39 protein-coding genes, 1 tRNA gene and 1 pseudogene (1 of these 41 running past the window's edge) are annotated in these 57671 nt (G+C 41.8%); 10 read left to right on the top strand and 31 right to left on the bottom strand.

Features of this window, described 5'->3' with window-relative positions:
• The 17 genes and pseudogenes from ACQP6D_RS09695 to tssH form a co-directional block, all read right to left on the bottom strand.
• Window positions 1-785 (bottom strand): annotated as a pseudogene (locus ACQP6D_RS09695) (hypothetical protein); the annotation flags it as partial.
• A gap of 21 nt (window positions 786-806) precedes the next feature.
• Window positions 807-1235, bottom strand: a complete 429-nt coding sequence (locus ACQP6D_RS09700; RefSeq protein ID WP_427858068.1) for a DcrB-related protein — start codon at window positions 1233-1235, stop codon at window positions 807-809.
• Window positions 1236-1261: 26 nt separating this feature from the next.
• Complete coding sequence (locus ACQP6D_RS09705) at window positions 1262-3568, bottom strand: type VI secretion system Vgr family protein (RefSeq protein ID WP_427858069.1); 2307 nt, start codon at window positions 3566-3568, stop codon at window positions 1262-1264.
• Between the two features lie 1143 nt (window positions 3569-4711).
• Entirely contained in the window at window positions 4712-5122 is a 411-nt protein-coding gene (locus tag ACQP6D_RS09710) for a putative T6SS immunity periplasmic lipoprotein (RefSeq protein WP_427858070.1), read from the bottom strand.
• A gap of 261 nt (window positions 5123-5383) precedes the next feature.
• Window positions 5384-5857, bottom strand: a complete 474-nt coding sequence (locus ACQP6D_RS09715; protein WP_427858071.1) for a putative T6SS immunity periplasmic lipoprotein — start codon at window positions 5855-5857, stop codon at window positions 5384-5386.
• Window positions 5858-6647: 790 nt separating this feature from the next.
• Entirely contained in the window at window positions 6648-7070 is a 423-nt protein-coding gene (locus ACQP6D_RS09720; protein ID WP_427858072.1) for a hypothetical protein, read from the bottom strand.
• 2 nt (window positions 7071-7072) lie between these two features.
• Complete coding sequence (gene tagF, locus ACQP6D_RS09725; protein ID WP_427858073.1) at window positions 7073-7810, bottom strand: type VI secretion system-associated protein TagF; 738 nt, start codon at window positions 7808-7810, stop codon at window positions 7073-7075.
• Window positions 7807-11736, bottom strand: coding sequence for a type VI secretion system membrane subunit TssM (gene tssM, locus ACQP6D_RS09730; protein WP_427858074.1), 3930 nt, complete (start codon window positions 11734-11736; stop codon window positions 7807-7809). The genes tagF and tssM overlap by 4 nt, the downstream gene beginning before the upstream one ends.
• A gap of 159 nt (window positions 11737-11895) precedes the next feature.
• Entirely contained in the window at window positions 11896-12384 is a 489-nt protein-coding gene (locus ACQP6D_RS09735) for a hypothetical protein (RefSeq protein WP_370386634.1), read from the bottom strand.
• Window positions 12385-12430: 46 nt separating this feature from the next.
• Window positions 12431-13777, bottom strand: coding sequence for a type VI secretion system protein TssL, long form (tssL, locus tag ACQP6D_RS09740; RefSeq protein WP_370386635.1), 1347 nt, complete (start codon window positions 13775-13777; stop codon window positions 12431-12433).
• Entirely contained in the window at window positions 13774-15120 is a 1347-nt protein-coding gene (gene tssK, locus ACQP6D_RS09745) for a type VI secretion system baseplate subunit TssK (RefSeq protein WP_267408935.1), read from the bottom strand. The genes tssL and tssK overlap by 4 nt, the downstream gene beginning before the upstream one ends.
• Before the next feature lie 19 nt (window positions 15121-15139).
• Window positions 15140-15676: a type VI secretion system lipoprotein TssJ gene (gene tssJ, locus ACQP6D_RS09750; protein ID WP_370386636.1), complete on the bottom strand. Its 537-nt coding sequence runs from the start codon at window positions 15674-15676 to the stop codon at window positions 15140-15142.
• 150 nt (window positions 15677-15826) lie between these two features.
• Window positions 15827-16312 carry an Hcp family type VI secretion system effector gene (locus ACQP6D_RS09755; RefSeq protein ID WP_100141419.1) on the bottom strand — a complete coding sequence of 162 codons (486 nt, stop codon included), beginning with the start codon at window positions 16310-16312 and terminating at the stop codon, window positions 15827-15829.
• Window positions 16313-16409: 97 nt separating this feature from the next.
• Window positions 16410-16862: an STY0301 family protein gene (locus ACQP6D_RS09760; RefSeq protein WP_370386637.1), complete on the bottom strand. Its 453-nt coding sequence runs from the start codon at window positions 16860-16862 to the stop codon at window positions 16410-16412.
• Window positions 16863-16996: 134 nt separating this feature from the next.
• On the bottom strand, window positions 16997-18508 hold the full coding sequence (tssC, locus tag ACQP6D_RS09765) for a type VI secretion system contractile sheath large subunit (RefSeq protein ID WP_100141421.1): 1512 nt from the start codon (window positions 18506-18508) through the stop codon (window positions 16997-16999).
• A 47-nt stretch (window positions 18509-18555) separates the two neighbouring features.
• Window positions 18556-19104, bottom strand: coding sequence for a type VI secretion system contractile sheath small subunit (gene tssB / locus ACQP6D_RS09770; protein ID WP_427858075.1), 549 nt, complete (start codon window positions 19102-19104; stop codon window positions 18556-18558).
• A gap of 74 nt (window positions 19105-19178) precedes the next feature.
• Window positions 19179-21830 carry a type VI secretion system ATPase TssH gene (tssH, locus tag ACQP6D_RS09775; RefSeq protein ID WP_427858076.1) on the bottom strand — a complete coding sequence of 884 codons (2652 nt, stop codon included), beginning with the start codon at window positions 21828-21830 and terminating at the stop codon, window positions 19179-19181.
• A gap of 340 nt (window positions 21831-22170) precedes the next feature.
• On the opposite strand from tssH, the gene tagK reads away from it, so the two are divergent.
• Genes tagK through ACQP6D_RS09805 form a run of 6 tightly spaced genes read left to right on the top strand, consistent with a single transcriptional unit; the run spans window position 22171 to window position 28499 of the window.
• Window positions 22171-23139 carry a type VI secretion system-associated protein TagK gene (gene tagK / locus ACQP6D_RS09780; protein WP_427858077.1) on the top strand — a complete coding sequence of 323 codons (969 nt, stop codon included), beginning with the start codon at window positions 22171-22173 and terminating at the stop codon, window positions 23137-23139.
• Complete coding sequence (locus ACQP6D_RS09785; protein ID WP_427858078.1) at window positions 23117-23947, top strand: type VI secretion system accessory protein TagJ; 831 nt, start codon at window positions 23117-23119, stop codon at window positions 23945-23947. The genes tagK and ACQP6D_RS09785 overlap by 23 nt, the downstream gene beginning before the upstream one ends.
• A gap of 3 nt (window positions 23948-23950) precedes the next feature.
• The gene (tssE, locus tag ACQP6D_RS09790) at window positions 23951-24457 is read left to right on the top strand and encodes a type VI secretion system baseplate subunit TssE (RefSeq protein ID WP_100141426.1); all 507 of its coding nucleotides are present in this window, start codon (window positions 23951-23953) and stop codon (window positions 24455-24457) included.
• A gap of 10 nt (window positions 24458-24467) precedes the next feature.
• Window positions 24468-26351, top strand: a complete 1884-nt coding sequence (tssF, locus tag ACQP6D_RS09795) for a type VI secretion system baseplate subunit TssF (RefSeq protein WP_427858079.1) — start codon at window positions 24468-24470, stop codon at window positions 26349-26351.
• Complete coding sequence (tssG, locus tag ACQP6D_RS09800) at window positions 26351-27403, top strand: type VI secretion system baseplate subunit TssG (RefSeq protein ID WP_427858080.1); 1053 nt, start codon at window positions 26351-26353, stop codon at window positions 27401-27403. The genes tssF and tssG overlap by 1 nt, the downstream gene beginning before the upstream one ends.
• Window positions 27366-28499 carry an ImpA family type VI secretion system protein gene (locus ACQP6D_RS09805; RefSeq protein WP_370386642.1) on the top strand — a complete coding sequence of 378 codons (1134 nt, stop codon included), beginning with the start codon at window positions 27366-27368 and terminating at the stop codon, window positions 28497-28499. The genes tssG and ACQP6D_RS09805 overlap by 38 nt, the downstream gene beginning before the upstream one ends.
• A 295-nt stretch (window positions 28500-28794) precedes the next feature.
• Here ACQP6D_RS09805 and ACQP6D_RS09810 read toward each other — a convergent pair whose 3' ends face one another.
• Window positions 28795-32850 carry an autotransporter outer membrane beta-barrel domain-containing protein gene (locus ACQP6D_RS09810; RefSeq protein ID WP_427858081.1) on the bottom strand — a complete coding sequence of 1352 codons (4056 nt, stop codon included), beginning with the start codon at window positions 32848-32850 and terminating at the stop codon, window positions 28795-28797.
• Window positions 32851-34124: 1274 nt separating this feature from the next.
• Between ACQP6D_RS09810 and ACQP6D_RS09815 the strand changes: the two genes are divergently transcribed.
• The gene (locus tag ACQP6D_RS09815; RefSeq protein WP_370469832.1) at window positions 34125-34889 is read left to right on the top strand and encodes an SDR family NAD(P)-dependent oxidoreductase; all 765 of its coding nucleotides are present in this window, start codon (window positions 34125-34127) and stop codon (window positions 34887-34889) included.
• A 988-nt stretch (window positions 34890-35877) separates the two neighbouring features.
• Here the strand turns inward: ACQP6D_RS09815 and ACQP6D_RS09820 are convergent.
• The 3 genes from ACQP6D_RS09820 to phoB all read right to left on the bottom strand — a co-directional run bounded on the left by ACQP6D_RS09820 (window position 35878) and on the right by phoB (window position 38049).
• Window positions 35878-35953 (bottom strand) — tRNA-Lys (locus ACQP6D_RS09820).
• A gap of 13 nt (window positions 35954-35966) precedes the next feature.
• Window positions 35967-37319, bottom strand: a complete 1353-nt coding sequence (gene phoR, locus ACQP6D_RS09825) for a phosphate regulon sensor histidine kinase PhoR (RefSeq protein ID WP_427858082.1) — start codon at window positions 37317-37319, stop codon at window positions 35967-35969.
• Between the two features lie 43 nt (window positions 37320-37362).
• Complete coding sequence (gene phoB / locus ACQP6D_RS09830; RefSeq protein WP_100141432.1) at window positions 37363-38049, bottom strand: phosphate regulon transcriptional regulator PhoB; 687 nt, start codon at window positions 38047-38049, stop codon at window positions 37363-37365.
• A 1072-nt stretch (window positions 38050-39121) separates the two neighbouring features.
• Between phoB and ACQP6D_RS09835 the strand changes: the two genes are divergently transcribed.
• Both ACQP6D_RS09835 and ACQP6D_RS09840 read left to right on the top strand, forming a co-directional pair.
• The gene (locus tag ACQP6D_RS09835) at window positions 39122-42736 is read left to right on the top strand and encodes an autotransporter outer membrane beta-barrel domain-containing protein (protein WP_427858083.1); all 3615 of its coding nucleotides are present in this window, start codon (window positions 39122-39124) and stop codon (window positions 42734-42736) included.
• Between the two features lie 309 nt (window positions 42737-43045).
• Complete coding sequence (locus ACQP6D_RS09840; protein WP_427858084.1) at window positions 43046-46360, top strand: autotransporter outer membrane beta-barrel domain-containing protein; 3315 nt, start codon at window positions 43046-43048, stop codon at window positions 46358-46360.
• 207 nt (window positions 46361-46567) lie between these two features.
• Here the strand turns inward: ACQP6D_RS09840 and ACQP6D_RS09845 are convergent, their stop codons facing one another.
• On the bottom strand, window positions 46568-46867 hold the full coding sequence (locus ACQP6D_RS09845; RefSeq protein WP_427858085.1) for a hypothetical protein: 300 nt from the start codon (window positions 46865-46867) through the stop codon (window positions 46568-46570).
• On the opposite strand from ACQP6D_RS09845, the gene ACQP6D_RS09850 reads away from it, so the two are divergent.
• A complete protein-coding gene (locus ACQP6D_RS09850) occupies window positions 46866-48404 on the top strand; it encodes a YadA-like family protein (protein ID WP_267392081.1) in 1539 nt (512 codons plus the stop codon). The genes ACQP6D_RS09845 and ACQP6D_RS09850 overlap by 2 nt on opposite strands.
• A 354-nt stretch (window positions 48405-48758) precedes the next feature.
• Here ACQP6D_RS09850 and proB read toward each other — a convergent pair whose 3' ends face one another.
• The 9 genes from proB to nuoG all read right to left on the bottom strand — a co-directional run.
• Window positions 48759-49892 (bottom strand): glutamate 5-kinase, encoded by a 1134-nt coding sequence (gene proB, locus ACQP6D_RS09855; RefSeq protein WP_427858086.1) that lies wholly within the window; start codon window positions 49890-49892, stop codon window positions 48759-48761.
• 128 nt (window positions 49893-50020) lie between these two features.
• On the bottom strand, window positions 50021-51463 hold the full coding sequence (gene nuoN / locus ACQP6D_RS09860; RefSeq protein WP_367442112.1) for an NADH-quinone oxidoreductase subunit NuoN: 1443 nt from the start codon (window positions 51461-51463) through the stop codon (window positions 50021-50023).
• A 10-nt stretch (window positions 51464-51473) separates the two neighbouring features.
• Window positions 51474-52967 (bottom strand): NADH-quinone oxidoreductase subunit M, encoded by a 1494-nt coding sequence (locus ACQP6D_RS09865; protein ID WP_427858087.1) that lies wholly within the window; start codon window positions 52965-52967, stop codon window positions 51474-51476.
• Between the two features lie 37 nt (window positions 52968-53004).
• A complete protein-coding gene (gene nuoL, locus ACQP6D_RS09870; RefSeq protein ID WP_370386649.1) occupies window positions 53005-55029 on the bottom strand; it encodes an NADH-quinone oxidoreductase subunit L in 2025 nt (674 codons plus the stop codon).
• Window positions 55030-55054: 25 nt separating this feature from the next.
• Window positions 55055-55360, bottom strand: coding sequence for an NADH-quinone oxidoreductase subunit NuoK (nuoK, locus tag ACQP6D_RS09875; RefSeq protein ID WP_100141439.1), 306 nt, complete (start codon window positions 55358-55360; stop codon window positions 55055-55057).
• Window positions 55357-56010, bottom strand: a complete 654-nt coding sequence (locus ACQP6D_RS09880; protein WP_267404468.1) for an NADH-quinone oxidoreductase subunit J — start codon at window positions 56008-56010, stop codon at window positions 55357-55359. The genes nuoK and ACQP6D_RS09880 overlap by 4 nt, the downstream gene beginning before the upstream one ends.
• A 9-nt stretch (window positions 56011-56019) precedes the next feature.
• On the bottom strand, window positions 56020-56499 hold the full coding sequence (gene nuoI / locus ACQP6D_RS09885) for an NADH-quinone oxidoreductase subunit NuoI (RefSeq protein ID WP_100141441.1): 480 nt from the start codon (window positions 56497-56499) through the stop codon (window positions 56020-56022).
• 18 nt (window positions 56500-56517) lie between these two features.
• A complete protein-coding gene (gene nuoH / locus ACQP6D_RS09890; protein WP_100151423.1) occupies window positions 56518-57567 on the bottom strand; it encodes an NADH-quinone oxidoreductase subunit NuoH in 1050 nt (349 codons plus the stop codon).
• 2 nt (window positions 57568-57569) lie between these two features.
• Window positions 57570-57671 carry the 3' portion of an NADH-quinone oxidoreductase subunit NuoG gene (nuoG, locus tag ACQP6D_RS09895; protein WP_427858088.1) on the bottom strand. It continues 2151 nt past the right edge of the window, so 102 of the gene's 2253 nt are visible here — the last part of the coding sequence; its start codon lies off the right edge, out of view; its stop codon occupies window positions 57570-57572.

A 57671-nucleotide genomic window follows, 5' to 3' on the forward strand; every position in this document is an offset into this window, starting at 1 on the left:
TTGTTGGATACTTTGACGCCGCCGGCATGGTCGTCGGTGACTTTGGCTTCGCAGGTGCTGCGGTCGTTGCTGCGTACAGCCGGCTGGCTGTTGATGTAAACTTTGCTGGAGCCTTCGGCCAAATATTCGGAACTGCCAGTAATAGCACTGATGCCACCCATTATAAGATCAGCAGCAGCCAAACCCGGGCAAAGCAAATCTGTTATACTAGGTGGCTGCTGAAGTTTTTCACTTACATCGGCAAATGAAGATGGATGTTTTAAGCAACGAATTTTATCATCTTCTGCAGGAGCAGCCCTCGGATCAGGTGAGGCCACTGTCGGCCTGACCATCTCTTTGGCGGCATCCCATAGCCCACCCAGAATACCAGCTGTAATATCTACAAAACTTTTAGGTTGTTTTGGTTCAGCATTGTCACCAACAAGTTCTTTGTTTTGGTCGATGGTACCAGCAGCCCGAGCAGCTGGCTGTTTATTAATCCGAGTATTTGGCGAACCGGTTTTGATTTTGCCATCTTCAGATGGTGGAAATAAACCGCTAACCGAGTCTGCTAACTCTGAGATTTTGTTGCTACCTCCTGATACACCCATTACGACACCAACTACAACACCTAAAGCAAAGCCAGCAAGTCCGCCAGTGGCTAATGTTCCGAATACAGCAAGACTAGCTGCAGCTGTAATAGCAGCATAACAGGCCATTTCAACAGCTGCGCCTGCTATATCTGCCAGTAATGAAGTATGCAGAAGTATATCTCCCTCTCGGGCAGCCCAATATGCCTGTCCCATGGTTGCTCCTCTCTCAAATCATTATTTTTTAAATTCAAAATTTTTTTTAATTAATTCCCAATGGGCTAATTCCGCTTCGCCCAAATTGGTATTTTTTACATAACTCATCGCAAACATGGTTCGAGTACCGGGAATAAGACACACCAGCTGATACTGGAAAACTTTTTCTGCACCCTTAATAAACTGGTTACTTAACTCAAATGCCTCGATATTCTGATTCTTTCCGAAACTGATTTTGTTTTGCTGATGAAATTTCAATCCTTTTACAGAGCTTTCAAGTCGTTTTAACTGGCCATCCAGGCTGGATTCGAGCGTTTCTTCTTCTCCAAGTTCACTGCGACTCAAAACCAATGATGTACCTAGATTTTTGAATTTGATAATATTTAAGGTAACATCTTTTATGTCAGGGTCTGGAATCTGAAATTCGGTATCATTAGTTTGGTATTGCATTAAGTTGTCCTTTATGTTTTTTTATTTTATGCCGGTGGTGAAAATATCTGGTTTATTGCACTATCAATATTGCCTTTATCTCCATCGGAGCCAGGCTGAGCCGCAGCACCTCCACCTTTCATATTCAAATCCAGTAATTTACCAAGCGTATTAATCTGACCACTTTGTGCTGCCGTGATATTGAAATTTTCACAGGTAATATTAAATTGCCCATCGGCATGGAGCTCAAGTACAGTTTTTCCGCATGACAAGCGTATGGTTGTCCCTGCAGCAATTACAAAATCATTACTGACACTAGTCGATTTATTTTCTCCAATCAAAACCGTGTCATTGGCTTTAACAGCACGAAGACAATTATTACTGATCAAAGTTGTACGGTCGTTGCCTACGCTAATGACTTCATTATTACCAATTGATTTTGTACGATTATTTCCAACAGAATGGCTTTCATCATTATTGACTTCGATACGTTGGTCTTTTTCAGCATGCAGCCAGAGCTCCTCTTGCCCCGGTTTATCTTCAAATCGCAAAGCATTGGCATTATCAGGCCCGCCTCCGATCGAATGGCTGAACATTCCGCTTTGAGTTTTGTTGTCAGGTAAACCCCATGCTGGCATGGTATCAGCGTTGTACACTCGGCCAGTGATAATTGGTAAATCCGGATCACCATTTTTGAAATCAACAATGACTTCCTGACCTATTCGCGGTATCTGCATACCACCGAATCCCTTACCTGCCCACGGCTGTGTAACACGTACCCAACACGAGCTGTTTTCATCCCACTGGCCGTAACGATCCCAGAGAAATTGCACTTTCACTCGGCCATATTTGTCTGTCCAGATTTCCTCTCCTGCCGGACCTGTCACAATGGCACTTTGCGGGCCATGGGTATGTGGTTTTTTTATAGTACGCTGCGGACGGAAAACTTCACTAGTGGGCAGAAGTTCAAAACTGGTACTGTATCCAAATGATTGTCCCTGACTGCTTTGTTCCCCAGTATCCTGAATCATAAAAGCAGCTTCAACGATCAGATATTCACGGTTTGCTTCAACAGTAGGACAATTCTGCAGAGTAAAAGTGCAGCCAGTCTCTAACGTACGTATATTGCCACTGCCATAAACTCGGCTGCCTAAAGATTTCTGCGCTTCCATACGTACTCTGGTCAGGAATTCGCCTTCGTCTTTTTCAAAATAATCACCAGGCCATTCATAATGCTCGTAATCAGGATGCCCAGTCTCACGTGGTTTAGCTACTGTACTTGTAAGTTTGGCTTTTGGTTTCTGAAAATCGAAATCATCTAATACCCATTTACCGGTACGTAGGGATTCTTTCGCTGCAATAGTATGGATAAACTCTTCATCCAGCTTTAAACCCTGCTGATGAAAACTTACAGATGCAGCTCCGGGACAAGGTTGATGAGAACCAATAGCATCGACTAACACCAGTTTATGACTACCAGCACTATGTTCAAAGAAATAATATATACCGAATTCTTGCATCAAACGTTGCAGGAAATCATAATCGGTTTCACCATACTGAACCTGAAAATTGCGCTTCGGATAAGTTTCAGTAAGTCGTTTTTCCATCTCAAATGGATACTCACTTAAAACTTCATCGATAATTTCTACTACGCTTTTATTCTGAAATATCTTGTAATCACTGGTACGAGTAGCCAGCTCTAGCCATGGCTCAAGACGCAGCTCATAAACCACACCACGTCCCTGATGCCCCACAACGCGAGCAGCCGTAACCAACCCGCTGATATAACGTTTACTACCGTTTTCAAGCTCTATATCAACAGTTAGATCCTTGCCTACCATTGATTTTAATGGCAAATTAGAACTAGGCGCAAAGTAGCCAATATTTAGCTTATCAGGAGTCTTAAGTTGAATGGTGTAGCTAAATAACTCACTTAAAGTTTCTTGCCCGTTCATACTGGCAAATGTAAGCATACCAGCAGGGATGGCAGCACCACTGACATTCACTGTCCGTGTACCACCACTGCTTCCACCAGTTACAGCATCCACAATATCCTGTGCACTAACTGGTACCGAACTACCTGCTACTGCTGCCTGTGCTGCTTTCATCAGTGGAGATGCTGTCCCTATGCTTCCTATAGCCTCCATTGCGTCTGTAGCTGTATCTATGGCTTTTTTAGTTTGAGCGATAGTCGAATTAGCTTTTTCTGCCAATTTGTCCGCCACCTGTTCAACACTATTTTGCACCAGCTCTCCAATATCTGGAGATACTGTTTGGTTGCTTACAAACCCAGGTGTACGGGTAAGTGAATTCACCGGCAGAAGCTGTTCATCTGACTCTGGTTTTATACTCATGGTTTTCCCCATCATTATTGCGCCATAGATTTAATTACATGCAATATAGGCGCATGTTTCAGTATTGATTACTTATTCAGCAGTCGACCTATTTTGCCCATCGTTATATGCAAAACCATTCTAAATGGTTTAAATTAAATAATTATTTAGAAAATGACTTTCTGAACCAGATTATTTCTTCCAGCAAGTGCGATTATTGACGTTTCTTGAATAGCAAACCAAACCGGCGCATGGAAGACAACAATATTTTTATCTGAAAGTGTCTACCCTTACTTATATACTATCTCTATCTCTCCAATATTGACTGATTAACCCGCCTGAATACAATTTACATCTGGCTATAATTTTGGCTATTTCATATTGCAAATCAGTTTGTACTACTCTATTCAATATTCACACCGCACTTTAATCTCCCAACAATAAAACCTTCATTGAAGAAAAAACGATGTAAAAAACTTTAATCAATCAGCATTAATTTAGCATAAATCTTTGAAACACCTTTTAACCAAATAAAACCTTATTATATATAATATTTACACGATATAAGACATTATTTTTGAAATAAAGCGAATTTATAGATTTCTAAATTAATCTTTTACAACAATTTAACCGTCTGCAAATCTGGTAGATTTAGAAAATGGTAAGCAGGCATCTATGATTTAATTTAGTTTTCAATTTATAGCAAACAGAATAATAAGATTATGACATAATTATTAATATCTGGTCATAATGACAAATTCAAAATTCTGTATTTTTTACTAGTGGCAATAGCTATAAATCATATATCTTTGAATGCCAGTATATGAGGTATTCTCCAGACTTATTTTTTGGGCGACAGTTTTAATACATCATATTTTCACTTTATAGGAAAATTATCCGATTCATTACAAAACAAATTTCTATTTTGATTGTAATGGTTATTAATATAATGTGTAATATTTTGAATTAATTATAATTATTTCTTCATAGTACCCTGAGAGCAAACGATTACATGTCCCGCTGTAACCAACCGATAAATATTAGATATAATACAATTTTCTAAACTATTGTCATTTTAATAAAATTACTCGACCTTTTTTGGTTCTCAAAAGCGCTTTTTGTAGAACATAATAATTGCAAATTTAAAAATCATGATTAATGTATTTATTTTCGTTTAATTATATTTTTTCTGGCACTAGAATCTAACCATAATTCCACATTACCATGATTATCTTTGAATATACGAAATTCTCTTGCCCATGTTTTTTGCGTCATATTCTTTGATTCATCGTTTCCTCTAATACTTGATTCAAAATTGATTGAATAGACAATATTATTCTGGAAATGATAGTCAAAGCGTATACACTCTCCACTCACAACATAATATTTTTTTGGTAAGCCGAAATTTAGCGGATCAAAATAATCTTTCATCCATAATTGCCCGACACCTTCTTGAAATACCTCTGTTGTTATTATGTCAAACTGTTTTTTACGATCAAAATTTATCAGTAGTGCCGGTATACTAATGCATGGCTGTCCATTATTTTTTAAAACAATATCGGGTTTAGAAACCATCGGGCGATGAAAATAACACCCAGTTATGTACAATAATATGAAACTAACCAACAGGTACATATTCAATCTTAGTTTCATTTGAATAACACTTTTCTATCTATTGGATATTCCAAAGGAGCTAGACTAAATTAAAGATGCAAATAAAATAACATTATCATTAAAATTCTTCAATTGCTCGCGAATTTGCTATTAATTATTTGCTTTATATAGTTTTTTAAAAAATCGAAAATTTAAAACATACTCTTTGTAGATTATTTTTATTTAATTATTTTCTCTAGCTTCAAGATCTAATAAAAGTTTTGCCGAGCCATCAGTATTAGTTGTAATTCGCAAATCTCTAGACCAGATTTTTTGTTCGCCATTTTCGAACTCCTTGCTTCCACTGGCTGCAGATATAAAACTGATTGAATAAACCCTATTTCTTTGAAATTGATACTCAAAGCGCAGGCATTCTCCAGTGTTTACACTATATTTTTTTGAAAAATCATAATATTCTTTTTCCCAAAGCGTTCCAATACCTACTTGAAATACATCTGCTTCAATAATATCAAATCGATTATTTTTATTAAAGAAGTTGAATTTTTGTATCGGTATAGATATGCATGGTTGTCCATCTTTTTTTAAAACAATATCTGGAGTGTAAATCATTACACGATGGCAATATAATCCTGTTGCCAAAGGCAATAATAAAACAATTAACAACCATTTTCTTTTCATTTGCATTATTTTAATCATATTTTTTTCCTTTTCTGGCGTTTGAATCTAAAAATAAATCAAATTTACCATCAATATCTTTTAAATTACAAAATTTTTTTTCAGCTTCATTTTTATACTTATCAGTTATTCTTATATTTGATTTATATTTATTCGAATCAATGCAAATTTTTTTGAAATTTATAGCAAAAATACTGATACTTCCATTCTAAATATAATAATTTTTGGACATGCGAAAATTTAGATGAAATAAAAAAATATTAGCATCTTGTTTTAAACTTCTCTTTATTTTGTATAAGTTTTTTATGAATTATTCTATGAAACACTTATCTAGTAAAACTTCAACGCAAACTTATAATTTTATTTACATAGAATATTTCTTAAATTTGTTCTTACATCTATTTGTGTATTAGTTGATACAAAAGTTTTTCTTAAACATTAAAAAAATCAAATCTTATTCGTTCTTTTTTCTCTACAAAATTTCTTTATATCAAGTAAAATACTTTTGATTTTAAAATGTTAAATTATATTTTTATATTATTACTATTATCTGGCATACAATTAATTTTAAGATACTACCAAGATTATAAATAATATAATGACGAAAATTAAATTTTCTTTTCTCAGTCTATATATACACTTTATTAACTCTGAAGGTTCAATTTCTCCTTTATTTAAATAGAGCTTTTTTATCTTTTTGGTTTTTAAGAAATAAATACAAAGTCTTTTGATATATTTTAAGCCAAAAATCTTTCCCAGTTTGTTTATTAGTAAATCGGTGGTCTTTGTTTTTATGATTTGTAATACGATACTATGCATCAAATCCAAATCTATTTAAAATATAATAATCGGCTATAATTGATGCTTGCTGTTCCATTCCATAGTTTGATAATAAATTTCCATCTTCCAGATCATATTTATATTCTACTGCAAAACTAACTATGCCTCGGAACTTAACCCACATTTCCATCTGATATTGCCATACATGAGTCATTTCATGTATAAAAAAATGAATATAATTAATTGTTTCTATTGAATAATATTCCCTGAAATGACCTTCTGGCCAATAAATTTCCCCATTAGGTGTAACCGCCGTATCCTTATTCTGAAGAGGTAAATATGTGTCGTTATGTACTTTTACCGAAGTTATCGTTATTGCTGATTTAAACAACGATGTCACCATGGATATTTCTCCTGGTGTCAATAACCGGGAAGCCCCTTTTTTAGTTGGCATTTTTATTCCTTCCAAACACTATTGCCTAGGCTTCTTGCATCTAGAAATCCGCCCCTTCCGTCTTGCTGCCAGAACCACCCTTCTGCGGAGTATGACTCCCAAACCACGTGCGGCCAATTAGCCCAAGGCAAATAATGTACACCGCAAATTTCGGTATCTTCCTCTTTTATCTTACCTGTCAGTTCGCGACAGGCCGTCTGATTTCCTACTTGTGCTCTGGCAAACCAGCCACCCCATTTTGGACTATGAATTTCCCACAATTTATCTAATTGACTAGCAAGATCTTTTGTATTTTTTTGGGTTGGTTTCACATATCCTGCCACTAACTGTGCCAGCCAATATAGCCAGCCCAATGGTGTGTTCAGATATCGTTGCAGCCATGACTGATTGACTGTCTGATAAATCACCAAAGGATAAGAACGACCAATGCTGTCAGCAGAAGGGCTCATCACCCCGATTACCCAAGATCGTCCTGAAAATGGCAATATTCCGGGAGCTAACACAAAACTCCATGGTAAAGCATGCAGTACGGGACTTTCCTGCCCAAAATCGGGCGTCAGGTACAGCCAATCATGTTTATCCTTAATATTATCTTTTTGAGGCTGCAGCCATTCCTGTTTATTCAACCATATCCGCCATTCATCAATTTCCTGTCCTTGTGCTCTATAGCGAACATAATCGCCCCTGTCGGGTAATTTTCCCCAAATAGCAGGTGACGAGATGCGCGGTATACCTATCATGGCGTACTACCTCCTACTGGACAGGTAAATCCACGTAATGGGTTGTTTGGACTTTGTAGATTAAAATCTACACTGGAAGATATTTCGAGCACTACACGACGACCATCAAATTTGAACTCAACCAAATGGCGGCTGTCACTCATACTGCTGATGATTCGGCCTTTGTTTAGCAGCCGGAAAAGCGCCCATGGCCCGCTGGTAATAATTGTTGAACTATCCTGACGTATGCGCGGATTGGCCGTTATTTCAGCCATGGAACCGTTTCTCGGACCTGGCCAGGTAATGTGTAGTGGACGCACCGGTCCATGCATATAACGTTGTGATTGTCCATCAATATCTATAATCAAGTCTGTAATTGTGGGATCCAGTTCAACAACTTTAATATCCATACTCCAAGACATTTTCCGAGCTCCCTGTTCCTGAAAAAATGCTTCCCGAATGCGTTTTGCCTGCTGGAACGGTGCCAAACTTGGTCCCGGTAAAGGTGTGTTGCTTCCTTCAGATTGTTTGTAACGCCATGGGTTAGATGTTATGTCTACTTGTGATGCGAGCTGTTTATTGAAAAAATCGTCAAGCAGTCCGCCACTGGCAAATATACGGTTAAAATCGTCCGCACTTACTTCCTGATTACTGGCCGCAAAGGGATAACGGCCATCAATTACATTGCGACAATTTCCGCCTATCATGGCCTCCATTTGCCGGCTAAGTACCTCTCCTGATGCCAGATTCAGTTTACGGGCCCCTTGATTGGTTAGATCGAGCAAAATATTTTGTAAAGGTGCTGGCATTTTGACTGCTTCAAGCCGTAATTTTTCTGCAGCATCAATTTTGGGAGGTAAAGTGTTAGCAGCTAAAGCATTATCTGCTATCATTAATTGATTGTAATATTCATTGAGCAGACTCAGTACGTTGTCTAATTTCTGCGGCCTGCTGCCTGCATTACTGTTTTGCATATCAGCAACGCCGGTGACAACTTCGCGTAATGCAGCAAATCGATTATCGACTAGTGTTTTTTCTAACTGCTCTTCAGGACGTACGTTTTTCAACAATTTGGCTGTCTGTACGGCTTCACGGGTATTGCCTGATAATCGTTGCTCGGCTCGTTCAGCCAGAATTTTTTGGCTGGTATTTTTGTCCACAGGTGGTACCAGCGTTGTTTGTTCTACAACTGCTTTGGAAAGCCGCATCAGTGGCGAATCGGGAGCAGCAAATGTACGCAATGTCTGTAAGTCAAAAGCCAGACTGGGACTATTGTCAGCACCGGTACTATTCACGCTGTGAATATCTTCAAGAAAAGCCTGCCAGCGCGAAGTGTATTCTGTTAAATAAAGCCGCCGCACCTCTTTGATTAAAGGGTCATCATCTCCGTTAACCTTCTGAACCAGCTGCTGGGCACGTTCAGCAGTTTTTTTTTGAGAAGCAGCAGTCTCCCTGCCCATAACCCATTCGTCATCTGCATAAGCGGCAGCAACAAATTCAGAGATGCGTTTATCAAATAAATCTCTATAACCCTGTACAGTAAAAAGACCCGGAATACCGCGATCAAGCGGTTCGCCACTGGCACGAACAAAGACCATACCGGCATCAGCGCCTACTGCACGTACAATCGTAAAGTCTTCTGGTGCCTCATCACTCATGGCTACTTTGGCTCGGTCGTAGATTCGCTCGGTACTGGTACTACCTTCCAACAACTCCCTTGCACTACGAATCAAGGCATCATTTTTGGCAAATGGAGAATGTATGACACGGCTACCATCAAAAAGTGCACCCAGATGCTCATAAATACTGGCACTTCCACCAAAAGCTGCAGCGGTATCGTTTTGTTGCCAGTCTTTCAATATCCATGCCTGAATTTCAGCAGCGTTAAACTTATCCTGATGATCTGCATCCAGATTAAGTAGCAGATAGACACGTAAGGCATCATAGGTTGCTTTGGTATCTTTCTGTGCAATAGCATTGGAAAGGGTACTTTCAACACCACGAACCACAGGTGGCAGTAGCAGCTGATCCAGTAGCTGGTCATAAGTGGAGGCGGCACTACTGATTACCGGTGGTACGCTATACAAACCATATCGGAAACTGGTTGGTGGTTTATCCGGGTCCAGTCCGGGGTATGCAGCCAGCTCACGGGCTGAATTCAGAATATCTGGTACAGCTGTTGTAGTAGGTTTACGTGAATAAACGCGCACTTTTTCAGCAAGCGCAGCTGCTTTAACATTAACTGCTGCAAGATAATTACTATTTTTACCATAACTGGTATACATACCCTGTACTAGCCAAAGGAATATAATCAGTACCAATAAATGACCGGAAAATCGCATTACGCGATAACGCATTTCCCATTGTAGATTGGGTTGAACCAGGTTTGGCTCCTGAAAAATGAGTTTGGTCAGCAAATCATGTAGAAAATAGCTGCGATTGCCTGTAGGCGGTACTGTATTTGCATAAAGACTGTTTTTTTCAGTATATGCTGGGTCACGCTTGATAGCCCGCCATAAACGTTGCATCAGGGATAGGCGATCAGCTGTAGCTTGAGCTGGCGCTTGAGCTGCACTAGTAAAATACACACCTCTGAGCGTATTGTGCAATTGGGTTGCATCAAATTTAGAATCAAGAAATACGCGTTCTATAATATCTAGTAATGGTTCAGCAAGCGCAGCAAATTCCTGTGGCAGAGCATAAAGATTACATCTGCGCTGTACATCGTATTCTTCCTGTAAACGATTATCTACACCCTGATCTAGTCTTTGCGTTAGTAGCTTCAGCTCACTTTCACAATTTGAACGCAGCTTATCATAATTATTTTTTTGCTGTTTCTGATCATACGGTAAAGTGAAACCCCATATTTGTGCACGCCCCTCAGTAGTTAGGGAGTTAAAGTAATCGGTGAAACCAGGCAGAAGATCCATTTTGGTTACCACCAAATATACCGGAAACTGAATACCTAATTCGGTTCGGAGCTCTCCCAGACGCGCTCTTAATGCTGCCGCAGCAGTGATACGCTCAGCTTCAGATTTACCGGCCAGATCAGCTACATTGACTGTTAAAAGTACACCATTAATTGGTGCGCGCGGACGATATTTACGCAGAAGACCGAGAAACCCAAGCCATTCCTCAGCATTACGGGAAGTAGTATCAGCAGAACCGCCATCATCATGGCGAACATAACGTCCAGCAGTATCAATTAACACGGCTTCATTGGTAAACCACCAGTCACAATGTACCGTGCCGCCTTTGCCGGGCACAGCAAAGGCTTCCGCTGATTGTCCCATTTGCTCTGCCAGTGGAAATTGCAGGCCAGCATTCATTAAAGCTGTTGTTTTACCATCACCGGGCGCACCAATAATCATGTACCACGGCAGCTCATATAAATAGCGTTTACCTTCAAAAATACGGCGTATACCAAGTCCCGGCTTACCAATACGCAATTGCTTAAGCTGCTCAACGGCACGTGAGACAATATTGGTAACCGCACGCTGATCTTCACGAGCTTCAGAAACAACAGGTTTATCGCCACGCGGACGCAGAATTTTTTGCAGCAACTGCTCATCTACACGTAAAGCCAACCATAGTCGGTACAAACCATACAGCGCATAACAAAACAAAACGATGCCAATCAACATGGCTCGAGTCCATGCTGGTGCAAATGGTTTGGTCTGACCATATGCAAGCAGAGGTGCTGCTTTCCATATCAGTACACATAAAGCTGCAACCCAGATAGCCGATAACGACCAGTTCTTAAACCATAGAAACAGAAATGCGAACAGAATCAGAATGGTGACAATGCGCGTAGATATAGATGCAAAAGGATGCAATCCACCAAACGTCAGCAAAGGTCCCACAAACCAGACTATCAGTGCTAATAAAATAATACCGATAATTGCCAGCATGCGGCGGGAAAAAAGAAAATCTAAAATTTTTTGCATGTTATTTGCTTTAGCTATCTATCTAGGCGGGTTGATAATAAATTTTTACTGAGGTGTAAGACCTCTGCACAAATATAGTTGATACCACCTATGGGTTTATGCCCTACAATCTTTTTAAATTAATACTATTTTTTAACCTGAAGTTTCCAAGTTCTTGTCTTAATACTTCGAAAATTTATCAATAATTGCTTGTGCGCGACGGCTTCCGGCGTTTTCAGTAAATAAAATCTGCAATTTACTTCCTATCCTGACTACAGAAAATGGAACCAGAATTTTGCTGTGCTTAAAAAAACGGGTTTTGCCCAGTGATTTTATAGCTTGTGCAGCGGCTGTTTCGTCTGAATAGCTGAGTTCTAAAAATCCCAATTGTATAGGTGCAAGTGCATTATCTGATGAAATGCTTTGTAAATTAATGCCAAAGGCATTATGCAGTGATATTCCAAGCCTGCTATCAAGATTATGACGAATAATATCTTTTACCTGAGCATCCGAAATTCTTGCTGCATTTACTGGTTCAGCCAACTGCTGCCTGATTTGTTCAACGATAATTGGTTCATCATTATCCAAAACAGATGCAAAAGATATAACACTAAACAAGCCTAACCAAATACATAAAGAAAGCTTGACAATATTATTCAGTAACCGCATTTTCATACCTTTTTTAACGGCGAATGTAATTAATACAAAATTTGGTTCACTCAGTTACCAAAATATCTACACGACGATTTTTTGCACGGCCTTCTGCTGTATTGTTATCTTCTACTGGTGCAGTATCACCCAAACCGACAATTTTCAAACGTGATTCCGCTACCCCTTTGTTTACTAACAAAGCGGCCACTTCTGCTGCCCTTTTTTCAGATAAAACCTGATTAGAAGGAAATTCAGCAGTATGAATAGGTTGATTGTCAGTATGTCCAGTTACAGTTACAGTACCTGATACTTTGTTTATTTCGCTGGCTACTTTATCCAGTACTGGCATTATTTTGGGATTTACTGTTTTCTTGCCCGGAACAAACATGAAATCACCAAGAAATGTTACCTGACTTTGCTGAGCATTTTCATTAACGCTGACTACACCACGTTCAATTTCATCTTTAAGTAAAGCTTTCAGCCGCAAAACACCAGTCGTTACTGGTGGTGGTACCGCTTTACCTATAGCAGCAATTCGTTGTTGTAATCTTGTATCAGTATCCACAATCTGAAATTTAAACCAGACAAAAATGGCCAATAACAGACAGCAAAAAAACACAGCACTGATCCATACAGGCAATGAACGCAGTCGACGAAACTTACCAGATGCATCTGCATACCAGTGTGGAGATAAATCCCGGGCAACCGGATCCCGGCCACTACTGATGATGGATAGCAATTGCTGACGAATCAAATCAAGCTGTTTACGCCCATCCGGACGAACACTATACCGCCCTTCAAACCCCAAACTTAAAATTCGGTAGATGACTTCTAATACGTCTCCGTATTCAATTGGATTTGGAGAAAGACGGCCAATTAATAGAAATATTTTTTCGCCACCATAGCTTTCGTTATGAAAAACAATGAGCAGGCTTTTTCTAGCCCATGCTCCTCCACCTCCCCATGATGTTTTATTGGCAGCCTCATCCAGAGCTGTGCAAACACAATAACGTACTGCCAGTACGTGTTCACGCCTCAAATTTGCCCGATCACATAAAGTTTGATAAATGTGAACTTCGCGTATGAGCAGCTCACGCAGACTTTCAATGCCATTATCGTATGAATCAAGTTGAGCCGGCATATTGGCCAGTGCGAGCAACAAGGGCTGTGCTGCTTCCAGCAGAGGATTATCAGCCGCTTCAATTGCCGCCAGACGTAATTTACTGTCTGGTCCTGCATCAATATTGTCTGCCAATTTGGCTGATTGTTGTTCTCCGAACCAGGATGTATCCGCAAGACGCTCAAACTCATAACCATGTTGTGGTTGTGATAAAGGCTCCGTAGCTGAAGCCTCAGGTATTTGCTCTTTATTAGCACCTGTACCATTGAGAATGGTATCGAACTCATTCATTGATCACGCACTCCCCAAAGTTCAATTAGTAAGCCAGGAAATTCACCGGCAATGTGCATGGCCAATCCACCGTAATGAGCAATATGTTCCCATAACGGACCATCACGTAATAGCTCAAAATAAACATAGCCGGCATTAAAAGGAATCTGACGCGGAGGTACAGGTAATGCCTGCAATGCCATCCCCGGTAAATGAGAACGAATCAGCTCCGGCAAACGATCTGAAGGACCTATTTTGGTCTGTGCAGCAAATTGATGTACCAAAATATCTGGAGGTATCTGAGCCTTAACAGCCAATACCAGAGCATTAAAGCCACGCAGTTCTGTGGGTTCAACCACTGCATTCTTGACTCCGTAAGCCGCATCCTCTAGTCGGATATGCTGTGCACTACGAATCAATACTGCATTTAACAAATGCTGAACATCATCGACAACTGGTTTCAGACAATAATAAGGTGCATCATGACGATATGGTAAATGCTCTATTGGGCGCCGAGTGTGTGGTCTAACGAAAGTCGAGAGCTCACCTGCCATGCAAATCAACTGCCGATAGATAAATTCCGGTGATGTGCCGCCAACTTTCTGCACATGGTGTAGTAAAGGTTCATAACGGTTTAGAATTTGCAAAAGCAAATAGTCGGATACCTCAGCCGCCTCTGAGCCTTTACCTTGTCTGCCTGTAAGTCTATCAGCAAGTGAATCGGCTCGCAGATGTGTCAAATCATGGATCTGTGAAAGCCAGGTCTGCAGCAAGGTACTGGCGGTATAATGAGTAACAGGTGGTATGACAGTGCTGTCTATCTCAACCCCACCGTCTGCCCGTAAAGTACTGATACGGGCAATTGGCAATCCTATCCAGGCATCTGTCAACGCTTTCTGCGGCATCAGCCTTAATCGCAAATGGCTGAGCTGAACTGTTTTTGCGCCAAGTCCGATAGAGTTTGCATCTCGCACATCGCTTTCAAATACAGCAAAACGAGCAAGCGACTCCGAATTATCTTCAAAACTGGTCTCTTCAGCATTTGGTGTGCGGATAGGCAAAGCAAGATAAATTAGTTGTTCAAGATGCTCTGGCTGAATGGTCAACGGCGGAGGCAGCAATGTGTGCCCAGGCGCTTCAAAAGGCGTACCGTCGGGAAATACACCAGCCACATCTTTTAATACCAGTTTACCTAAATTCAACGCTTCGTGATCTATATCGTAGCGACTGAAACCCCAGAAAAAAGGCGATAACGGCACACTGCGACTATGTGCAAAATGCTCCAGATAGCGTTCTTGTTGCTGGAAAATCTGTGGCAGCAGAAATTGCCCTTCACTCCAGACTACACGGTTATACCAACTCATTTAGAGAAATTCCTCTGCTTTAATCCACTTCAGTGACCACTATGGCCCTCTGTCCAATATTTATATCCAGCTTTGCTTTTTTCAGTGGCCACCATTCCCGATACCAAGTTGCATACGGAGCATCGGCCAGTCTGTAGGTTTCACGCCACTGAGAACGCGTAAGACTGCGGTAACCAGCCAATACGCCAATAACTGTCGTTTCAGGATTGGTTCTGCGCCGGATGGTTTTGATTTCTCCCGGCCGCAATATAAATTCATCGCTTACGAGCAGATCATTACCTAATACTGATTTATCATTATCCTGTAGTGTGTAAAAATCTGCAGATGTGAATGCGTTGTCATTTTTTAATTCGTATATGCGTACTTGAATAGGCGCAGCACGACCTTTTTCATCAGGATTAACATTTTCAGCAGCTTCAATACGCAATTCCAGACGTGTTTGTTCTTTTACATCCTGCACAGACCGGCAACCAACTACACTCAAAAACAAAATGCAGATTAAGATAAAGCGGCCAGTTCGATATAGTTCCCGATAACACTGATATATTTTATTCAAATTCCATCACCATTTATGGTAATGCCAGATAGCTATTTTCCGACCAAATTAGTTAATATCATCAGAGAATTTTTAGGCTCTCTGATGATCCTTATTGCATTGAAAAACACTTTGCCTTCAAACACATGACAGATGAGGCATTACTTAATCTTAGGCTTCTTTATTGGCCTTGATGTCGTATTGAGCAGTTACAGTACCGCCACTGCCGCCCTGCTGATTCTGTACAACATATTCCTGCTTCACTTTAGAGAAAGATAAACGCACCATTTCGCGCGGATTCTGCTCATCAGTGCTGCTACCGGAAGGCATTACACTTGATACAATCAGGTCATTCATTGTGATTTTCAGGTATTCTAAAGGTGTTCCACCTGCTTTACGCATCACTAATTTTGCTTCTGGAATATGCTTACCAGTTAAACAGTATTTCATTAGATTAGGACTGGAACGATCAATGTAATGTTCAAATTGCAGGTCATGAACCGTTGCACGACCGGTACCCAAACCACTACCAGACTGCATAGAAGATTCCTGAGTGATTCCCCAGTTCCAGTTTAATACCTGAATTTCATTTTTATGTTGTGCATCCGGAGATTCTCCGTCAATGCCATCAATTTTCAAGAAAATGTCGTGTGCCATATTGGCTCCTTTGTTGTTTACTATTAAAGAAGTACTACATCATCCGCTTAGCGTCATACACGACTATCGCGGAAAAATTATTTATTGAAAAACTGAATTACTGACATTTTAGTTTTGCAAGTAATCCGCCCTGAGAATCTTTAGAATAAATTGCCCAGCAAACTTTCATAGTTGAATCAATGCTTCTAGTCAGTTGCACCTGATTATGGTTATATGAGCAGCTTAGCCAAGAACCTGCACCATCTAAATCAAGCTTACTGTCTACTTCCCAAGCCGGATAATGCTTTTTACCCTTTACGACAATAGGTTGTGGTTTTAACTGAGCTAAATCAACAGGTTTTCCACTATAGACTCCTGCACCATCCAGTCTTAATAATGTGTCTTTGTATTTAGATACCACCCAATTAAGAGGTACTGACTCCAACTCCGGAATACCAGCTTTTACCTTAACAGACTCTGGACAAACCAGTTCGTAAGCAGCCGCTGTTTGCACAAAACCAAAACAGAATACAAACAACATATTGTTCAAGATTTTGCTTTTCATTTTCATTATTACTTTTCAATAATGCTGAAAATCTTCACGACTTTGCTGGCATCCGGATATCTGGAATCAATCTGAACTCATTTAATGTGGGCTCAGAAATAAATAGCTTTTATCTTATCTGGGTATTGATCAAAATCATGCTATTCAGTCGCTGTCTGTTTCACAGATGGCAACTTAGCAACCAGACGTAAAGAACCGGTTAAGCCTTCTAGCTGAAAGTGAGGCCGCAGGAAAAATTTAGCATCGTAATAACCAGGATTTCCTTCCACTTCTTCTACCACCACTTCAGCAGCAGCCAGCGGACGACGCGCTTTGGTTTCCTGTGAAGAATTTACCGGATCGGCATCAACATAATTCATAATCCATTCATTCAGCCAGCGCTGCATATCTTCACGCTCTTTAAATGAGCCGATTTTGTCACGTACAATACATTTCAAAAAATGCGCAAAGCGTGAGCAGGCAAATAGATAGGGTAAGCGTGCGGATAGATTGGCGTTGGCTGTTGCATCAGGATCGTAGTATTCCTGAGGTTTTTGCAAAGACTGAGCACCGATGAAAGCAGCATAATCTGTGTTTTTACGGTGAATCAGAGGAATAAAACCATTTTTAGATAATTCAGCTTCACGACGGTCTGAGATAGCAATTTCAGTCGGACATTTCATATCTACGCCACCGTCATCAGTCGGAAATGTATGACAAGGCAGATTTTCCACAGCACCACCAGACTCTACGCCGCGAATCATGGTACACCAACCGAAATTTTTAAATGACCGGTTGATATTGACACCCATTGCGTAAGCTGCATTGCTCCACACATATTTACGGTGATCAGACCCGTCTGTATCTTCTTCAAAATCGAATTCATCGACTGGATTGGTGTTAATACCGTATGGTAAGCGAGCAAGAAAGCGCGGCATCGCCAGACCAAGATAACGTGAATCTTCACTGGCACGTAAAGAATTCCACGGAGCATATTCCAAATTCTGGGTAACAATTTTAGTTAAATCACGTGGATTAGCCAGTTCCTGCCATGAATCCATTTGCAGCACAGAAGGTGAAGCACCTGCAATAAACGGCATATGTGAAGCAGAAGCCACTTTGGCTACCGAACCCAATAAATCAACATCCGGTGGGGTATGATCGAAATAATAGTCTGCAATCATGCAACCATAGGGTTCCCCACCCAATTGTCCATATTCTTCTTCATAAATCTGTTTGAATAACGGACTTTGATCCCAAGCAATACCTTTAAACCGTTTCATGCTGCGCCGTAAATCATTTTTAGACAAATTCATGAAACGTATTTTCAGATGTTCATCCACTTCGGTATTAGAAACCAGATGAAACAAGCCACGCCAAGATGATTCCAGTTTCTGGAAAGCTTCATGATGCAGGATGAGATTAATTTGTTCGGAAAGCTTATGGTCGATTTCAGCGATAATAGCCTCGATACTTTTGTAGGCGTCATCACTGATGGTAACTGAGTGTGACAAAGCCTGTTCGGCTAATGTTTTAACTGCCTGTTCAACAGCTTTAGCTGCCTGATCAGTTTTTGGTTTGAATTCTTTGGTCAGTAAATTACTAAATTCGGATTGTGCAACTGGGCGCTCTGCCAGTGCAACATCTGATTGTTGTTGGGACTGCGTAGCCATGAATGCTCCTCAATCAATACGTACAAATAGACTTTGAACTTGGGTTATTATTCGGTATCAGCAGATGCTGAAGCTTGGTTATCTCCTGCTACAGGCTGGGGTTTAGGTGCTTTGGCTAATGCCTGTAGAAGACCAGGATTCTGTAACAACTGGTTAACCAGATTCTCTGCTCCGGATTTACCATCCATATAAGTCTGCAGGTTTGCCAGCTGAGTACGTGCATCCAGTAATTGTTTGAGTGCATCAACTTTCTGAGCCACTCTTGCTGGAGAAAAATCTTCCATACTTTCGAAAGTGATATCTACCATCAGCTGCCCTTCACCAGATAGGGTATTCGGTACAGCAAAAGCGACACGTGGTTGAATGGCTTTCATTCGCTCATCAAAATTATCAATATCAATGGTTAAGAATTTACGCTCCCCAACCGGCGGCAAGTCTTCTGCTGGTTTACCGGATAAATCAGCAAGCACTGCCATTACAAATGGCAATTCAATTTTTTTCTCAGAACCATAAATCTCTACGTCATACTCTATTTGTACCCTTGGTGCACGATTACGCTGAATAAATTTCTGGGCACTGTTGTTAAATACCGCCATTTCTGCTTCCTTTTCTTTTATCAATCACTACCGGTCTGCACCGGTCATTAAGGTTACTGCTTTACGATGTTTGACTAGACAGGTACAACCGAAAAAAAAATTGGATTTTCAGTATGGCTAGGGTCAATACTTATATTGATAGATTCCACAGCTTTTTTTTCTGTTAAAGCCTGAAGCCAGTAGCGTGAAAGAGCTGGCAAAATATGCTGTTCGATATATCCGATGAGTAATCTAGCACCTGTTTCATGCATAGGGCAGTGCTGTACAATATGCTCTACCAATGCCTCGTCATAATTTAATGCAATACCGTGCTGTTCACGCATTCTTAGTACGATACGGTTGAGGTGCAGGCAAGCAATACTGCTCAGTGCTTCATCTGCTAATGGCAAATAAGGAATAATGGTTAGCCGACCAATAAATGCTGCCGGAAAATGTTTACGTAACTCCGGCATCAGCACTTCTTTCAGCGTTGACCAATCCGGGGCGAGTGCTGGGTCATCATATAATTGAGAAACCAGATCAGAGCCTACGTTACTGGTCATCAGAATGACGGTGTTTTTAAAGTCAATATTTAAGCCCTCGCCATCCTCCATCATGCCTTTATCAAAGACTTGATAAAAAATTTCATGTACATCGCGATGGGCTTTTTCTATCTCATCCAGCAATACCACACTATATGGCCGTCGACGTACCGCTTCGGTAAGGACGCCACCTTCACCATAGCCAACATAGCCTGGAGGTGCACCTTTAAGAGTAGAGACAGTGTGTGCTTCCTGAAACTCACTCATATTGATGGTGATCAGGTTTTGCTCACCACCGTACATGGCTTCAGAGAGTGCCAGCGCCGTTTCGGTTTTACCAACACCAGAAGGGCCTACCAGCAAAAAGACGCCAACCGGCTTATTAGGATCTGTTAAACCACAGCGTGCGGTCTGGATACGTTCTCCGATCTGGTCAAGCGCATCATCCTGCCCCACTACACGCTGCGCCAGATTAACAGAAAGATTCAGTACGGCTCCGATCTCATCCTTGACCATCCTACCAACAGGAATACCAGTCCAGTCAGAGACAATTGCAGCTACAACACTTTCACTAACTTCTGGAAAAACTACTGGGACATCACCTTGTAACGCTCGTAAAGCTGTTTCAATTTCTGACAGTTGCTCCAAAAGAGCCTTATCATCATTGTTCTGACAGCATGCACGTGCAGCTATTAATTTATCTACAGTTTGCAGCTCCTGTTGCCAACGTGCTTCTTCGGTTTCCAGCTCAACTGAAAGTGCTTCTATACGCAGTTCTACTTCAGTCAACTCTCCTGTAAACAAACCAATACGTTGTTGTTTACTTAATAGTTCCAGTTCAGTTTGTGCAGCACTTAGCTGCTGACGCAGGTATTGCACGGTACTGGGTGGCGTGTGCAACGACAGACCAACCCTTGCACACGCTGTATCCAGAAGGCTAATGGCTTTGTCTGGCAATTGGCGTGACGGAATATAACGATGAGATAATTTAACTGCAGCTCTCACTGCCTCATCCATCACAATTACGCCATGATGGTTTTCAAATATTGAAACCAGACCCCGGACCATATTAATGGCCGCAGCTTCTTCCGGTTCGGCTACTTGTAAAACCTGAAACCGGCGCGTTAGAGCTGGATCCTTTTCAATATGCCGTTTATATTCACTCCATGTTGTAGCACCAATGGTACGTAAAGTACCCCTTGCCAGAGCAGGTTTTAGCAGATTTGCTGCATCACCGGTACCAGAAGCTCCTCCTGCGCCCACCAGAGTGTGGACTTCGTCAACAAATATTATGATTGGGTTTGCTGAATGGCTAGCCTCTTCCAATACTGATTTTAAACGTGATTCAAATTCACCCTTCATACTGGCACCAGCCAGTAATGCACCCACATCTAAGGACAATAATCTTACTTCTGAAAGACTCGGTGGCACTTCCCCGTGGGCAATAGCCAAAGCAAATCCTTCTACTACAGCGGTTTTGCCTACACCTGCTTCTCCCGTTAATAAAGGATTATTCTGACGACGGCGCAACAAAATATCTATCATGGAGCGTATTTCATGCTCACGACCGATAACTGGATCTATCCGACCCTGTTTTGCTTCTTCTGTCAGGTCTGTACAATATCTTGCCAGAGCAGATTTACTATCTTGACTATTATCCATTAACGACTGACTGGCTTCACCAGGAATGGCAGCTGCATAGCCAGCATCATCGTAAGGACGATCCTGAGATTCAGGGGACTGTTTAATTATTTCAGGTAATGATTCTGCTAATTCTTCCTGAGGAATTTTGGTAAATTCGCCAGAAACTCCTGTCAATACACGACGCAATTCAGGCGTCTGTACCAAAGCGGCAAATAACCAAGCTCCTCGAATTTTATAATCTTTAAACGTGAGAGTAGCGCAAACCCACGCCCGCTCAATTGCTAAATCTATATGGTGGGAAAAATCACTGATTGAACTTGCTCCAGATGGCAGCAAAAGCAGGTTACGTGAAATATCCTGCTCAATTTTGGCGATATCCGCTTCATAATGCCGCAGTATTCGAATAACATCGCCATCATTTTCTTGCATGAGCTGGTGTACCCAATGCACGAGCTCAACATAAGGATTTCCACGTAATTTACAAAATGTTGTAGCCGATTCAATAGAGCGGAACAGTGTTGTATTAAGTTTACCAAATAGAGCTTGGCGGGAAATGTCCATATTTGTTTACCAGTATCCTTTATTTTGTTTTTAAAAGGAGAAAACAAACAACATACCTAAAATTTCATTAAAATTATAACATTTCTTAAACATTATGAAGTTAATTTAAAATTTAACATGTAAAACTTAAGGATGCAAGAATAATTCTTGATTTTGTTTTTATAAACAAGGATAATTCATGCATACATCCCGAATTACTGTAATATTGCTTAACACATTTATACAGAAATACAATATTATTAATAAATATTAGTGCAGAGATTACCAATAGCTTTTGTAGAAAGTTAACTCATGGTCTCAGGTCTAGCAGAGAACAAACAATTACTACCTGAAAGACGTTATGGAAAATTCACTTCTATTAAGTCTTGATTACTGCCGTGGAATTAAAGTTGGTCAGGTTTATGAAATAAAAAAATTTGCATTTTTTTCCGAAACCTCGATTTATAGTATTCAAACAGAATCACCTGCAACAGAAAATCTAGCATTAAGCATTCGTCAGTCAGCAAACGGCTGGCAACTACTTAACCTTTCTCAAAATGTTCACTGCGCAGTAAATGGAATGCCGATTGCATCAAATAATTGGTGTCTTTTGCATGATGGCGATATTTTTGAATGGGGATTATCAATCTGGCAAATTAATCCCGCTCAACAGTTTACTTCAGAGATCGAAACTGAAACACTCAACAAAAACAATGCCGATTACAAAATTATGCCATTAGATTTAAAATGGTTTGACTCACATTTGCTTTCTCAGCAGAAAGATGAAAATCCATTTAGTCTGGTGATGCCAAGCCTGCCTTATGAACTATTGGAAAGTACTGAATATCAGACAAAAGATTCGACATTAGAAGAATCTCCTGCTGAGGCCATTTTTCTGGATTTATTACACGAATATCGTCAGGCACTTGACACACCACAGCTATCAGTAAATGAGCATTTCTGGCAGGAAAGATTACTAAAAAATGATGTCAGTAGTTCTGCTACCACTGTTAATCTAACCGATCTCTCAGGCAATTTGGACCCGTTAATGACCTTACAGGACATTGTTTCTGGGCCACTAAACATTGATGATGTCTTTAACGGCCTTGACAGCCTCAGAGAAGCTGAGCTGTTCAAAACAGAAGAAATACCCGAAATTTTGCATTTATTCGCTCCGGGCTGGCAACAGCAGAATAGTCATGCACATATGCCACCCACATTAACCAGAAAAGAGCATCATGCCGTTAGCGTAGACAGCCATTATCGCATGTCACAATTTGCTGACAGTTACCAAAAGGATTTTGAGGATGAGCAACACACACCGAAATGATGAACATTTTTCAACGCTGCAAGCATGGTTAGCCAACCGATCTCTGACTGATGTCATACAGGAAACTGAACAACAAATCAAAACTAAACCTACAGACCATGTTCAGCGTTGGTTGTTATTTCAATTACTTTGTCTGAAGGGAGACTGGCAGCGGGCGCTGAAGCAATTACAAACATGTGCTCAGATGCAATCTGATTTTGACCAACAAGCCCAAGCGTTCAGAGGATTAATTGCATGTGAAATATATCGCAAGGAGTGTTTTTCTGGTCAAAAACGTCCAGGATTCATCCAGCAACAACCCGAATGGGTAGATTTATTAATTGATGCAATTGCTATAAATCAGGCTGACAATGAGACAAAAGCAGATGAAACGAGAAAAGCAGCATTGGGTTCAGCTAAAGATGTTTCCGGCACTATCGACCCAGGTGGTAAATTCGCATGGATTGCAGATAGTGATACATGGCTTGGCCCAACCATTGAACTGGTAATCGGTAGTATCTATACATGGCTTCCATTTGAACAGATCAGCTCTGTTTCTTCCAAACGTCCCCACTCTATTCTGGATTTAATTTGGAAACCCGCCTTAATAACACTTACAGATGGTTCAGAACATCACGCGTTTCTGCTTGGTCGCTGCTGTGGTTCGGAATCAGAAAGTGAATCGCTGATGTTATGCCGTGAAACTATCTGGAAGGAGCATGGGGAAACCTCTGTAAGGGCTTTAGGGCAAAAGACCTGGCAAACAGATCACGGAGATATCGGCATTCTTGACATCACTTCATGTGAATTTGTGACTGATAAAAGGTAATAAATGGCTGAACAATTCCCCCCTTTACGCCCGAAGGCACATCTCTTACCTACATTGTTTGATCGCCTACGGGATGATGCACCCACTCGTAAGACTGAAACATCTGAAAATTACACAGTTTCTTCTGAACGGTTACGGGAAATAGTTCAGCGAGATCTGATGTATCTACTCAATACCACCAATCTGGAAGACGAGATTGATTTACGTTTGTATCCACAGGTGGCTGCTTCTGTAGTCAACTATGGTGTGCCTCCTATTGCTGGTCAATATATGCATGAGCACAAATGGATTGATATTGAGAAAGCTATTCGGCGTGCAATTCTGCGTTTTGAACCAAGATTGGAGGCTTCTTCATTAGGTGTTGCTCCATTAATGAAAGATGAATCCAAATTAAATTACAACGTCTTATTGTTTGAAATACGCGGACGTATTCTCACTGAACCATACCCTACTTCATTTGTCGTCCAAAGTGCATTTGATCTTGAAACCAACAGAATAAGTATTATCTGATAGAAAAATCATGGATCCGTTATTACTAGACTATTACAACAAAGAACTCACTTTCATGCGTGAAATGGCCGCTGAGTTTTCGCGGCAACACCCCAAAATTGCAAAACGTCTGGGTATGCAGGGTATTGAAATAGCGGATCCCTATGTAGAAAGGATGATAGAAGCTTTCTGTTTTCTCACAGCACGCACACAATTAAAAATAGACGCTGAATTTCCCCGATTTACCCAACGTCTGCTGGAAGTCATTTATCCGAATTATGTCACACCCACCCCGTCAATGGTGGTAGCACAGCTTCATCCCAGCCATTCGGAAGGTGATTTCCACCAAGGATTTAAGGTACCCAGACATTCTACTTTTCGTGCCGGTATTCCAGTAGGAGAAAACACAGTTTGTGAATTTCGCAATAGTCAGGAAGTTACATTATGGCCAATCCAGATCATTGAAGCCAGATTAACCGGGGCACCGCCTGACATGCCGATGCTCAACCGTTATCTGCCGGCTCACACTAAAGTAGCCGGTGCCTTACGTCTGACCTTACGCACATTTGGTGAAATCAACTTTAATCAGATTAAAGGTTTGGATCGCTTACCTATTTATCTGTGTGGTGAAGACAGAATTGCATCTCATCTGTTTGAATTATTGCATACCAGTGCCGTTGCAACGGTAGCCGGTTATCCGGGAAGTTTCACGGGAGCATTAGACATTAATGTAAAAAATGCGGTCGTGCATGAAGGGTTGGAACCGGGAGAAGGGTTACTACCGCTTACATGGGATGTTTTCCATGGACATAATTTGTTGCATGAATATTTTAGCTGTCCAGAACGGTTTTATTTTTTTACACCGACAGGTCTATCCAATGGTCTGAGCAAAATCAATGCTAATGTAGCTGAAATTATCATTCTGCTGGATCGCATTCCGGATAGCTGGCTAATTAATCAAACCAGTACAGAACAATTTGCTTTGTTTTGTACACCACTAATTAATCTTTTCCGTAAACGTACAGACAGGATAGAACTGGATACAGCCCGCACTGAGTTACATCTGGTTGCGGACAGATCTCGGCCACTTGATTATGAAATTTATACAATTGAAACTGTCCACGGACTGAAACCACAGACTACAGAAGAACTAAATTTTCGCCCGCTTTATAACTCTCTTAATAACGACGAAGGTAATTACGGCCGATATTTCTCCCTGCGTCGTGAACAACGCAAACTATCCGACAATGCCCGAAAATATGGTACCCGTACTAGTTATATTGGGACAGAAATTTTTCTGTCTTTGGTAGACCAGAATGAAGCACCTTATCCAGAATATCTGCGTTATCTTTCGGCTACCGCATGGTTAACCAATCGTGATCTGGCAACACTGGTTCCACGCAATGGTATTGATGATCTGTCCATTGATGATTCGGTACCTGTTGAAAGTATCGGACTCATCCGTGCACCACGTCCACCGCTGGCGCCATTTGCAGAACGGGAGCTGGCATGGCGTCTTATAAGGCAACTGTCTTTCAATTATTTACCATTGTCTGATATGGCTCATCGCCCAGGGGGTCAGGCATTACGGGATATGCTAAGACTGTTTGTACCAACACATGACAGCCCACAACTGCGCCAAATACAAAGTTTGATAGGAGTCAAAACTGAACCAGTAACCCGACGTTTACCTGGTGCAGGTCCTTTGGTATACGGAAGAGGTGTCAAATGCGAGCTGACAATTGACGAAGACGGATTTTCCGGCATTAGTCCTTATCTGTTTGGATTAGTAATGGAGCACTACTTATCGCGTCATGTTGCCATCAATACATTCACACAAACTGCTTTGCATAGTATCCAGCGTGGTCAGATTGCGCTTTGGCCAGTACGGATGGGCGGTAGGGGTGCAATCTAATGAAAGAGATAGACAGTTCGCCACATGCAGATAAAAAAAAATGGCAAGACATTCTGCATAAGGCTAGCGAGAAGCCATGGCGTTATGGGTATTTAAGTCTGATGCGTTTTTTTGGTGCTCAATATCCGCTTCAGCTACCAATAGGTGATGCTGTACGACCACAGCAAGAACCGTTTCGGCTGGGACAATCACCATCACTGATTTTTGCTCCACGCGAAATTGCTTCAACTTCTTTAACATCAGAAGGAAAATTTCGTATTCAATTATTCGGATTGGGATTGTGGGGAGCCAATGGTCCTTTGCCGATGCATTATACTGAAATTGCCCTGAGCCGACGCGACAGTAACCGTGACAGCACATTAGTAGATTTTGCTGATCTATTTCACCATCGCTACCTGACCCAATTCTATAGTGCGTGGCAAAGCGCTCAGTCTGCTGGCGGTGGACTGGATAGACAGGACGCTGAAGAATTTTCTTTTTTTATAGCCAGCCTTAGTGGTCAGAGCCTGGAAGAATTTGCTGAAAGCCCCTTGCCATCTCATCCCAGATTAGCGGCAGGAGCACATTTAGTGCGCGAAGCCCGTAATCCAGATGGAATGACATCAACACTGTCTCATTATTTTGGCGTACCCTTTACCCTTGAAGAATACGTATTACACTGGATTGCCGTTGCGCCCGAAGAACGTACCCGTCTGGGTATACCCGGACCCGCATCAGTGATAGGAGAAGGCGCATTAGTAGGACAGATGGTGCCAGATCGACAGCATAAATTCCGCTTAACTATTGGCCCATTGAATTTGGATAATTACTTACATTTTTTACCTAACGGACGCGACTTACCACGCTTAATCGAATGGGTCAGGGCGTTTATCGGATATGAATATGAGTGGGAAATACAACTACAACTGAATCCGCGTTCAGCCCCTTCAGCGCAAATGAGTTCTGACCAGCGTTTAGGATGGACTACCTGGCTGGGTCAGTCTATGAATGATCTTCCAGTGGCGGGTATGACGTATGAACCAGAACAATATTCCAGCATCAGACAGTTGTGAGAAAAAGATGAGCAATAAAAATATAAAACAGAAACACCAATATGCAGACTTGCTTGCTCCCGTTTCTGCAGAACAGCCATGTGGCAGTAATCTCGAATATGACCCAGAATTTCTGCTGTTACTTTCTAAATCTACCGAACAACCTGAAGCTCAATATGGTGATTTCGTTAACAAACCGGAAGGAATTAACTGGAATGAAGTTGAACGCGATGCACTAAGATTGTTGCTACGGACTAAAGACATCCGAATTTATATTATCTTTCTGCGCAGCAGAATCCAGTTGAATGGAGCCAAAGGTCTTCTTGAAGGATTAAGTTTACTTGAAGAGGCCTGCACCACTTATTCACAGGAAATATATCCACAGATTGAATCAGATGAAAATGGTGATGAAGAGGATGCGGCACTGGTTCGCAGTAATGCGCTTGCCGGTCTGACAGACCCGCAAGGTGTTATGGCAGATATTCGCGGGATTGTCCTGTCTAGTAATGCGGCATTGCGATTACAAATTCGGGATGTAGAGCGCTCTTTATCAATTCCCCGTCCGGCTGATGCTCTGGCTCCAGACTCCGTACGACGGCAATTGCTTGATTTGCGTCTGCGAAATACACCGGCGCTGATAGCACTAGATGAAGTGCTACCAATTGTAGAAAAATTGCAAACATGGGCCGATGAGAATTTAAAACTCAATGCACCGGATTTTAGTTCGCTGAAAAAAATATTGAGCTATTTTCAGGATAATGAGAACCGATCTGCCCCCAAAAGAGAAACACCCGAAGAAAATAACCTACCAGAACAAAACAACACCCATATTGATAACGCACCTGAAATTATAAAAGAAGATGTAGATTCTTCTCTTAATCACGAATCCCTTACAAATGATGTTTTACAAGAACTGATGCCTGTAGCTATTGCCGACCGTTATGACGCCCTTCAGCGCATTGAGGATATACGTCACTGGTTTGAAGCCAACGAGCCCAGCAGCCCTACTATCCCCCTCCTGCGTCAAGCAGAACGTATGGTGGGTAAACGCTTTTCCGAAGTAATCAATGCCATACCACTCGAGTTATTGCAAAAATGGGATGAAGAAGAAACGTAAATTTTATATTTTCTTTACTGATTGACGTTTAAAGCTTCATACTTAATTTTAATTAAATTTTATCGCATAAATTCATTAGTAACGGGATTCATACCTTCGATATATGCCGTATAGGTGTTAAAAAATTATTATCAACCTGAATTACCAGAAATATTGTTTAACAGTAGTATTATTCAAGCCTATATTGTTATGATACTTTATTAATTAAATTATCAAAAAAATCATAGAATAGAAAAAGGACTGAATCAATCTGCGATTCAGTCCTACTCACTTCATGTACTTAAATCAATGATAGTTACCAGTTTACCCTCAGTCCCACTGAACCATTAACCGGTGACTTCACATGTGCATCATTACCATTAGACCAGGTATGGCCGATTTCGCCATATGCTTTTACTTTATCAGTAATTTCATAGCTTCCTCCGATGGCCATTTCAGTATTAGCATGAGAAGCACCAGTACGCAATGTTGTAGAGGCAGCTTTAGTTGCAAAACTGCTGGTATCTGCACCATTAGGAGAATAGAAGAAATTTAAACGCGCATAAGGTCGCAGTACACCTTTATTTACCGGATAATTTCCTTCTAAACGTCCACCCAAACGGAATAACCATGCATTGTCATGATCCTGCTTAACTTTGGTATTACCACTGATATTAATATCATTCAGATCCAGCCATTGATGCATAATTTGTGCCTGAGGTTCGAACTTCCAGCTACTGCTGCCAAGTGCAAATGGCTGGCCTACCTCTACAGAAGCCGTGATACCGTGGCCTTTCTGTTTACTGTTTGATGCATTATCCGGCTTGATATCAGCATTGTGGCGTGCGCCCTGCAGCACTACATCCAGATAGGTTCCACTATCAAGGGTATAGTTACCATATGCGCCTAGGAAATAAGACTTGGTGCTGTTTTTACCAACTTTGCCAACTACTCCACTGGCAAAACCATCTACATCCAGATTACCGTGTAAATAGCCCAGATAGCCACCAACTCTCAGGCCATTATTCGTCCAAACATCACTGCCTAGTTGTAAACCGGCGTAATTACCCTTGCTGCGAACATGAGCTACACCGCTCTGACGAATATCGCTGCGATTCGCAATCACTCGGCCCCATGCCTTGCGTTCATCTGGAGCAGGTGTCGCACCAATCCGCTTATGCATATCCGCTAGCATCAGACTATCAGCCTGACGCAGCTGAGCCCCTACAGCACTTAATAATGGTACTTCCTTACGATATGCAGTTTTGGGTTTTGTTTTGTTTCCAGTATCAGGAATTTTTTCAGATAACAAATTCCATTTATTATCTTCACTTTTTTTCAGTCGGTATTCATAAGCACCCGCATCAACATGATCACGAAGCAAGGTAAACACTTCACCATCAGCTTTGCCATCTGCTGAAACGATTTCAACCCCTTTTGTACCGGCAGTATTGGCTCCCAGCCCACTTACATCAGTGAAATCAATCGCAGTCCTACCCGTGGCATCTCCCGTAATATGTAATTTATCAGCCTGATTCTGTTTTGGCGTCACTTCCATAAGCAGCTTACTGCCTTTATTACCGTGATAGTTACCCTGAATAGTGAGGCGGTCACCCCCATTACCGTTCACCATATTAATGCTACCGGAATTTTTAACATTACCTTTTACGGCCACTTCGTGCGGTGAATCTTCCGTAGCACTATTTGAAACATTATCAAGTTTTAATTCGGATCCAGAACCAATATTGAGGTTTTGGGTATTCAGATTGCCTGTTAATGTCAGTTTAGCTGATTCTCCCAGATTAATATCTTCCCAGTTAATAATGCCTACCTCTCCATTTCGAGAAGTTTCTGAAGAACCACGCAGACTGGTATTGAGATACAGTTTATCAGTACTGCTATCTGGCCCGGTATCATTATCGTTGCCACCATCCAGTACAGTCACTCCGGAAATATCTGAGCCATTATTGATAGTGAGCGTATCGTTGCCTTTACCAAGATTAATTTGGCCAGCTACTTTAGAACCACCATTTAAAATAACATTAGCATCATTATCACCATCTATAATCGCTACCCCTGACACGGCAGAAACATCTGCACCACGGTTCAGAGTAATATTACTAATCCCTGCAGTTTTTTCGGTTGTATAAGAAACAATACCATTTGGAATATTAGTAGCAATACCTGCACCACTACCCCCCGTCACCTTACCGGCAACACCAACTGTAATATTGCCACCAGTTGCATTAACAGCAATGATACCGTCTGTACCACCAGTAATATTTCCGGCAGTTTGATCTACTTTGATATCTGTCTTAGCACCCGTGTCACTCCAGTTTATATTGTTTGCTTGAATACCAGCGCCTTTGGTTCCTGTTACATTTGCTGCAGTTGTAATTACTGTTGAACCTTTGCCTGTATTGGTTGCCAATATTCCGCTCTGGTCACCCTTAATTTCACCTGTGCTCTGGGTAATAGTGATGGCATTGGCCGTTTCACCATTGAAAGCAGAAATACCACTTCCATATTCTCCCGGTCCAGTAGCTATCACTGTTCCTATTGTAGTGATGGTAGTTGAACCTTTGCCAAAATTATTTGCACTGATGCCGCCTGCTGTGCCCAGAATTTTACTGCTTTCCGCCAACTGACTTATATTTAGGTCAGTGGTATTTTCTCCATCATTTAATGCATTAATACCTATACCAGTACCATATTCAGTTTCTGGTTTGTCAGCTTCCTGAAATTGAGTGCCTGTTGCACTCACATTGCCACTCACCTGAATATTAACCGCACCCGATTCGTAGTTGTTGGCATCTATACCACTAGCAACACCTTTGATTTCACCACTTTGCTGAACAATATTGATACCGCCTAAATATGCTTGTCCATTTTCATCACCGGCTTTTGTTGCGACTTTTTTATTTAAAGCAAATGCTGAACTTGTATCTTCACCGCTTTCATCAATATCTGAAACTGGTGCTGTACCTGATACAACCTGAATTCCGGCTCCAGTTTTACCTTCTACTTTACCGGCTGTAGTCACTGAAACTTTTCCACCAGTTTCATTAACAGCAGTAATACCATCTGTACCACCAATAATGCTTCCGGCAGTTTGATTAATAATGATATCGGTCTTCGATTTGGTTTCTGCTCTTGTTTCAGTATCAGGATAATCAAAGTGCATATTAGTAACATCGATACCGGCGTCTTTATTACCAGTAACATTCCCTGCAGTAGTGATTTCGGTATTGCCTTGGCCGAAATTACTTGCAGATATGCCTTTTTCTTTACCTTTAATATTTCCTGAAGTCTGGTTTATATGGATTGCTTTGGCTGTTTGAGTATTGGAAGCGGCAATACCAATACCATTTTCTGCTATGCCATCAGCAATTACCTTGCCAGCAGTAGTAATCGTGGTAGAACCAACACCTGAATTGGATGCCGTAATTCCTGTTGCTCCACCTTGAATTAAACTGGCGGCTGAAGACTGAGTTATATTCAGGTCCGTAGCGTTTATATTATTTATGGCAATAATACCACTACCAGAATTATATCGTTCACTGTCTGGATTTTCAGGATCTTCCGGAATGGTTGCATTACCAGTTGAGCTTACATTACCGGCTATATCAATATTTGTTGCTCCCTTACCCTGATTATTTACTACAATTCCGTTAACTGAACCTTCAATTTTACTGGCAGATGACTGCGTGATAGTCACATCTTGAGTTTTTTCACCATTATCTGCGTAGACGGCGGTTGTTGCTGCTATTGTTCCAGCAATATTAATTTTGGTAGAACCGGTACCTTTATTAGATGCCGAAATTCCGGTATTTTTACCTTTAATGCTACTGCTTTCTTCCTGATTAATTGTAAGATTAGTTGCTTGTTCAGAGTTAGTCATGCTAACCGCATCATCAAGTAGCAAATTTTCATCTGTCGATTCAGTATCACCCTCGGAAGAAGGAAAAAGTTCATTTCCCGAAGAAGTCACATCTCCCTTGATATTGACTGTGGTTTCTCCAGTTCCGTTATTTACCCCCCAAACACTACCAGAATCCCCTGTTCTCTCAAGTTCTACTCTAATATTTTGCCCATCTTTTAAATTAAAGACTTCAAAAGGGAGGACTGGAGAGTCTATATCATTATCCGAACCAATATTGCCAATAAACACAATATCTTTTCCGTTCGCTTTATCTTTATCTGAAATTAACAAGTCTTCTGAAGCATAAGCTACATTCGCACTTAATGCCAATGCACCTACCACGGTAAGCACTTTGGCACCTACTACTTTTCCACTTTTGCGAGCCAATTCTGAAGTTACTACATAAGCATGTTCTCTGGCATTCCAGATAAGTTTATATATTTTATTCATAAATTAATCAATCTAAATTGTAAGTTAATATTTATTAACACCAAATCAATATAATGCGATTTATATTAACATTCAATTACTTTATAAAGCAAACCTATATTTTTAATTATGTATTGCGGTTATTGATACAAATCAATTTAATTATTGTAAATTCAATGGGTATTTAGATAATATAAATTTTTTAGTTTGACTATTCGACTTTAGAATCAATTATTGTATATTTTTATTTATGCTTTATGGATTGTACATTAGTGTGTATTTAAACCAATTTTTTCCACAATTCAAGTTAGAAACAGTGAAAAGATAAATTAAACCTTAATTGAATATGTATTTGGTCGTGATAGTTAAGCTCGTATCAGGAATTACTGTAATAGACAAAATTTTAGATAGAATTAACTGAGACAATGGTTGCCTTTTAAATAGACTAATCTGATTTTTATACGATTTTATTTCCTAATATAAATATGATTTTTTTTTAAAATTAATCAAAGCACAAGCAATTACTGATATTTATCAAATAAATAACACAATAGTCTATTTATCTATAAAATTTTGCATTCATTACATGCCTAAAAAAATTTTAATAAAATATACACAACCAAGCTCGAAAAGCTAGCCTCATTCTAACCTGTATGAATGGCATGTAGTAGATAAAGAAAATCAAACTTCAACTAATTATGTTGAATGATATCGTTTTGTTTTATACCCAAGCACTGATTCTTGCTGCTAAAGAAAGACGAGTAATCATATAGAAATAATATTAATAATCTTCAGGTCTTAATGGATGTCAATTATCTTTATAAATTCACTAACTGCTTCCAGAATATAACCACTTACTCTGATGCCTTGTTTTTTACACACTTTCCAGACTAGATGTAAACTCCAAATTATGCATTAATAAAATCATTAAACAACAGCATAGTCATAACTCCAAGCTTTATATCTGGCCTAATGCGCATCACTGATTAATGAATTTTATTCATAGGTGTAATAAATCCAAGTATCTAGTTTTACTCTTTATAATTCAGTATATTACAAATTATCCAGCCATCAATGCTCATCAACAAATATATGATGAGAATAGCTGAATATTAATATTATATTTGTATATTATTTTATACCTAAAAATCACGTTTTTAAAACTTAAGAACGATAAATTGGAATCTTAAAAACACAGGATGGCTACGAATCAACCTGCATATTAAAACCCATACTTTTAATGAGTTATTTACAACAATTAGTCACATCTTTAAATCTTAACCGGAGAAATAAATATGAATTATTCCTTTGATAATAAAGTTGCTTTAGTGACCGGTGCTGCTTCAGGTATAGGCCTCGCTACTGCTCGTGCTTTTGCAGAATCAGGTGCAACTGTCGTCCTTGCCGACATCAATGCAGATGCAGTAAACAAAGCTGCTCAGGATCTTGTTGCGAATGGATTTCAAGCAGAGGCAGTTATCTGCAATGTAGCTAATTTGGATGATATAGAGGCAATGGTAAAGCATATTATTTCTACCTATGGCCAGCTCGATATTGCGTTTAATAATGCTGGTATACAAAATATTTTAGCAGAAACTGCCGATGCCACAGCAGAGGATTTTGATCGTGTAATGAGTGTAAATCTGCGCGGAGTATGGGGATGTATGAAATATGAACTGATACAAATGCGCCAGCAGGGCAATGGCGTGATTGTAAATTGTTCATCCTTAGGCGGAATTCTCGGTGGGGCAGAACGTGCTAATTATCATGCTGCTAAACACGGAGTGTTAGGTTTAACCAAAAGTGCGGCATTAGAATACGCTACACGCAATATTCGCATCAATGCTGTCTGTCCCGGATTAATTCGCACGCCTATGTCCGAAAAAATGGCAGCATCTGGACAAAAGGAAGCATTAGATGCGATGGTTAAAACCGTACCGATGCAACGCCAAGGTCGGCCCGAAGAAATTGCCGATGCCGTGCTATGGCTAGCTAGTGACTGTTCCTCTTTTGTTACCGGACAATCCATCTCAGTCGATGGTGGCTTAACCATGCGCTAATACGATTAACAATAAAATGGCCGAATAGGAGTAGCAAGTATGCCAAAATATAATCTGATTTTTGTGTTCGGTTAACAGTCAGTACAGTTATATTATAATTTTTCTGCGAACTAGGGTACAGGAATCAGCAACTGACATTGATTCCTGTATCAATTTAAAAAAATAAAATTAGTATTTGTTTCTGATATTAAATATGCATTCAGAGTAAATAAGATATTCTCTCATATTTTTTATAACTTTAAACAATATTGAGGAAAATCTACTAGCAATCCAATACTCTATCAGTCTAATTTATCTACTTTAAAGTGATAATTTAACCAGTAAGCATCATCTTCCAATATAGCATTCTTATTGCAACGACTTAATATATTACGCGATGAAAATATCAGGTATTAAAACAAATGAAATACAACACTCAATTTGTATTCAAATTCAGCTTAATCGAAAATCCAGAACATAACAGTAATTATTTTACAGATACAAAACAAAATTCTGTATTTGATTGTCAGTATGCATACCCTACAAAAAACATTTATACAAAATAATGTCTAACTCTTGCTTAGAAAGACTACTATTAATGGGTATAAAGCTTAAATTATGTATATTTTATTCAGAAAAACAGGCAGTTTATTCCTTAGTTAAATACTCAAAAACTAAAAAACATGTTTGTTAGCAACTAAACAACGCATGTTGGTAAATTAATATTACATTCACATACAGACTAAATCACGATTGAAAACAAAAATGAAAACAGTGCCTGCAACCAAAAGGCTATTAAAATAACAGAAAAAAATAAAGATGTGATCGAGGATAACACTTTAATTGTGTAAAAAAATATAAACAACAATACAGAATCGAAACAACCCTATTAGTGCAATAACAATTTGTAATTTAACTACTTAATGACAAAATATAGAGACACAGGCCAAGTTAGAAGAAAAATGGCAATAGCCATTTAAGAAATATTATAGAGAATATAGAAGAAAGATGGTGGGTCGTGAGCGATTCGAACGCTCGACCAACGGATTAAAAGTCCGCTGCTCTACCGACTGAGCTAACGACCCAAGAGCGCGCATTTTAGGCAGGAGTGTCGCTGCTGTCAAGTCCTTTGCTGATGTCCATCTGTGGCAGAACGGCACTAAACGTACTGCCTTTTCCCACCACACTTTCAATTTCCAATTTACCGCCATGTTCTGCCAAAGCATGTTTAGCAATTGCCAGCCCCAGGCCAGTGCCACCACTCTGGCGGGAACGGCCAGAATCGACCCGATAAAAACGCTCGGTTAGATGGGGAATGTGTTCCGCGGCAATACCACCTCCAGTATCGCTCACCTGAAAAATGGCCTGTTTAGCATCTGGTGCAACATCCTGACTCCATAGCCGGATGCTGATGGTTCCTTGAGGCGGCGTATAACGTACAGCATTAAATAGCAGATTACTGAAAGCATTATACAAATCCTGCTGAATACCATTCACCCATATATCCGACGCCAACTCAGAGATAAAAGAATGCTTCTCTGCCGATAAAAGCATTGCTTCATGCACCACTTGCTCAGCCAAAGCCGTCAGGCAGACAGGCTGTCTACGCGAAGAAATATCGGTCTGGCTTTCTAGACGTGATAAGGTTAATAAATCAGCCAGCAGGTTGCGCATACGCGCACCCTCTTTACTCATCAGTTCGATAAATGACTGCCGCTGCTCCTGTGGTAATTCGGGCATATCCGTCAGTGTTTCCAGAAAACCATTAATAACTGTCAAAGGAGTGCGCAGTTCATGTGAAACATTGGCCACAAAAGCGGTACGTGTCGCATTTAGCTGCTCTGCCGCTGTAATGTCCTGCGTGATAATCAGAGTTGCCTGCTCGTCAAATGGTGTGCGAATAATATTCAGTATTCTTGGTAAGCCGCTGCCATTTGCGTCAAAAGTAAGCTTGATATTGGCAAACTCAGTATCCTGCTCATGGAGAAACTGTTGAAAATCAGTTTTAGCGATTAATTCAGCCAAATTGCCATCAATATCCCGCTCGGTATCAAGATTTAAATGAATGGCTGCCATATGATTCAGCCACTGAATACGGCCATCCAGCCCCAGTATAAGCACCCCTTCGGGTATGGTTTCAGCAATACGATTAAACCGTAGTAAAGCCACTCCCAGCTTCTGCTTGCGTTTTTTACGGCTTTTGGCCTGTAGCATTAAAGTATTGAAAATAGTATTCCAAATACCAATACCTTGTGGCACATTACGAAGCTTTGGCCGTTCCAGCCAGCGTACGAGTTTAATTAGATGATACCAGTACCCCACCAGCCACAAGAAAAAAAGAATACACAGACTGATCACTACAGACTGCACACCACCAGTTAGCAGTGACAGCATAACAACCACAATCAGTGTAATCAGTATTAAATAAAGGTGACGACGCAGTTCTGGCATAAATAAATTCCATCCTGCCTGAAGAAAGATTCAGTATGAATGACTACAAGGAAAACCGATAGCCACTGCCACGTACTGTCTGTATCAGGTGCTCATAGCCTACGGTCTCGAGTCCACGCCTTAAGCGACGGATGTGCACATCTACCGTACGTTCCTCAACAAAAACATGGTCTCCCCATACTTGATCTAAAAGCTGGCTACGGGTATAGATTCTGTCTGGATGAGTCATAAAAAAATGCAATAATTTAAATTCACTGGGACCAAAAGCAACTGCCTGACCATTAACCCGCACCCGCTGCTGTACCGGATCCAGCTCCAGCCCTTGTATAGACAATGGGGTACTGGTTTTTTGTGGAGCCCGGCGGCGTAACAATGCATTGATACGCGCTATCAGCTCCCGCGGGGAAAAAGGTTTGGTAATATAATCATCAGCGCCCAGATTAAGCCCCTGCTCCTTATCCGTTTCTTCACCGCGTGCAGTAAGCAAAATAATCGGTAAATCACGGCTTCTGGAATCGCGGCGCAGCTGGCGGATAAAATCGATACCGGAAATACCCGGCAGCATCCAATCCAGCAGCAGCACATCTGGCAGTCTGGATTGTAAAAATGGCTGTGCTTCTTCCACACTAGGTACACATTGCACGGCAAATCCGGCCTGCTCCAGCGTAAATTGAATCAGAGTGGCAATGGCTGCCTCATCTTCTACTACTAGAACCATTACATCTGCCATATATTTTCCTGAGCGGATAAATTGTTACCGTGTCAGATTAGCAAATTAATCAGAAAATACAACCTATCAGCAAGAAAAAACCTGTGCCAGAAAAGATTCTGCTGCACAGGTTAATAATTGGAGTAACCTTTTTCATGCTAACACAATATCAGCGGATATTGCAGCAAAAATGCATAATTAAAATGACAATCCCCGCAAATGATTGCCGTCAAGCAGCTAAATTACATTTTAATATTTAATTATCAATCAGTTGATAAATTTGACAGAATGTTGTGAAACTGTCAGATAAATGCATTGCAGGCTGCCACTTGAGATTGAAAAACTTAGAAACCTTTACATGAAAGCAATAATATTTCAATTTTTTAGCTTAGTCAGAAAAATATTTTAAGACGTAAAAAGCCAGTATGGCGGATTTATACTACCCCATGGCAGAGTAGAGAGATTAGTTCCTGATAAATTATCCAAGCTGAGATTTGTATTTCAATAGCCGGTATCACAAATAACTAACCTATGCTTTAAGCTCCCAATAAATTAATACCCATAATCATCCCCTCGTCACTAAAAATTAAAATATGCTCAATAAAATCCATCATTCACACTAATATAATTAGCTATAATTTATTCAACTTGAATGATAAAAAGAGAAGCTAAGTGAAACTAATTTGCAACAGGTCTAAAATAAATAAATATTCAAAATTTTCTTATTTTGTATATATTTAGACATTTTTTACCTAATCAAACCAGAAATATTTTATTTTATTACCTCAGCATAAATAAAATACATATCTAAAAATCAGATACGCATATATTAAATTATTTAGCTAATTTCTTTTTCGCCTGCATGTATCATTTTCCAGTCACCGTACAGCTTCTGACCAATCAAAATTATCTCTAACACTATTTTTTACATCGTATAACAATACTTATATTAATCATAAAGTTAATTTTTTGACTTAGGTAATATTTTATAGTCGAATGAAATCCGAACTATATCTTATTCATTTTAAAGCCAGTTCTTAAGATATATGTCGTTAATACGAAATTATTATTAACCTGATTAAAGTTAATCAAAATGAATAAAATCTACAAGCTTATCTGGAGTGCGCAAGTACAGGCATATATAGTTACCTCAGAATTAGCCCACAAAGGAGGCAAAACAGCTACAGTCAAACTACTAAGCATCTTAGGTATTACTTTGGCCGCCCCCACTATAGCTCATGCTCAGTGCCTTATTACTTCTCCTGACCACAAAGCATGTACGATTTCACAGCAAAGCCTCCCGCATAACACCACCTTTGCGGACACAACTATTACCAATAATCTGATTGAAAATCGCGATCCGGCCAGCCAAACCATCAATACTTCTAATGATGAGCTGAACCAAACCCTAACCATACGCAATCAGACCGGCGCCGGTGATTTAACTGTCAATGCAAATAATAAAAATATCACTAATATCGATGCCAGAAACGATAGCAAAGGTGCCGCCTTCACCCTGACAACCACACAGGACATGTCCGGTTCCGATGTAAGAGGCATTTATATAGAACATAATGGTACCGATGTACATCTTTCCACAGCATCCATCCATAGCCGGCAATTGAAAGGCATTAGTATTAACAACAGAGGCACTGGTGCCACTATCATCAACTCCGGCAATACCATAACCTCTGATAACGATGATGCCATCTACGCAGTCAATGATCCGACCGCCACTGATGTGCAAATTACTGCCGGAGCCGTAACTGGGCATGGCAAAGGAATTTACGTAGCAAATAATGGTACAGGTTCAACAACCATTACCGTTAGTCAGGGTGTCGTGTCTGAAACAACAGATGGCATCTATGCTCACAATTCAGCCACAGCAAAAAATCTGACAACATACACAAATTCTACTGTTCATGGATACAGCAACGGCATCTATGCTGAAAACAACGGCAACGGCATTACATCAATAACCACTATTGGAGACGTAGAATCCCAAAATGGTGATGGTGTACATATCAACCACAACGGCCAGAAATTAACCCTCAACAGTAAAAATGTACAGGGCACCAGCAACGGCATTTATGCTATCAATTCAGGAAACGATTCCACCGAAATTACGTCCAGTGCAACCGTCAAATCCACTTCCGGTAATGGTATCTTTGTTAATAATGGCAGTAACACACGAGACCTAACCATCAGCACCAATGTCGTTTCTGGCTCTGACAACGGCATTTATGCAAGCAACAATGGTAGCGGTTCAACAGTTATCAAGAACAGTGCAACCATCACAGCAACCGAAAATACCGGCATCCGGATTGAAAACAACAATCAAACCACTGGATTACGCATCGAATCTCAACTTATTCATGCCGGAAATAACGGTATTTACGCCATAAATAATGGCAGCAATGCCACAGATATTATTTCGCAGGGAGAAGTGACCGCTACGAAAGGCTACGGTATCTGGGCTGAGAATGGCAATAAAACCACCGATATCAATATTATACAGTCAGGTGGCAAAATCACCGGAGGTATCAGTGGCATCGAAGCACGCAATTCCGGTACCGGCAATACCTTAATCACCTTGGCAAACCAGATAACCGGTGGCTCCGGCGCAGGTATTATCAGCCATGACAAAGCCGGTAGTACCACTACTATCACGCTTAATACTGGTAGCCGCGTTTCCGCTACATCTGGGCTAGCAATCAGCGATGAGGAAGGTAATGCCAATGTGACACTAAAAAGTGGTTCTACTGTCAGTGGCCGAATTGAATTGGGTAATGGCAGTGATATCCTCAACGTAAACCGTGGCACCAACATCAGTGAAATAACGGTTATGGATGGTGGCGATGATACCAGCAGCAATGATGGCATGATTGATACATTAAATATTAATCAGACATTAACCGGTTCAACAACAGGCACCAATAATGGTGTAGCCGGGAATATTGCCATTCGAAACTGGGAGAAAATCAATCTGGCACAGAATAGTACACTCAATCTAAGTGGTGATTTGAACACAAATCAGCTCAATATCGGTGACGGCACAACCATCAGACTCATTCCTGACCTTAAACAAGCACGCATTGAAGGTGATGTATTAAATTCAGGCTACATCAACCTGAACAGCACCTACACCGGAGACAATCTTACTATTGGCGGAAATTATCAGGGTAATAACGGCAAACTTATTCTCGATCTAAAACTTAATTCTGCCCAAAGAGATAGCAATACTCCAGACAATACTGCCGACAAACTCATCATTCAGGGCAATGCCTCAGGTAACACCACCATCAGATTTGACAAAGTCGAAGGATTGGGTGGAGATACCGGCAACACCAATGGTATTGAAGTTGTCGAAGTAAAAGGAAGCAGCACACAAGACGCTTTTGTACTGAACGGTAATCGCCTGAGTGCAGGAGCTTATGAATACCATTTATTCAAAGGCGATTTACAACAAAACGGCAACAACTGGTATCTGCGTTCGCAAAAACAAACCAATCCTTCAGATGGTGGTGGCACTGGTGGTGGTACTGGCGGCGGCGGTACTGGTGGTGGCGGTACTGGCGGTGGTGGTACTGGCGGTGGTGGCACTGGAGATGGCGGTACTGGCGGTAGTGGCACTGGGGATGGTGGTACTGGTGGTGGCGGTACTGGTGGTGGCGGTACTGGTGGTGGCGGTACTGGCGGTGGCGGTACTGGTGGTGGCGGCACTGGTGGCGGCACAACCGTTAAACCATCTAAACTCAAACCACTGTATCGCAAAGAAGTGCCATTACTGGCTACAGTTGCTACACAGTTACGACAAGCAGATAACCTAATGCTGGCTAATATGCATCAGCGTATTGGTGCCACACCCATACCTGAAGAACGCATGAGCTGGGGTAGAGTTCTTGCAAACCGTACTGACATTCAGCAAAACGGTCCGGCCGAAGGCCGCAGTACCGGCAATTATGCTGGTTTACAACTTGGCAGTGATGTCTGGACAGGTAATGGCTGGCGTATCGGTGGCTATATAGGCTATCTACATGGCAATCTGGATGTAGATGGCTTTGCCAGCGGCGTAGATGACAAAGTAGGCAAAAACACCACCAAATCCTATTTTATCGGTGCTTATAGCAACTATACCCGTACCGATGGAGCTTACGCTGATTTTGTATTACAGGCAGCACGTCATCGTGCAGACATCAAACCGGATTACAATCCTATTAGTAAACAGAAAGGACACGGAATCACCGCTTCAATAGAAATAGGCAAACCATTTACACTGGCCAACAGCAACTGGAAAATTGAGCCGCAAGCACAGATTATTCATCAGTGGCTGGATCTAAATGATAGCAATATCAGTGGTCACACCTCAGTAAGTCAGGAGCATAATAATGCGTGGTTATTCCGTCTTGGTGGACGTTTAGCAGCAACATATCAGCTCAATAAAGGCTTAATACATCCATATGCACGGGTTAATTTCTACTACTCACCTGATGGCTCAGACAAGACCAGCTACCGAACCATATCCACAACAACCACACTTAATGCCGGTGCCTCACATCGGAGTACAGAGCTCGCCCTGGGTGGCACGTATGACATCAACAATACTGTAAAAATTTATGGAGAAATCGGCCATACTTGGTCAAATGGAGGCAATGCCAAAGTAAAAGTACCCGTCAATGCTTCAGCCGGCTTAAAAATTGACTGGTAACCCCAACGCTCCAGTATTACTTTTAGCATTATATAAACAACCACCTTAATCTATAATTAAGGTGGTTTCTATTAAATATAAAATAATTATTCAATAAAAAATATCTGATAAATAAATCCCTTTATTTTTTATTCTTCTTGTGAAGAATCCTCCACAGACAAAATCATCCAATTCATATAACAAATATTCTTTACATTCATTGATAAAGTGTTGTTTTTAGGTAATATTAGTTTGTTTTAAACTTTTATTATATATTTTTGTTAATTCAATGGATTACAATAGATTACTTTTTATTTGGGAACTAGAGCAATGAAAAGTAAACACCATCCCATCTGGAATAATCAGATCCCCTCCTCAACAATAACAACATATCTAAAATCCGCACTTGGACAAAAAACCATCGCTGAATTAACTATTCTATCCTTTTTACTGATCTGTCCCGAAATCATTTACGCTGCCTGTCAGATTCAAAATTTAGAAACAATGACATGCGCAACAAAACCCATTGCAAACCAAACACCTTTTACATTTCGTCTTCAGAATACAGATACCAACGTTTCTGAATCTGATAGCAATGATAATCAAAAGAAAGCAATCAATAAAACCTTCAGTGGAATCGTAAGCGGCGCAACTTACGCAGAAAACAATCAGGCAAAACGCACGGAACGAATTGTCATCAACAACCGCTTTAACTCGTTAATTATTGACGAATCCAGAGATATGGATATCGGTCAGTATGACAGCGGCCCTGCTGTACAAGCAAACAATTACGATACAGCAACTAACATAGATATCAAAACCCAAAATATTACCAATCAAGGTGATGGCTTAATCGTCAATAATGAAGGTAATGGTTTCACACATATCAAAACAGGAAACATTAACGCAACTGGCACCGCTATTGCCGTCACAACAGGCGAATTAGCACAGGACATATCTATTGATACACAAAATATTCAGTCCAGTGAAAGTAGTAATGTCGTCACAGTACAAAACAGAGGTAAAAATAGCTCCATCAGTATCAAAAGTGGCAACATATATTCTAGTGACCAAAGCAGCATCGGTATAACCGCTGAAAATCAGGAAAATACAAAAAATATTCTCATTCAAGCCAAAGACATTAATACCGGCGTAGGTATAAATGCATTTAATAACGGAACAGGTTTTACCACCATCAATACAGGAAACATCACAGCTGAGCAAAATGGCATCAACGCCACAAACGGCGACAACACACAGCAATTAACAATCAATACCAAAAATATAAGCGCAAGTATTGCCATCAGTGCTATGAATAGTGGCAAAAATTCAATTTTTATCAATACAAACGGCAATGTAACCGGTAATCAGATGGATGGCATTAACGCCATCAACATCGGTACTGCAAAAAATATTAATATTAATCATTCAGGCGGTACCCTCACCGGAGCAAACAATGGCATCAATACCGTCAATATCGGTACCGGAGACATTAATATTGAAATTGCTGGCAATGTTAAAGGCGGCAACGACGCCATCATAGCTCAAAACAGCGGCAGCGCTAAAGACATCAATATCGATCAGATTAATGGCAACATATCTGGTGACCTGAATGGTATCAACATCATCAATAATGGACTTGGAAACATCCGAATAAAAGCAAATGGCCAAATTCAAGGTGATATAGGATCCGCAATCAATATCAGCGGAAAACCCAGTACAACAACTAACATCTTTTTAGATAAAAATGCCGTAATAAAGTCAAATTCAGGTATTGCCATACAAGACGATAACACCAATACAAACATTATCCTGAATAATGGAGCCAAAGTCAGCGGACAAATACTACTTGGCGACGGCAATGACACCTTCACCATAAATCAGGGCGACACCAGCACTATTACAGTTCTCGATGCGGGTAACAAAGATACCAATGGGCTAAACGGTAATGGAGTGAAAGATATAGATATACTGAATATCAACGGATGGCTTACTGGTTCCTCAAGCAGCGAAGGAAAAGAAAACGATACAGCCCTTCGCAACTGGAGCATCATCAACATCGGAGGGAAATCCCAGTCACAAACAGACAGCACACTAAATCTTACTGGCGACCTAACAACCAATCAGCTGAATATCAATCGCAGCGGAAAACTAACATTTAACGGATTTTCCGCAGAAGCATCCTCAGACCATAGCCTGTCTGAACCTCATTCCATCATCATCAACGGCAATGTTACCAATGCTGGCATCATCAGCCTAGGTAACAAGCATACTGGAGATAATCTTACAATCACTGGTGACTATAACGGCGCCAAAGGCACACTCATCCTCGACACCGAGCTGAATGATGATAAAAGTATTACCGATAAACTAGCCATCAGCGGCAATGCCTCAGGCACAACCACTATACGGATTAACAATATCAAAGGTCTCGGCGCCGACACAGGTAACAGCAAAGGTATTGAAATTATCAGTGTAGCCGGCACCAACATTACGGATGCAGAAAATGAGCCTGTATTCACACTGACTGGCAGCCATGTCGATGCCGGTGCCTACGAATACCGATTATTTAGTGGCGATCAGACCAGAGAAGATAGCAACTGGTATCTGCGCTCACGCATTAAAGACACACCTAAGCAAGATGACAAAACCACCATAGTAAGTAATCACCCTGATAACAAACCAGTCATCACCAAACCAACCTACCGCAAAGAAACACCGCTTAACTCTTCAACCGCTGCACAACTGCTTCAAGCTGACAGCCTTATGTTGGCAAACCTACATCGCCGTACAGGCACCACACCAACAGCAGAACAACGCAGAAGCTGGGGACGAGTAATAACAAGCCGTACTAATATTCGACAGAATGGAACCACCAGTCCACATACCAGCGGTCACTATAATGGTTTACAAATGGGCAGCGATATTTGGAACAATCCTCACTGGCATACAGGGGGATACCTCGGGTATCTGAACGGTCATCTGAATGTAGCCGGTTTTGCCAGCGGTATAAATGGGAATGTAGGTAAAAACGATATTCAATCTTATTTCCTGGGCGCCTACAGCACCTACACCAGCAATACTGGCAGCTATCTAGACATCGTTTTACAGGGCGCACAGCATCAGGCAGATATCAGGCCTACTGGTAATCAGGCCAGCAAACAAAAAGGACATGGCATCACAGCATCAGTTGAAATAGGTAAACCTTTTACAATCGGCCACAGCGCATGGAAACTGGAGCCCCAGACACAGATTATGCGCCAGTGGTTGCACCTGAATGACAGCCAGATAAGCGGAAACACAACCGTCAGCCAGAACGGCAATAATGTTTGGCTGTTTCGTATCGGTGGCCGCATGCATGGTGATTTTCAGTTTAATAAAGGCATATTCCATCCCTATGCACGAATCAATTTTATCTATTCACCGGATGGCGACGATTACACTACTTACACTACTCGTACAGCATCAACCACATTAAATACCAGTCTGGCGCATAGCAGTACTGAAATGGCGATTGGAGGCAGCTACGAAATTTCCAATAAAATGAGACTTTACGGAGAATTTGGCCATACAAAATCTAACGGCGGAGATGCACAGATAAAAGCCCCTTTTAACGGGTCTTTGGGATTCAAAGCTGAATGGTAATATTTATAATGATATTATCATTAATAATGAATAATCTGTTTAAATAAGCATTCAGCATAACAAGTCTAAGAAATCCAAAATAAAAATTAAATTCCATCTGAAAAACAGACATTAATGGACGATAATATTGCAAATAATCAATATTATATTAATCAATCGAAATAAATAAAACACAACACCTCTAATCAAATATTTCGATATAAAACTTTAGAGCTTAATACTCACAACATTAATACAAACCGGAGAAATCACCATGAATACACAACCGAAATCCACTTTGCGCCCATTGATATTACAAATAAGCCTATCCGCTTTATTATGCCTATCAAATAATATTTTTGCTGCAATCGGAGATACAGCAGCTGCAATAGATGCTTGTGAAAACAATGTCACCCCAGCCCAAAACCATACTTTACCAACAGAAGTAGGCAATATTGCAATAGGATGCGCAAGTTTAGCGGCAAACGGCTCAGATAAAGAATCTAAATTAGTGAAGGGGTGGGCCATGGCAGAGAGAAACAATCCTTACAACAAAATCAGTGGCAAAGATTATGGAAGCAGTGCAGCAATAGGATTTGGCGCATACGCCTACTCTCCTTTTACATTAGCACTGGGAAGTCACGCCAAAGCGTCTGCAAGCTCTGCAACAGCCATAGGTCCAGAAGCATTATCATCAGGTAATACATCGCTGGCTATCGGCCGTCAAGCCGCAGCCATTGCAGACTTTGCGCAGGCTATTGGAAATGTAGCCGCAGCCACAAATAAAGGAACATTGGCTATCGGACATTCCGCAACAGCAACCGGCTTTCGCTCCATAGCCATCGGTTCAGCCAATATCAAAAATGTTTCGACAATTGATCAAGATGTAAAGTTTCAGTCCGAAGACAACACCCTATCTTCAGGTGAGGACGCCATTGCTATGGGTAGCGGAGCACAAGCCGCAAAAGATTACACCTTGGCACTGGGTGCATTTTCTAAAGCCTTAGCATTGGATTCAATGGCAATAGGAAAAAATGCTCAGGCAATAGCAGATAATGCCATTGCCATCGGCAATGGTGCCTCTGCAACCAAAACAGGTGGCACTGCGCTAGGCATGAACGCCAGAGTCTTAACAGAAAACAGCATCGCCTTAGGTATAAATTCCGTTACCAGTGGTGCATTAGGCGATGCATATCTAACCAAACAACCCCTTTCATCAGTCAGGGGAGTAGTCTCCATTGGCACACCAGAACAACTACGCCGCATCCAAAACGTAGCCGATGGCGCTCAAGACAGCGATGCAGCCACCGTTGCTCAGCTTAAAGCAGCAACTAGCTCCGTCATAAACACAGGACAATTAGATCACATATTGTCTTTAGCAAAAGATTATACTGATCATAAAATTAGTCAGGTCACAACTGTATCCAATCAAAATCCAGCTAACATCAGCAATGATATTAACAAACTGAATAATGGCAGCGCGGGTATGTTTCAGGTAAACCAAAACGAGACAACTACCGCACCACAACCATCTGCTCCAGGTTCTGTAGCTGGTGGCTCAGGAGCCGTAGCCTCTGGCAACCACAGCACAGCAATCGGCAATCATGCACAGGCCAGAGCAGAAAATTCTGTGGCACTGGGCGAAAGTTCAGTGGCCACCCGCAATAACAGTGTCTCAATTGGCAGCGTCGGCCACGAGAGACAAATCAGCAATGTAGCAGCCGGAGTTGCAGACACAGATGCCGTTAATGTAAGTCAGATGAATCATGCACTCAATAAAATCGGCCACAATATCAGTCACCTGAATCGTAAAATCAATGATATTGAAGATAACTCAAATGCAGCTATTGCTTCTGCCATCGCTATGGCTAATCTGCCGCAGCCGATGAATGCCGGTGATGGTGGCCTCACAATGGGCTTCGGCACACATCGTGGTGAATCCGGCTATGCTGTCGGTTATTCTGTGGCCAGCAATAAAGGAAGCTGGGTTTTTAAAGCAGCGGCTACAGGCAACACTCAAGGCAAATTTGGAGCAGGTGCGGGCGTATTTATAAAGCTGCACTGATAAATAAAAATTATCGTGCAGACGGCACTTTATACTCAAAGTGCCGTTTTTTTTATTAATTAAATCCATCGCAGCATGAAAACGCCTCAAAACAAAGTAGGAAATAGCTGAATATTATTAAGTTATACTAAAAATAAAAACAAAGAGTAAACAGGGTAAACAACGCATAGACGTAAATTACTTCAGTAATGATTCATTTTAAATAATGATAATATTCTGTTTTATAACAAAATTTTTTGATCAGCAACAAAATATCATCTGTATTTGAATATAAAATCTCATCACCCCAAAACACTTAAATATTACTGCTTGCTTGAGCGAACCATTTCATATAGACAGCAACAACTATTCTCTTCAACTGCGTCTTAACACCATATTATCGCGATGAATCAATTCTTCTTCCGCCACATAGCCTAATATTTCCTCAATTGCTTGTGACGGCTGCCGCAACAACCGACTGATTTCATGATCGCTATAATTTACTAATCCTCGAGCAATTTCTTGGCCTGTTTGATTACAAACCGCCACCAAAGCTCCGCGTTCAAAATGGCCATTTACCGCCATACAGCCAATGGGTAACAAACTAGAATGCTGTACAGTCAGCGCCTTGACTGCGCCATCATCTACCACAACACTTCCTGCTAGCTGCACCTGCCCCAACAGCCATTGCTGACGTGCACTTAGACGATTTGCAGCTGGCGTAAACAAAGTACCTATCTGTTCTCCATCCACTACCCGCACTAATACATTGTCCGCATGTCCGTTAGCTATCAGGGTGGCCGCACCACTCAGAGCAGCACGTCTGGCTGCCACTACCTTGGTAAACATGCCGCCGGTTCCCACACTGCTGCCGGCACCGCCGGCCATCCTTTCCAGCTCAGGATGGTCAGCAGCAATTTGATGGATAAAACTTGCATCGGTATGCCGGCGTGGGTCGCGGTCATACAAACCATTCTGATCAGTCAGAATAATCAGTATGTCTGCTTCAATCAGATTGGTCACCAGCGCCCCGAGCGTATCATTATCCCCGAGCTTAATTTCATCTATGGTGACAGAATCGTTTTCATTAATAATGGGTACCATCCCTTGCTCCAGTAGGGTACGGATGGTACTGCGGGCATTCAGATAGCGAGTACGGTGACTCATATCATCATGCGTCAACAATATCTGAGCGGTCTGAATCTGCAGTGACACAAATGCCTCTTCATAGGCTTGAGCCAGTCCCATTTGCCCCACTGCAGCCGCAGCCTGTAGTTCGTTGAGTGCTTTAGGTCGTACTGTCCAGCCCAGACGCTTCATACCTTCAGCAATGGCCCCACTGGAAACCAACACTACCTGCATGCCACGCGCACGCAAGTGCGCAATTTGCTGTGCCCAGTTATTCAACATCGTCTGGTCTACACCCTGTCCACCGTTAGTTACCAGACTGGAGCCTACTTTTACCACCACACATTGTGTCTGGCGAATATCAAAACCTGAAAGATTCATACTGACCATGCCATTATTATTTTCATATTTGAATGAACCATTTTACCTGCTCTTATCTACTTTAATAAATGCTCATCCAACAGCAAAAACAGCAGCCATAAAGGCTGCTGTCAAATAGATAAAAGACCTTAGCTATGCATCAAAGCCTGTACACACCATGCCATCACGCCATCCGGCACTACACCCCATAGCAACAAAAGCAAACCGTTGATGGATAACACCACTTTACCCAGCAGGGACATATTAAATACAGGTGCAGCCACAGAATCCGCAGTGTCGAAATACATGGTTTTCACCACACGCAGATAGTAGAACGCACCAATTAATGACATCACTACTGCATACACAGAAACCCACACATAGCCACTAGAAAGCAATGCTTTGATGACTGCCAGTTTGGCATAGAAACCCATTAAGGGTGGAATACCAGCCATAGAGAACATAGCCAGCAACATTAGGAATGCATACCAGGCATTTTTCTGATTCAGGCCGGCAAGATCACTGATATTCTGGCATTCAATATCTTTGTCAGATAACAACATCAAAATGGCAAAGGCCACAGAAGCCATTAAAGCGTAGGTGATGGCATAGTAAATGGCGGCAGTACAGCCAACTTCACCAGCCAACAACGCCAACAGGATAAAACCCATATGTGCAACGGTTGAGAAACCGAGCATACGCTTGATACTGGTTTGCATAATGGCAGCAAGATTACCAATAAACAAAGAAGCAATCCCCAATAACAGCAACAAATCGCGCCAGCTTTCCCATTGTGTCAGTAGACCATACACCAGAATACGGAAAGCAAACACCGTGGCAGCGATTTTTGGCGCCGTACCAACCAGAGCAGTTACAGCAGTTGGTGCGCCCTGATACACATCGGGTACCCACATATGGAAAGGCACAGCACCCAGCTTAAATACGATACCGGCTACAATAAATACTACACCTAGTTTCAGCAACCATGGATTAGTGCCTTCCTGACTGGCAGCCAGTACTTGCTGCAACTGCAGAGTACCTGTTGCACCATATACCAGAGAAATGCCATACAACAGCAAACCGGAAGCCAGAGCACCGAGCACAAAATATTTCAGCGCTGCTTCAGCTGCACGGCCACTATCGCGCTGCAGAGCAATCAACGCATACAATGCCAGTGACAGTAATTCCAACCCAACATATAAGGTTAAGAAATGGCATGCAGAAACCATGATGTTCATGCCCAACAGAGCAAACAAGGTCAAAGTGTAAAATTCACCCTGATAAATATTTCTGGCACGAAGATAAGCCTGACTGTAGATAAAAACGGCTATCACCAATCCATACATACATAATTTGGCCAGTTGTGCCATGCCATCAAGCACAAACATGTCGTGGAAGGCATATTGAGGTTGCTGTTTCCACACCAGACACTGCACAGCAGCGGTCAAAATCAGGCCGATAACAGATAAGGTACAGGTTATCCAGCGTTGCCGGTCATTCAGCCATAAATCCACCAGCAGTACGGCAAACAGTACGCCAGTTAGCACCAGTTCCGGTACAGCGGGAAATATTGTTAAATCTGTCCAGTTCATTCACATTTCCTTACAGTTTGCTTTGTGCCGCTTGGACAATTAAATCATTAGCTGCCTGATGCACAACGGCGATAAAAGGTTCGGGATACAAACCAAAACCAAGTACCGCTACGGCCAAAATCACCAGAATAAGCAGTTCGCGTTTATTCACATCTTTTAATTGCGCCACTTCGGGGTTTTTAATAGCACCAAAAATCACCCGTTTAAACATCCACAGAGTATAGGCAGCACCATAAATCAGAGTCAGTGCCGCTAGTGCGCCAATCCAGAAATTGGTTTTTACCGCACCGACAATCACCATGAATTCACCCACAAAACCGGATGTACCGGGTAGACCAGCATTGGCCATGGCAAACAGCAGCATGAATGAGGCAAATATCGGCATACTGTTAACCACGCCACCGTAAGCTGAGATATCACGGGTATGCATGCGGTCATACATCACGCCAATGCTCATAAACATGGCTGCTGAAACAAAGCCATGCGACAGCATCTGCATGATGGCACCTTTAAACGCCCAGTCATTCAGGTAACCGCCAGTAAACAGGAAAAAGCCTAAGGTCACAAACCCCATGTGGCTAATGGAAGAATATGCCACCAGTTTTTTCATATCGGTTTGCACCAGAGCCACCATGCCGATATAAATCACGGCAACCAAACTCAGCACAATAATCGCTGGAGCAAAATAGCGTGCTGCATCCGGCAGAATCGGCAGCATAAAACGCAGAAAACCATATCCACCAATTTTCAGGGTAATAGCCGCCAGCACCATGGAACCACCAGTTGGTGCTTCCACGTGGGCATCAGGCAACCATGTATGTACCGGCCACATAGGTACTTTCACTGCAAAAGACAGGAAGAAACCGATAAACAGCAGCACCTGTGCAGTCATGGCCAAATGTTTAATGTTGTGCCATGTTTCGATAGCAAAGCCGCCGGTCTGATTAGACAGGTAAACAAAACCCACCAGCATCAGCAATGAACCCATCAGGGTATAGAGGAAGAATTTGATGGAGGCGTAGACACGTCGAGGACCTCCCCAGATACCGATAATCAGATACATCGGTATCAGCATACCTTCGAAGAACACATAAAACAGAATGGCATCCATGGCTGCAAAAGCACCATTGATCAAACCAGACATAATTAAAAACGCGGCCATATACTGTGCCGGTCGTTTCTGAATCACCTGCCAGCCAGAGAGCACCACCAGTAAGGTAGTGAAGCTATTCAGAATCACAAACAGCACAGACAGACCATCCACGCCCAAGGCATAGTTGATGTTGAGGCTGTCTATCCAGACATGAAATTCTGTAAATTGAAAGCCACCATTCAAGCGATCAAATTTGCAAAACAGCGGTATGGTGATGAGAAAGGATAGCAGCGCACCTATTAAGGCCAGCACTCTGGCTATCCCAGCGTGCTTGTCTGAGCCGGTGGCCAGCACAACGATACCGGCCAACACGGGCAGCCAAATCGCCAAACTGAGTAAGTAATCGTACATATTTATAGCCTAAAAATACTAAGTTGAATGCCTTGAATTAACCGCCGAACATGGTTTTCAGCAACGGCCAGAATGTCCATGCCACCAGCACAAACACGCCCAGCACCATAGCAGTTGCATAAGTATAGAGGTAGCCGGTTTGAATCCGTCGCACCAGTGCAGCCACTGTGGCCACAACGCGCGCAGCACCGTTAACAATTAATTTATCAATGATGAGCACATCACCTACTTTCCAGAACAGCGTTCCCAGCAGTCGGCTGCCTTTGGCAAAAACGTTGTAGTAAAGTGCATCCAGATAGTATTTGTTGTCCAGCAAGGTATATATCGGACGGATGGAAGACACAATCCGCGCCGGAATCTGTGGTTTTTTCATGTAGAAAAACCATGCCAGAACTACGCCGGCAATGACCAGCCATAACACTGGTGTAGTCAGACTGTGCAGAGCCATGGCAAAAATACCGTGATATTCTTCTGCCACGGTGGCCAATGCAGGGTGGGCGGCGCTGTTGATGAAAATTACATTATGATAAAAATCGCTGAAGAGCATGGGTTTGATTGCCCACATACCGACAAACACTGATGGAATAGCCAGTAAAATCAGCGGAATAGTCACTACCAGCGGGCTTTCATGTGGATTATCCTGCGGACGCAGACCATGGTGTTCCTCGCCATGATGATGTTCGCCCTGCCCGCTCTGGCGCCATTTTTCTTCACCGTGGAACACCAGAAAATACAGGCGGAAAGAATAGAAAGCAGTTACAAATACACTGGCTACCAGTGCCACATAAGCGAAGCTGCTGAAAGGCAGTGTTGAAGCTTTAACAGCATCGATGATGGAATCTTTGGAATAGAAACCGGAGAAGAATGGTGTACCAATCAGAGACAAAGAACCAATCAACATGCAAATCCACGTTACTGGCATGTATTTACGCAGTCCACCCATGTGGCGCATATCTTGATCATGATGCATACCCATAATCACACTACCGGCTGCCAGAAATAACAGTGCTTTAAAGAAAGCATGGGTCATCACATGGAAGACAGCAATATTGTAGGCAGAGGCACCCAGTGCTACGGTCATATAGCCTAACTGCGACAGGGTGGAATAAGCAATCACACGCTTGATGTCGTGCTGAATCATGCCTAAAAAGCCCATAAACAGTGCGGTTATGGTACCGGAAACCATGATGACACCAAGTGCTGTATCAGACAATTCATACAATGGTGACATGCGCGACACCATGAAAATACCAGCAGTCACCATAGTAGCGGCATGAATCAAAGCAGATATCGGTGTCGGGCCTTCCATTGAATCCGGCAACCATACATGTAATGGAAACTGGGCTGATTTACCCATGGCACCAACAAAAAGCAGAATACAGGTCACGGTAATCAGTGACCATGGATGGCCGGGAATCAATTCAATGGTGGCGTTTTTGACTTGATCGATGTGCTGGAATACGTCGGCATAGCGCAAACTGCCGCCAAAATAAGCCAGAATCAGGCCAATACCCAGCACAAAACCAAAGTCACCAACACGGTTGACCAGAAAGGCTTTCAAATTGGCAAAGATGGCGCTATCGCGTTTGTAGTAAAAACCAATCAGCAGATAAGACACCAGACCTACGGCTTCCCAGCCAAAAAACAACTGGATGAAATTATTACTCATCACCAGCATCAGCATGGAGAAAGTAAACAGGGAAATATAGCTGAAGAAACGCTGGTAACCATCGTCGTCACTCATGTAGCCGATGGTATAAATATGCACCATCAGGGAGACACTGGTTACGATGACCAGCATGGTAGCGGTAAGCGTATCAATCAGAAAACCCACCGAGAAATCCAGCCCGCCCATGGTCAGCCATGTATAGACGTTTTCATCAAATGGCTGACGGCCGCCTGTCATAAACCCGTATAGTACCCACGCCGATAATACGGCGGATAAGGCAACGCCGGCTATGGTGACACTGTGCGCCCCTTTTCGGCCTATCAGCTTACCGCACAATCCAGCCAGCAGGGAACCGATGAGCGGAGCCAAAGCAATAATCAGATAAACACTCATAATTTTCTCTCGTTCCTCTCAACCATCAGCCTTTCAGGCTGTCCAGATCCTGTACGTTAATGCTCTGTCGGTTGCGGAAAATCAGCACCATAATCGCCAGCCCGATAGCGGATTCAGCCGCAGCAACAGTCAGAATAAAAAACACGAAAATCTGTCCGGCGCTATCACCGAGATAACGGGAAAAGGCGACAAAGTTAAAATTCACCGCTAGCAGCATCAGTTCGATGGACATCAGAAGAACCAACACATTTTTGCGGTTCATGAAAATGCCCATGGCCGAGATGGCAAATAAGATGGCGCTGAGTACCAAATAATGAGTTAAGGTAATCATGCTTTCTGCTCCCCTTCTGATGCTTCTTCTTTGTTATCGTCAGCTGATGCAGCAACTTCAGGCTGCATTTTCACCATACGGAAGCGGTCTTTGGCCTGTACCTTAACCTGCTCGGCCGGATTGGTACGACGTGGGTTGTGGGTTTGCCGGTGCACCAGAGCAATAGCAGCCACCATACCCAATACCAGCAATATGGCTGCTAGTTCAAACGGCAGCAGATAAGTGGTGTAAATCTGCATACCCAGATCGCGTACATTACTGTAGTCAGCAGGCAGTGGATTGTCGCTACCGAGATGTGCCAGATCAAGTTGTGGATTCACCAAAATCACAATGAGTAAGGCGGCGGTCAGTATTCCAACTAGCGCAGCAATCGGTGCATGGCGCCAGAAGCCAGCGCGCATCTGTTCGATATCGATGTTGAGCATCATGATGACAAACAGGAACAGCACCATCACTGCACCAACATACACCACCACCAGCACGATGCCGAGGAACTCAGCCTGCATCAGAATCCACATCATGGCACTGGCACAGAAGGTCAGCACCAGAAACAGCACTGCATGTACTGGATTTTTAGCAATTACAGTATTAATAGCACCCAGCAGTATAACCGCTGCAAATACATAAAACAGAATTAAGGGTAAATTCATGATCACCTCTTAACGATAGGGTGCATCAGCAGCTTTGCATTTGGCGATGTCTTCTTCATAGCGATCGCCAATGGCCAGCAACATGGGTTTAGTGAAATATAAGTCACCGCGTTTTTCGCCGTGATATTCGAAAATACGGGTTTCGACAATGGCGTCTACCGGACAGGCTTCTTCACAGAAACCGCAGAAGATACATTTGGTCAGATCGATATCGTAGCGGGTGGTACGGCGTGTACCATCCTCACGTTTTTCTGACTCGATATTAATTGCCATAGCCGGACACACAGCTTCGCAGAGTTTGCAGGCAATGCAACGTTCTTCGCCGTTGGGATAGCGTCGCTGTGCATGCAGCCCACGAAAGCGAACTGATTGCGGAGTTTTTTCTTCCGGAAAATAAATGGTTTCTTTACGTGCAAAAAAGTTTTTTAACGTCACTTTCATGCCCGCAAGCAACTCGGTCATCAGAAAAGTTTTAATTATATTTGCCATATCAGTGCCTCTCCCTGTTTAACGCCATAAAGACAGGGGTGAAATCATCCACAATCCTAAAACAATCACGGCGACAATGGTGACCGGAATCAATACTTTCCAGCCCAGACGCATAATCTGGTCATAGCGGTAACGAGGAAACGTTGCCCGTATCCACAGATAGAAATACAGCACCAGTGCCATTTTCAGGAACATCCACAATACACTCGGAGTACCAATGAAGCCCCAACTTTGCGGAAAGGGTGATAACCAGCCGCCAAAGAACAACAAAGCTGTTAACGCGGCCACCAGAATCATGAAAATATATTCCGCCAGAAAGAACAAGGCGAAAGCGAAACCGGAATATTCAACATGGAAACCGGCAACAATTTCAGATTCACCTTCGGCCACATCAAACGGGGCGCGGTTGGTTTCGGCCACGGCCGAAATCAGATACACCACAAATAACGGAAATAGTGGCAGCCAGTTCCACGAGAAAATGGAACCACCAGCTATACCTTTGGCTTGCGCCATGACGATATCGTGAAAATCCATACTGCCAGACACCATAATCACCCCAATCAGGGCAAATCCCATGGCTATTTCATAGGAAATGGTCTGAGCAGAAGCACGCATGGCGCCAAGAAAGGCGTATTTGGAGTTGGATGCCCAGCCCGCAATGATGACACCATATACCGACAATGACGTAATCATCAGAATATAGAGCAGGCCGGCATTGATTCGGGTCAGAAACCAAGTTTCGCTAAACGGAATCACTGCCCAAGCGGCAAAAGCCGGCATCAGCGACATCATCGGGCCAATATAAAACAAAGCTTTATTGGCCTGTGACGGGCGGGTCACTTCTTTAAATAAGAGTTTTAATACATCGGCAAAAGGCTGGATTAAACCATAAGGTCCGGTCACATTCGGACCGACGCGCAACTGCATGTAACCGATGACTTTACGTTCAAAATAAGTCAGGTAAGCAACGGTGATAATCAGCGGCAGCATGATGATGACAATCTTGACGATTACAGACACCAGTAAACCGAAGTCGTTGCCTAATAATTGTTGAAACCACGCTTGCATGATTATCCTTTACTCAATTCCACAGTGGTCAATAAAGCACCCAGCTGCCAGTTACTCTGATGCAGTGGCAGCAGCAGTACGTTTTCAGGCAGGGTATCGTCCGC

Origin of the sequence: Snodgrassella sp. CS2 (assembly GCF_050310315.1) — a bacterium.
Classification (GTDB): domain Bacteria; phylum Pseudomonadota; class Gammaproteobacteria; order Burkholderiales; family Neisseriaceae; genus Snodgrassella; species Snodgrassella alvi_E.

Bases quoted from the DNA above. Each gene is read 5' to 3' on its own strand.
- nuoH (WP_100151423.1), bottom strand. From the start codon at position 57,567: ATGCAAGCGTGGTTTCAACAATTATTAGGCAACGACTTCGGTTTACTG.
- tssH (WP_427858076.1), bottom strand. From the start codon at position 21,830: ATGGACATTTCCCGCCAAGCTCTATTTGGTAAACTTAATACAACACTG.
- ACQP6D_RS09705 (WP_427858069.1), bottom strand. From the start codon at position 3,568: ATGAGTATAAAACCAGAGTCAGATGAACAGCTTCTGCCGGTGAATTCA.
- ACQP6D_RS09755 (WP_100141419.1), bottom strand. From the start codon at position 16,312: ATGGCACACGACATTTTCTTGAAAATTGATGGCATTGACGGAGAATCT.
- ACQP6D_RS09815 (WP_370469832.1), top strand. From the start codon at position 34,125: ATGAATTATTCCTTTGATAATAAAGTTGCTTTAGTGACCGGTGCTGCT.
- tssB (WP_427858075.1), bottom strand. From the start codon at position 19,104: ATGGCGGTATTTAACAACAGTGCCCAGAAATTTATTCAGCGTAATCGT.
- nuoL (WP_370386649.1), bottom strand. From the start codon at position 55,029: ATGAGTGTTTATCTGATTATTGCTTTGGCTCCGCTCATCGGTTCCCTG.
- ACQP6D_RS09835 (WP_427858083.1), top strand. From the start codon at position 39,122: ATGAATAAAATCTACAAGCTTATCTGGAGTGCGCAAGTACAGGCATAT.
- ACQP6D_RS09785 (WP_427858078.1), top strand. From the start codon at position 23,117: ATGAGCAACACACACCGAAATGATGAACATTTTTCAACGCTGCAAGCA.
- tagF (WP_427858073.1), bottom strand. From the start codon at position 7,810: ATGATAGGTATACCGCGCATCTCGTCACCTGCTATTTGGGGAAAATTA.
- ACQP6D_RS09805 (WP_370386642.1), top strand. From the start codon at position 27,366: ATGAACCAGAACAATATTCCAGCATCAGACAGTTGTGAGAAAAAGATG.
- nuoK (WP_100141439.1), bottom strand. From the start codon at position 55,360: ATGATTACCTTAACTCATTATTTGGTACTCAGCGCCATCTTATTTGCC.
- phoB (WP_100141432.1), bottom strand. From the start codon at position 38,049: ATGGCAGATGTAATGGTTCTAGTAGTAGAAGATGAGGCAGCCATTGCC.
- tssL (WP_370386635.1), bottom strand. From the start codon at position 13,777: ATGAATGAGTTCGATACCATTCTCAATGGTACAGGTGCTAATAAAGAG.
- ACQP6D_RS09840 (WP_427858084.1), top strand. From the start codon at position 43,046: ATGAAAAGTAAACACCATCCCATCTGGAATAATCAGATCCCCTCCTCA.
- ACQP6D_RS09735 (WP_370386634.1), bottom strand. From the start codon at position 12,384: ATGCGGTTACTGAATAATATTGTCAAGCTTTCTTTATGTATTTGGTTA.
- ACQP6D_RS09810 (WP_427858081.1), bottom strand. From the start codon at position 32,850: ATGAATAAAATATATAAACTTATCTGGAATGCCAGAGAACATGCTTAT.
- tssM (WP_427858074.1), bottom strand. From the start codon at position 11,736: ATGCAAAAAATTTTAGATTTTCTTTTTTCCCGCCGCATGCTGGCAATT.
- nuoN (WP_367442112.1), bottom strand. From the start codon at position 51,463: ATGAACTGGACAGATTTAACAATATTTCCCGCTGTACCGGAACTGGTG.
- ACQP6D_RS09700 (WP_427858068.1), bottom strand. From the start codon at position 1,235: ATGCAATACCAAACTAATGATACCGAATTTCAGATTCCAGACCCTGAC.
- ACQP6D_RS09710 (WP_427858070.1), bottom strand. From the start codon at position 5,122: ATGGTTTCTAAACCCGATATTGTTTTAAAAAATAATGGACAGCCATGC.
- nuoI (WP_100141441.1), bottom strand. From the start codon at position 56,499: ATGGCAAATATAATTAAAACTTTTCTGATGACCGAGTTGCTTGCGGGC.
- tssK (WP_267408935.1), bottom strand. From the start codon at position 15,120: ATGAGTTGGTATAACCGTGTAGTCTGGAGTGAAGGGCAATTTCTGCTG.
- proB (WP_427858086.1), bottom strand. From the start codon at position 49,892: ATGAATCTTTCAGGTTTTGATATTCGCCAGACACAATGTGTGGTGGTA.
- ACQP6D_RS09715 (WP_427858071.1), bottom strand. From the start codon at position 5,857: ATGATTAAAATAATGCAAATGAAAAGAAAATGGTTGTTAATTGTTTTA.
- tssF (WP_427858079.1), top strand. From the start codon at position 24,468: ATGGATCCGTTATTACTAGACTATTACAACAAAGAACTCACTTTCATG.
- ACQP6D_RS09845 (WP_427858085.1), bottom strand. From the start codon at position 46,867: ATGGCCCACCCCTTCACTAATTTAGATTCTTTATCTGAGCCGTTTGCC.
- tssG (WP_427858080.1), top strand. From the start codon at position 26,351: ATGAAAGAGATAGACAGTTCGCCACATGCAGATAAAAAAAAATGGCAA.
- ACQP6D_RS09865 (WP_427858087.1), bottom strand. From the start codon at position 52,967: ATGTACGATTACTTACTCAGTTTGGCGATTTGGCTGCCCGTGTTGGCC.
- ACQP6D_RS09720 (WP_427858072.1), bottom strand. From the start codon at position 7,070: ATGCCAACTAAAAAAGGGGCTTCCCGGTTATTGACACCAGGAGAAATA.
- tagK (WP_427858077.1), top strand. From the start codon at position 22,171: ATGGAAAATTCACTTCTATTAAGTCTTGATTACTGCCGTGGAATTAAA.
- tssC (WP_100141421.1), bottom strand. From the start codon at position 18,508: ATGGCTACGCAGTCCCAACAACAATCAGATGTTGCACTGGCAGAGCGC.
- tssE (WP_100141426.1), top strand. From the start codon at position 23,951: ATGGCTGAACAATTCCCCCCTTTACGCCCGAAGGCACATCTCTTACCT.
- phoR (WP_427858082.1), bottom strand. From the start codon at position 37,319: ATGCCAGAACTGCGTCGTCACCTTTATTTAATACTGATTACACTGATT.
- ACQP6D_RS09850 (WP_267392081.1), top strand. From the start codon at position 46,866: ATGGCAGAGAGAAACAATCCTTACAACAAAATCAGTGGCAAAGATTAT.
- ACQP6D_RS09760 (WP_370386637.1), bottom strand. From the start codon at position 16,862: ATGAAAATGAAAAGCAAAATCTTGAACAATATGTTGTTTGTATTCTGT.
- ACQP6D_RS09880 (WP_267404468.1), bottom strand. From the start codon at position 56,010: ATGAATTTACCCTTAATTCTGTTTTATGTATTTGCAGCGGTTATACTG.